The following is a 49396-nucleotide window of genomic DNA, read 5'->3' on the forward strand; positions in this document are numbered from 1 at the left end:
ACGCGATCTGGACCTTGCCGCCGGGCGACCACGACTGCTCGAGCCGCTGGCGGGCGGTCAAGATTGCCTTTTCCAAGGCGCTGCGCAAATCCACCATACCTGACGCGAGCGACGGCACGATCTGGGAACGCCACTACCAGCACTACCGGGTCGGCGACGACGACGAATACGCGGCGCTGGTCGACTATACCCACCTCGATGCGGTACGGCACGGCTACTGCAGCCATCCCGCCGAGTGGCCATGGTCTTCCCTGCACCGCTTCGTCAGTGCCGGCCACGCGATCCCGGCGCCGGTACCCGTCGTGCCGCCCTGGGTGCACCGGCCCCAGCCGCACAGGTATGCGCGCTTGTAGCCACCCACCAAAAGCAACAAGGCCCCGCAGGGCCTTGTTGCATTGACGGTCGACGCGCTTAGAAGGCGTACTTCGCGCCGATGGTCCAGACATCGGCCTTGGCGCCGAAATCCTTGCTCTTGCCGTAGCGTTCGTACTCGGCAACCAGCGATACATCCTGGTTCAGCTTGTACTCCGCACCGAGCGCACCGTAGGCCTCGGTCTTGCTATGGCTCATGTTTTGGGACGCATTGATCATTTCCAGTTCGCTCTTGGTACGTACCGCGCCAAGCTTGGTGTACAGCGAGAACTGCTCGTTGACCGGCATGGTCGCCTTGGCGGCCAGGTAGACGGCATGGCCATCGGTCTCGCCGCGTTGATTCACGCCGCCGATCGCGTAATCGACGTCCGACTTGCGAAAGTCGGTGTAGCCCGCTTCCACGCCCCAGGTCTGGTTGAAGTCATAGCCGCCGAAGAGCTTGCCGGAGGCCTTGTAGCCTTCGGTATCGACCTTGGTGGCGCCGGAACGCTTGAACTCATGGTCGGCGCTGGCGACACCTGCGCCGATATAGGCGCGCGGAGCGGTGGTCTGGGCCTGGGCCGCCGACATGGCGGCTGCGGATGCGAGCAGTACAACGAGAAGCTTCTTCATTACGCAAATCCTTTGCTTGACTGGTTCGCGATTCACACTGAATCGCGATGGTGCAAAGATGGCATCCGCACGGCTGAATTAAAGACCCTGTTGCCTGGAATAACTGTAAGCAGATGTAAGTGACTAACGAGTCAACTATTTTAAGGAGGTCGTCAAGACCAAGCCGTGCTTAAACGATGTGACGGAACGTCAGGTTGATGCGAGGTCCAATGGGACGTGCGGTTTTATTAATTCCATGCATCCAATTAGCCTGCATCCGGCCCGCCATGAACAGCAGGCTGCCGTCCGTCAGCGCCAGCTTCAGGGTCTCCTTGCTGGTCTTGTGACGCAGGACGAACGGTCGGGTGGCGCCGAAACTGACCGAGGCGATCGCCGGCTCGGGCCCCAGTTCGGGTTCGTCATCGCTATGCATGCCCATGCTGTCACGGCCATCACGGTAATAGTTCAGGAGCACGCTGTTGTAGTGGTGTCCGGTGACTGCTTCGGCAGCCTGCCGAATGCTGTCGAGCAGCGGCGTGAACGGCAGCGGGGCCAGGCTCAGGCCCGAATAACGGTAAGCCTTGTCGCCATGCCAGGCGCTCAGGCGCGGCTGCAGGTGGCGCTTGCCGTAGACGATCACGGTTTCCTCGCGCCAGGCGGTCTCTGCAATCAGGCGCGCCAGCACCAGATCGTTCGGCCAGGGCAGCGGCAACTGGGCCAGGAAGGCCAGTTCGCCGTCGCGGATCGGGATGGGTGTCAAGCCGGTAGCTGCGCTGAATAAGTCCATTGTGAAAGTTTTGTGCTTATGATGGCGGTTTCCATCACACCCGCATTTTCGCATGGACAAACGTCACTTCCTGGGCGCGGCGCTTGCCGCCAGCGCCCTGCCCGCCCTCGCTGCCAACGCCGCGGCCAGCAGCTTGGCTGGTCCGACACTGCTCACGATCACCGGAAACATCGAGCGCAGCAACCGCGGCCCCCTCGACCCAATGCGCGACCAGATGATGTTCAAGCAGAAGCTGGCATTTTCGCGCGCCTTGGCACTGGATTTCGCGGCGATCGCGGCGTTGCCGGTTCAGACCATCCGGCCGACCCTGGAATACGACGGCAAGCCCCACACGCTGCGCGGGCCGCTGCTGCTCGACGTGCTGGCGCTGGCCGGCGCGCGGGCGGGTGAGAACGGCAAGCTGCTGTTGCGTGCAGTGGACGGCTATGCCGTTGCAGTCCCGATGGGCCAGCTGCGTGCCTGGAAGTTCATCGTGGCGACCCATCTCGACGGCCAGACGATGGCGCTGGGCGGTCTGGGACCTCTATGGGCGGTGTACGACGCGGACCGCGTGCCGGAAATGGCGGCGCGGCCGGTCAAGGAGCGTTTTGGTGCCTGCCCTTGGGCGCTGTACCACATCGACGTGGCCAGCTGAGCCTGGAAAATCAGGCGTAGGCTTCGGCTAAACTCATGACGCGCGGCGTCACGGCCAGGCCGACATTGCCGAACAGGGTTTCAATTGCCGCCAGGTTGGCGGCGCATTCCTCGGCCTTCCAGCCGTTGAACAGGTCGGTGCCGTCCTTCTGGAAGTGCAGGTCCAACACCCTGCCCTTGTCCTTGTGCACGTAGCTCTGCTGGTGGATGTTCTTGAAGCCGAGTTCGGCCAGGCCCGCCAGCACGGTTTGCGGCGGATTGTCCGGATCGGTCGCCAGGAAGACACCGAAGGTCTTGCCCGGGGGTTTGGCGGCGATGTCGATTTCGTAGATGCCCGGGGCCTTGGTGACGCTGGTGCTCTTCAGGAACAGCATGTTCTCTCCTTCTCCTGTGCGGATCGGTTTGTCGTGTCCTAGCTTATTGCCCTCTGGGAACTTTGTCGATCAAAGACTGCATTTTTTTGGCGCTAGCGCAGCAACAAGCCCCAAACCGTGCCGCCAATTAACAACGCACAGGCCAGCATTCCGGTGATAAAGCCGATTTCGCGTTGTGCGGGATCGCGGTAATAGCCGAGCGCATAGGCGATGCGTCCCGCGCACCACAGCAGGCCGCCTGCGGCCGCCCACAGGTCGCCCAGGTAAAAGGCGCATAGCCACAGCGGCACTAGCAGCAAGGGCAACTGCTCGAGCGTATTGGCCTGTACCCGCTGGCAGCGCAGGAAGGCTTCCGGGCCATCCATCGACGGCGCCGGAACGTCGTGGCGGATGCGCGCGCGGCCGGCATTCACGCCGGTCCAGAAATACACGCCGAGTGCGGCCAGGGTGGCCCAGGCGGTGAAGAACATTGGAACTCCTGTGGATAAAGTTTGGGATAAGTGCCTGGACAGCGATGGGACAGGCTCTGTATAAAATCTGGATAAGCGCTGTATAAATAGTGGAAATGCGGTGGAAAAGCGACTGGATAAGCCTGGGATAAGCACTGGACAAGTGCTCAGATTTCCCCACGCTTGCGCCGTGCCAACTCGGCCGTGGGCGGCACCAGCGCTTCGTACAGGCGGCCGGTGGCGGCATCCCAGCGCGTGACGGCGTCCTGCTGGCGCGCCACGGTGGCGAAGTCGCCGCGCGCCACCGGGCCGCTGAGCGCGGCTTCCGGGCCAAGGCGGAACACATTCTCCAGGGCCTCGGTTGCGAGCGGGCGGACCAGCTCGCGCGCTACTTCCACCGGGACGCCGGCCGCCGCGTAGGCGCGCAGCGCGGCGTCCACCACCGTCACCAGGTAGTTGGACGCGAACACGGCGGCCGCGTGGTAGACGGTCTTGGCGGCCGGGTCGATGCGCACCAGGCGTGCGCCGCAGGCTTCGAACGCCGGCCCAAGCAGCGCCAGCGCGGCCGCGTCGCCTTCGATCCCGCAAAAGGTGCCGGCGAAATCCGCGGCCACCGCTGCCGGGTCGGCGAAGCTGCGCACCGGATGCACGCTGGCCACAAACGCGCCGGCATCGCGCGCCGCTTGCAGTTCGGCGGACGCCTTGGCGCCGCTGCAATGGAACACCACCGCGCCCGCCAGCTGCCCGCCTTGTCCTTGTCCCTGAGCCAGCGCCGCGCAGGCCGGCCCGATCGCGTCGTCGCCCACCGCCAGCAACCACACACGGGCAGGGCGCATCTGCGCTTGCGTGGCGCAGGCGCGGCCGGCGCCGATGAAGGCCACCGCCTCCTGCGCGCCGGCTTCGGACCGGGTCAGGACGTCCTGCACGGCGAAGGCGCCGCTCCTTGCGAACAGGCGCCCGAGCGCGCGGCCGACATGGCCGCCGCCGACCAGGTTCAGGGTCGCCACGTCAGAAACCGGAGCCGGGCAGCGCCAGGTAGGCCAGTTCTTCCGGGGACGAGGCGCGCCCGAGGATCGCGTTACGGTGCGGGAAGCGGCCGAAGCGGGCGATCACGCCGCGGTGCCGGTGCGCATAGTCGAGCGCCTCGCCGAAGCCTTCGTGCTGCGCCGCCAGCTCGGTGAACAGGCTCACGGCCTGCTCCTGCATGCGCGCGTCTTCCGCATGCTCGAAAGGCATGTAGACGAACTGGCGTTCCACCGGAGACAGCGTCAGGTGGAGCCCGGCGTCGACCAGCTGGTGCGCGCTGGCCAGCGCCAGCGGGTCGCCGGCGAAGGATTCCGGCTGCCCGCGGAAGGCGTTGCGGGTGAACTGGTCGAGCACGAGGATGCGCGCCAGCGTCCCGCGCGGCCCGAGTTCGTCCCACTCGCGCAGGCCGCCTGCCAGCGCCTGGTGGATGAGGGCGCCGAAGCGCTCGCGCAGCGCGGCATCGAAGGCCGCATCCTTGCGGAACCATTCGATGCGCTGCTTGCCATGGTCTTGGCTGCCTTCCGGCAGGAACCAGAAATCGAGAACGTCTTGTGCTTGCATTGATGAACTCCCGTACTGAATGGACGGACTTATTGTTGTAGATTTTTAATTAATTGCGGGCGTGGGACAACTGGAAGGCTTCCAGTCCCTCGAATGCGGCCAGCTCCTGCGCCAGCTCGGATAGTGGGGCGCCGCTGCGGTTCGACAGCGCCAGCGCCACGAAGCGCCACTCCTGGCGGCCGTCGTCGCTGCTGATCGTGAGCGAGCTGCCGGCGATCTCGTAGCCGCGCTCGAGCGCGGCGGCGCGCAGCAATTCTTCGCGCGGCAGCACCTGCGGTTTGAAACGCATGCGCACCGCCACCGCATGGCGCGACGGCAGGATGGTCTCGAGGCGGTTCAGGTAGATCATGATCATGCCCGAGAAGAAGGCCAGGCCCATCGCCGCCAGGTAGAAGCCGACGCCGACCAGGATGCCGATCGCGGACGAGGCCCAGATCGAGGCCGCCGTGGTCAGGCCGCTGATGTTGAAGCCTTCACGCATGATCACGCCGGCGCCGAGGAAGCCGATGCCGGTCACCACACCCTGGATGATGCGGGTCGGATCGACCGGCGCCAGCACGCCGCCATGGCCGCCGTACCAGAAGTCGGGATACCCGGCCAGGATGGTCAGCGCGGCCGAGGCCATGCACACCAGCCCGTAGGTGCGCATGCCGGCGGCGCGGCCGTGATAGGCGCGTTCATAGCCGACCAGCAGGCCGAGCGCCAGCGCGCCGGCCAGGTGCAGCAGGATCAGGCCATTGGTGATGATGCTCGATTCGGACCAGTAGGCGGCAAACAGGGTGTTGGGCATCGGCGGCATGGCTGGACGTCACGCTCCCGGCTTCTTGCGCACCAGCTGCCTCTCGAAAGCTTCGTCGTTCTTGGTGAGTCGCCGGACCTCCTGCGGGCCGAGGCCGTTGACGAAGGCGACGAAGTCGTCCAGCTCGAGCGGCGCATTGAGCGCCGGCGCACCGGGCGCCTCGGACAGGTAGAACAGCCCGTCGCCGGTACGCGCCATCGAGTACGCGCTGTTCCCGGTGCGCCTTTTCAGGCGCTCGACCGCCGCGCTGGCGCGGGTGGAACGGGAGCTGGCCATCAGATCGCCTCCGTGCGCAGCATGAGCCAGTCGCGCGCCGCGCCGCTCACATGCGGCGCCAGGCGCGCGCGCACGCTGGCGTGGTAGGCGTTCAGCCACGCGATCTCGTCCTCGCGAAGCAGCGAGCGTTGGAGCGGACGCGTATCGATCGGGCACAGGGTCAGCGTCTCGAAGCCCAGGTACTCGCCGAACTCGGTGCTGTCGACCAGCTGGTTCAGCACCAGGTTCTCGATGCGGATGCCCCAACGGCCGGGGCGGTAGATGCCCGGTTCGATCGAGGTGATCATGCCCGGCTCCATCGCGGTATGCGGATCCGGCGGCACGCTTGGGGAAATCGTCTGCGGGCCTTCGTGCACGTTGAGGAAGTAACCGACGCCGTGGCCGGTGCCGTGGCCGTAGTCGATGCCGGCGGCCCAGATCGGTGCGCGCGCGATGGCGTCCAGCAGCGGCGCGCGGGTGCCGCGCGGGAAGCGCGTGGCGGACAGGTTGATCAGGCCCTTCAGGACCAGCGTGTAGTCGCGCCGCTGCGCTTCGGACGGGGTGCCGACCGGGATCACGCGCGTGATGTCGGTGGTGCCGCCCAGGTACTGGCCGCCCGAGTCGATCAGCAGCAGGCCGTCGCCGGCGATGGTCGCGCAGCTTTCCTGCGCGGCGCGGTAGTGCATGATCGCGCCGTTGCTGTTGAAGCCGGCGATGGTCGAGAAGCTCGGGCTGACGAAGTTCGGACGGCGCGCGCGCGCGGCCGTGATGTGGGTGTCGATTGCGACTTCGTCCAGCGGCGTACGGGCATCCGGTGCGCGGCTGTCATTGGCCAGTTCGGCTTCGAGCCAGGAGAAGAATTCGCACAGCGCCGCGCCGTCCTGCTCCATCGCGGCGCGCACGTTGACCGCCTCGCTCTCGACCTTGCGCGACTTGGCGAAGGTGGTCGGGTTGATCGCTTCCACCACGTTCACGCCATCGGCCACCGCGGCGCGCATGCCGCTCGTGACGCGGCGCGGGTCGAGCAGCAGCGTAGCGCCGTCCGGCAGTGCGGCGAGCGCCGTGGCGGCATTCGCGTAAGGAGCGAGGTGCACGCCGTCGGATTCGAGGCGCGCGCGCAGCGGGGCCGGCACCTTGCCCTCGCCGACGAACAGGGTGGCGTCGGCGCGGCCGATCAGCGCATGCGCCAGGAACACCGGATTGAAGCTGACGTCGGCGCCGCGCAGGTTGAACAGCCAGGCGATGTCGTCCAGCGTCGAGATGAAATGAAAGCCTGCGCCGTGATGCTCCATGGCGGCGCGGGTTGCAGCCAGTTTGTCGGCGCGGCTGGTGGTCGCATACGGCGGCAGGTGCTCGAACACCGGGTCGCCGGGAAGCGCCGGGCGGTCGTGCCAGACTTCGTCGAGCAGGTCGACGTCCGTGCGCAGTGCGATGCCTTTGGCGGACAACGCGTCCTCCAGCAGGCGCGCGCCGGCCAGGCCGAGCACGCGCGCATCCACCGCGACCGTCTGGCCTTTGGCGAGGTTGGCGGCCAGCCAGTCCACGTGCATCTGGCTGGCGGCGCCCGGGATCTTCATCAGGGCGATTTTGCTCACCCCTTGGCTTCCGGCCAGCTCGGTCTCGGCCTGGGTCCAGTAGCGGCCGTCGGTCCACACGCCCGCGAAGCCTGCCGTGGCGATGAAGGTGCCGACCGAGCCGGTGAAGCCGGACAGCCACTCCCGGCCCTTCCAGTGACCGGGCAGGTATTCCGACAGGTGCGGGTCGCTCGACGGCACGACATAGGCGTCGATGCCGGCGCGCGCCATCGCGCTGCGCAGCTGGGCCAACCTGGTGGCGCGGGCTTGTTCGAATTCGGTGGACATGGCTTGGTCGTTCAGTTGTTATCCAAGCCACGTATGATACGCCGATCGGCGCGCTACAATGTTGTCCGAGACGAACAAACGACCGGCGCACACGCCGGCACAGGAGACACACATGGACTTCGAGGCGGCCAAGACCTTATGCCGCAGCTTCCCCGGCTGCACGGAAGACACGAAATGGGACCACGACACCGTGTTCTCGGTCGGCACCAAAATGTTCGCGGTGACCAACAAGGACGGGCCCTCGACCGGCTTCAGCCTGAAGGCCGACGACGAGCGCTTTCTAGAACTGACCGACCGGCCCGGCATCATTCCCGCGCCCTACCTGGCGCGCGCCAAGTGGGTGTTCGTGACGCCGGAAGCGCAGCTCGACGACGCCGAGTTCGCGGCCCTGCTGCGTCGCTCGTATGAGCTCGTCTTCGCCAAGCTCACGCGCAAGCTGCAACGTGAGATTGCAGGTTCTTGAACACGCAGCTGATTCCAACAGGAACGGCCCTACGCACCCGATTGGCGCATAATCCGAGTGCCATCTTTACACCATAAGACAGAACGACATGCAAGACTACCACCATGACCGCGCCCGCGCGCTTCTCGCCAACGCCACCCAGATCGTCACGCCCGAAGAAGTCCAGGCCGCGGTGTCGCATGTCGCCACCGAGCTGAACGCACGTTTCGGCAACTCCCAGGACAAGGCCTTCCCGCTGGTTCTTGGCGTGATGGGCGGCGCCGTCGTGTTCACCGGCCACCTGCTGCCGCAGCTCGACTTCCCGCTCGAATTCGACTACATCCACGTCAGCCGCTACGGCGACGCCGACCGCGGCGGGCAGATCGTCTGGAAGGTGATCCCGCGCCAGGACGTGGCCGGCCGCATCATCATCGTGGTCGACGACATCCTCGACGAAGGCGAGACGCTCGCGCACGTCAAGCAGCGCCTGCTCGACATGGGCGCGGCCGAGGTGATCGTCGCGGTGTTCGCCGACAAGGACCTCAAGCGCGCCAAGCCGATCAAGGCCGACCTGGTCGGCCTGACGCTGCCGAACGAGTTCGTGGTCGGCTTCGGCATGGACGTGTACAACTACTGGCGCAACCTGCCGGGGCTGTGGTCGATCAACCCCGACGACCTGAGCGCGGCGGAACCGCCGCCGCCGTTCCCGACGCCCGACGCCAAGCGCCTCGATTAACGTAGGGTGGGCGGGTCTCCCGCCCGCGCGTTCAAATCACCTCAATGCGCCTGTGCGGCTCTTCATACCGCAACTATCACCGCGTGGGCGGCAAAGCCGCCCACCCTACGCCAAACTCAGGCGCGCACGCGCCGCGTCGTATTCCATCTTCAAGCGCTCGACCATCTCCGCCACGCTCGGCACGTCGTCCATCAGCCCCACGCCCTGGCCGGCGCCCCAGATGTCGCGCCAGGCCTTGGCGCTGCCGCCGCCGAAGCTCATCTTGCTCTTGTCCGATTCGGGCAGGTTGTCCGGATCCAGGCCCGCGGCCACGATCGACTTCTTCAGGTAGTTGCCGTGCACGCCGGTGAACAGATTGGTGTACACCACGTCGGCCGCGGTCGACCCCACGATCGCATCGCGGTAGGCGTCGGTGACGTTCGACTCTTTCGTGGCCAGCCAGCGCGAGCCGATGTAGGCGAAGTCGGCGCCCATGGCCTGGGCCGCGAGGATCGCGTCGCCGGTGGCGATCGAGCCGGACAGCGCGATCGGTCCCTTGAACATCTTGCGCACCTCACCCACCAGCGCGAACGGCGACAGCGCGCCCGCATGGCCGCCGGCGCCGGCCGCAACCAGGATCAAGCCGTCCACGCCCGCCTCCAGCGCCTTTTCGGCGTGGCGGATCGAGACCACGTCGTGCAGCACGATGCCGCCGTAGGCATGCACCGCGTCCAGCATTTCCTTCGGCGGCGCGCGCAGCGAGGAGATGATGATCGGCACCTGGTGCTTCACGCAGACCTCGACGTCGTGCGCCAGGCGGTCGTTCGAGGCGTGCACGATCTGGTTCACCGCGATCGGACCGACCCGCGCGCCGGGATTGGCGGCCTGGTAAGCGGCCAGCTCGCCCTGCAGCTCGGTCAGCCAGGTGTCGAGCAGTTCGGCCGGGCGCGCGTTCAGGGCGGGGAAAGAACCGACGATGCCGGCCTTGCACTGGGCCGCCACCAGCGCGGGACCGCTGGCGATGAACATCGGCGAGGCAATGACGGGGAGGGTCAGGTCTTGCAATACGGGTGGCAGCGTCATGGAAGGCTCTCGGTGGCGGTTAATCAAACGTGTCCGGGGCATTATGCCGTGAAAAAAGAACGATCGTGCTAGATTCTTGCCTCTAAATGCCCGCGTTCGCGTCGACCAGCCGGTCGCCCTCGACACGGGCGGCGCCGGCCCGCAGCAGCGCGCTACCGGCCCAGTGCGCCAGTTCCTCCCTGCCCCGGTCCAGCAGATGCACGCGTACCCGCTCGACCAGCGGAATCGCCGCCAGCAGCGCGGGCAGCGTGTCGAGGGCCAGGCTGCGCCGCTCCAGCAGCAGGAACTTGAGCAGCACCTTGACCGCATTTTCTCCGTTGCGCAGCGGGTCGGCGCTCAGGTAATCCAGGCGCGACCTGGCCCGCGCCAGCGCAGCGGGCACCCCGTTGAACACCGCGCCATGGCCGGGGATGACCACGCGCGCGTCCAGCGTCGCGATCAGGTCGAGCGTCGCGCCCACCTCGGCGAAGCCCGGCTCGCCCGCCAGCTCGGGAAAGATCACGCCGAAGCCGTTTTCCCACAGCGCGTCGCCGGAAATCAGGATGCCCTCCGCTTCGCAGAAGAACAGCAGCGCATGCGGATCGTGCCCGGGCGCCCCCAAAACCCGCCAGCGCAGTCCGCCCAGTTGCAGGACGTCGCCCGGCGCCAGCGTGGCGTCGAAGGAAAAGCGCGCGCACTGCTGGCCGGTGGCGCGGTAGCTCAGTGCGTCTTCGTCCCAGGCCGCCACCTTGGCCGCATCGAGCGCCGGAATCGCAGTATGGCAGCCATAGGCGGCCTGCAGCAGCGCATTGCCGCCGCAGTGGTCGGAATGCAGGTGGGTGTTGAGCAGGCGCTCGAGCGGCCGCTGGCCAAGCGCGTGGCGCACCAGCGCCAGCGTCTGCGGTGCGTGCGTCAGGTAGCCGCTGTCCACCAGCGCCGTGCCTTCCGGCCCGGTGAACAGGATGTTGTTGGACGATAGCCAGCCGCGCTCGAACACCTGGATGGAGGCGGGCAGCTTCAACTCAATCCCAGCCGATCTCTGTTTCGCGGCGCCGGATCTCGGCCCACACGGCACGCTTGTAGTCGTCGCCGGCGCTGCCCCAGGCGACGATTTCCTCGATCGTGCGCAGGCAGCCCTTGCACAGGCCGGTGCTGGCTTCCATCTGGCACAGGTTGATGCAGGGCGAAGGCACGGGGCTCTGCAATTCAGGATTCGACAGGGACATCAGAAGATCGCGGCAAGGTCGAAGAAGTAGGCGCAGCCCATGACCGCACCCATGGCGATCACGACCAGCCGGCTGCCGCGGTCCTTGAGCGCATACAGGACCGGGTCGTCGTCCATTTCATCACGCCCGGTCTTGATCCACAAGCGTCCCAGCCAGTAGATCAGCAGCGCCGCCGCGCCCCACAGCAGCGCGGGGGTGGCGTAGCGCCCCTGGGTCTCGGGCGCATTGATGTACAGGCCGAACACGACCACCGCCGACATCGCCGAGGCCAGGCCCATCGGCCACAGCACCGCCAGGTCGGACACATGGTAGTCGCGCCCGCGCGTCTTGAGTCCGCCGCTGGCCTGCAGCGACTTGAGTTCGGAGCAGCGCTTGACCAGCGCCAGGCTGAGGAAGACGAACAGCGAGAAGGCCAGCAGCCAGGAGCTGGTATGGATGCCCACCGCCACCGAGCCGGTGACGATGCGCATGGTGTACAGGATCGACAGCGCCATGACGTCGACCAGCACTTTTTCCTTCAGCTTCCAGCTGTAGGTGGTAGTCATGACGACGTAGGCCAGCAGCATGGCGGCGAAGCCGGCGTTCACAAGCGCGAAGGCGAGCCCGAAGGCGAGGATGAGCAGGCCGGCCGCCGCCGCGACGCCGGAAGTAATCGGCAGTACCCCGCTGGCGAAGGGGCGCAGGCGCTTGCGCGGGTGCAGGCGGTCGTTGCCGAGGTCCCACAGGTCGTTGGCGATGTAGGTGGCGGAGGCAGCCAGCGAGAAGCACAGGAAGGCCAGCAGCATGGTGGCGATATCGGCGGGCGCGAACGAGAACGCGGTCAGCATCGGCACGAACAGCAGGACGTTCTTGGCCCACTGGTGCATGCGCAGGGCCTTGCGCCACACCCCCAGCCCGGCGGCGGGACGCGCGAACTCCTTCTCCACCACGTGCTTGCTGCGCACCTGGCGCGCCAGCGCGTCCGAGGCGCCGACCAGCAGCGCGGCCTGGGCGCCTTCCCACACCGCCAGGTCGGCCGGGCTGTCGCCGGCATAGGCGAAGTCCGGCCCCACGGTGTCGCGAATCGCGGCCAGCTTGTTCGCGCCCTTCAGGTTACGCGTGTCGTCGGTGGCCAGCACGCGGTCGAACAGGCCGAGGTGGGCGGCGACGCCGTCGGCGATGCTGCGGTGCGCGGCGGTGGCCAGCACGATCTCGCGCCCGGCCGCTTTTTCGGCGCGCAGGTAATCGAGCAGCTCTTCGCGGTAAGGCAGCTGCTCCGCCGGCAGCACGACGCGGCGGGCGATCTCGGACTTCAGCGTCTCGCGGCCGCGCAGCAGCCAGAACGGCAGGCGCAGCAGGCTGGATGGCGACTGGCGGGCCAGCAATACGACCGACTCGACCAGCGTATCGGTCAGAGTCAGGGTGCCGTCGAGATCGACGACCAGCGGCACGGCGGCGGACACACGATCAGTCCGATGGGAATTCAGCATACACACTCAACAATAAGGGATTCAAAAACGACATTTTCCACTATGCAGCAATGTAGGTAAGGGGTCAATTGCGCCTTCGGCATCGGCTTATTGCGGCGCAAGGCGCTTGCGCGCCAGCTTGTCGGCAAAGCGGGCTGTGTCGATCAAACAACGCTCGTGGACGCCTTCGCACACTTTTTCAAGCGCGTCCCAGGCTTCGACCCGGAAGCGCACGCGCCGTCCCGCTACTTCCAGCACCTCGCCCCGAATGTGCAGGCGCACGCCCGGCGGCGTCGGCGCCAGGTGGTGGAAGCTCACCATCGTCCCCAGGCTCTGCTCGTTCGGCCAATCGACGTAGGGCATCATTCCGTGCAGACAGGCAAGTTCCATCATGCCGACCAGATATCCCGTCGCGAGTACGTCCGGCATGTCGCGGCAAAACGCGGTATCGTGGTAAAGCTGGGGCACCGTAGCGCGCTCCGGAACAATGTAGTGCCATTCGAAGCGAAGGCCAGGCTGGAAAGTGGGATGCATGGGCGCAGATTATCCCATGCACGGGCTCCTGGTTTGTTTCGACTGCTGCAAGGCTGCCGTAAGCAAGTGCGGGGAGATTGCGATCATGGCACGAACAGGAGGGCCGATGAAGCTGAACAAGAAACTGATGGCACAGATGCGTGCGACGACCCGCTCGACGGTGAACTCGTTCCTGCACACGGGCCCGGCAGCTGCCGATACCGTCATCCAGGAAACGCTGAAGAACGTCACGGCGATGCAACGCGAAGCCCAGCGCCAGATGCGCAGCGTGGGCATGGTGCCCGCGATGGTGTTCGATCCGTTCGAGGCAGAACTCGGGGTCGGCCTGCCCGGCAAATTCATCGACGGCAGCCATACCAACCCGGCCGGCAGCCGCGACTACAAGCTCTACATCCCGGGCAGCTACGCCGGCGCGCCGGTGCCGCTGCTGGTGATGCTGCACGGCTGCTCCCAGGATCCGGAAGATTTCGCCAACGGCACCGGCATGAACGAGCTGGCCGAGGAAACGCCCTGCCTGGTGCTGTATCCGGCACAAAGCAAGGCGGCCAACCCCCAGCGCTGCTGGAACTGGTTCAATGCGGTCGAGCAGCAGCGCGACCAGGGCGAACCGGCGATCATTGCCGGCATGACGCGCGCGGTGATGGAACAGTACGCGGTCGACCCGGAACAGGTGTACGTGGCGGGCCTGTCCGCCGGCGGCGCGATGGCGACCATCATGGGCACGCTCTACCCCGACCTGTACGCGGCCGTTGGCGTGCATTCAGGGCTGCCGTTCGCATCGGCGCACGACCTGCCTTCGGCGCTGGCGGCGATGAACGGCCAGTTCCGGCAGTCCGCCGTGGCCGCGCAGTTGCCCGGACGCCCGCTGCCGGTGATCGTGTTCCACGGCGACCAGGACACCACGGTGCACCCGGTGAATGGGGACGCACTGATCGCCCAGGGTGCGCACCAGGTGGCGCAGCAGAGCGCCGTGGAACCGGGACGGGTGCAGGACGGCCATGCCTACACGCGCACCCTGCACCACCGCGAGGATGGCGCCGTGCACGCCGAGCATTGGCTGGTCCACGGGGCCGGCCATGCCTGGTCGGGCGGCCGCTCGCACGGCAGCTATACCGACGGGCGCGGGCCGGATGCGAGCCGGGAGATGCTGCGGTTTTTCCGCACGCAGCGCCCGTAAGGTGCTTACGAACCCCGATGCCTGGCCTGCTCGGCCTCGATATGGGCGCGCAGGCAGGCCGGGCACCAGCAGCCGGCGGCTTCCTGCGGCACCGGCACGGCCGGCGGCAACGCCGTGCACCAGCACGGTTCAGGACTGCCATCCAGCATGGCGCAGCCGAACTCGGCGCCGCAACGGGTGCAGGTACTCATGGGGCGCTCGCGCCTGGAATGGTGCTCATGGTTCGTTACGGTGGGGATCAGGTCTATAAAGTACAACAAAACGCCATATAATCAGCACAAGTACTACGCTGTTGCCTTAAAATCTTGCGACATTTATTTTGGATCCTCCATGAACGCTACCGTGAGCAGCCTGAATCCCGACGATCAACCCAATGACCTGACGAAGGTCTCTCCGCAGATCAAGGCGCAGATCCTGGCCGAGGCGCTCCCCTACATCCGTAATTTCCACGGCAAGACCATCGTCATCAAATACGGTGGCAATGCCATGACCGACGAACGCCTGAAGCACGGCTTCGCACGCGACGTCATCCTGCTCAAGCTGGTGGGCATGAACCCGGTCGTGGTGCACGGCGGCGGTCCGCAGATCGACAACGCGCTCAAGAAGATCGGCAAGCAGGGCAGCTTCGTACAGGGCATGCGCATCACCGACGAAGAGACCATGGAAGTGGTCGAGTGGGTGCTGGGCGGCGAAGTGCAGCAGGACATCGTGATGCTGATTAACCACTATGGCGGCCAGGCTGTGGGCCTCACCGGCAAGGACGGCGGCCTGATCCGCGCTCGGCGCATGAGCATGCCGGACAAGGAAAAACCAGGCGAGTTCCTGGACATCGGTTTCGTCGGCGAGATCGAAGCAATCAACCCGGCCGTGGTCAAGGCGCTGCAGGACGACGCCTTCATCCCGATCATTTCGCCGATCGGCTTCGGCCAGGACGGCCAGGCCTACAACATCAATGCCGACGTCGTCGCCGGCAAGATCGCCGAGATCCTGAAAGCCGAAAAACTCATCATGATGACCAATATCGCCGGCGTGCAGGACAAGGCCGGCAACCTGGTCACCGACCTGTCGGCGCGCGAAATCGACGAGATGTTCGAAGACGGCACGATTTCGGGCGGCATGCTGCCGAAAATCTCGTCGGCGCTGGACGCCGCGAAGTCGGGCGTGAATACGGTCCACATCATCGACGGCCGCATCGAACACAGTTTGTTGCTGGAAGTCTTGACCGAACAGGCATTTGGCACTATGATCCGGTCTCACTGATTTTTTGTGGCGGGAAACTCCGCCACAGAGATGACGGATGCCCTTGTAGCTCAGTGGTAGAGCACTCCCTTGGTAAGGGAGAGGCCACGTGTTCAATCCACGTCAAGGGCACCACTTCCCTCCCGCAGTACCTCCCCCGCATTACTTCCTAGTAGATTCGCTCCACCTTGATGCCGCGCTTGCGCAGCAGCTCGGGCAATCCGCGTTGTCCCAGCAGGTGCAGCAGGCCCACCGCCACCACCGCATTGTTCTCGCGCGCCAGCAGCGCAGCCACCTTGTCCGCCATCGGTCCGTTGCGCTCGTCGAGCAGGATGTCGCGCATGAACTTGCCGCTCAAGCTGTCGTCGGTTTCCACCCGTTGCATGAGGCTGTCCAGCGCACGCTGGTCGGCGCGCTCGTAGGCCTCCAGCATCTCGCGCGTCTCGCGCAGCTGGCGGCCCGAGGCCATGTTCTCCAGGGTTTCTTCCAGCAGGCGCCATTGTTCCTCAATCGGCAAGCGGTTCAGCAGTGCGGCCTGGTACTGCATCGTCTCGAGCTCGGCGATGCGGGTCTTGCCCTTGCGCGCCAGCGTGGCGAGGTGGTTGTCGACGCCGAGCGCCGGATCGTAGCCCAGCTTGACGGTATCGAACACGGCGAGCATCGTCACCAGCATCCAGGGCTTGAGCTGCGCCACGGCGGCCGGCTCGAGTCCCTGCTTCCTGAGCGCCGCTTCGATGCGCTGGCGGCGCTCCGGCGCCAGGACGGCGTAGCCCGGGCTGCCGGGCGGGAACATGCCATGCTGCTGGACGGCGGCCGCGATGGCGGCAGGGTTGCCCGCCATGTCGATTTCCAGCACCAGCGTGGGTGCGGCCGCCAGCGCCGCCCCGATGCGCGGTTCGAGGGGATAGAAGTCGGCGCGTCCGACGTGCATGGTGCCATACAGGTAGAGCGCATTGTCCTTGTCGCTGACCTTGAACAAGGCGCCGCGGGCTGCCGCGAGGTCCGCAGCCAGCGCCTGGAAGGCCAACAAGAACAAGCTGAGGAACACCACTATAATCGGACGTCGCTGCATTTAATTCTCCCTTTCAAAACCGTGCCAAATCATAACCCCGGTTCTCCCGTCTGGCTGTTTGATCTCGACAACACCCTGCATGACGCATCTCACGCGATCTTTCCGGCAATCAGCGCGAACATGAACACCTACATCGCGCGCGTGCTCGGGGACGGCGACACGCCGGCCAGCCAGGACATCGTCGACGCCGCGCGCCTGGGCTACTGGAAGCGCTACGGCGCCACCCTGCTCGGCATGATCCGCCACCATGGCGTGTGCGCCGCCGACTTCCTGCACATTACCCACGACCTCGGCGCCCTGGAGAAGCTGGTGCGCGCCGAAAAAGGCCTGGGCACGCTGCTGCGCCGCCTGCCGGGCCGCAAGATTCTGCTTACCAATGCGCCGACGCGCTACTCGACGGACGTGATGCGCCACCTGGGCCTGAGCCGGCACTTCGCGCACCATGTCGCGATCGAACACATGCACGTGCACCGGCAATTGCGGCCCAAGCCATCGAGCCTGATGCTGCGCCGCCTGCTGCGCAAGCACGGCGTGGCGGCGCGCCGCTGCATCCTGGTCGAGGACACGCTGGCCAACCTGAAAAGCGCCAGCCGCCTCGGGCTGCGTACCGTGTGGGTGACGCAATACCTGCGCATGAGCGACCCGATCGGACGAGCTCCCTTGCCGCGGACCCTGAAACGCCCCGGTTATGTCGATGTCAAAGTAAAATCCGTGCGGCAACTTCCCGCACGCCTGCACCGGTTGCGATAAAACGAATAACACTTTCTAGGGATCCTATGGCAAGCACCAAGCCAGGCCAGCGCAAGCTGCAAATCCTCCAGGCCCTGGCCTCGATGCTCGAACAGCCCAAGGGCGACAAGATCACCACGGCGGCGCTGGCGGCGCACCTGGCGGTATCCGAGGCGGCTTTGTACCGCCACTTCGCCAGCAAGGCGCAGATGTACGAAGGCCTGATCGAGTTCATCGAGTCCAGCGTGTTCGGCCTGATCAACCAGATCACCGAACGCGAGGAAGACGGCGTGCACCAGGCGCACGCGATCCTGCAGATGCTGCTGTCCTTCGCGAGCAATAATCCGGGCATGACCCGGGTGCTGATCGGCGACGCGCTGGTGGGCGAGGACGAACGCCTGCAGCTGCGCATGAACGGCTTCTACGACAAGGTCGAGCTGGCGTTCAAGGGCGCGTTGCGGGTCGCGGTCACCCAGGGCCACGGCCTCGAGACCGACGTGGCGGCGCGCGCCGGCCTGCTGGTGAGCTACGTGACCGGGCGCTGGCACCGCTACGCCAAGAGCGGCTTCAGGCACAACCCGGCGGAGGGCACGGCCCTGCAGCTGTCGCTGCTGCTGGCCGCATAGCGGCACCCGGACCGATCATGGACACCCAGGAAGTCTTCGCGTTGCTCGACGACGCCGGCGCTGCCGAGGAAGCCCGTTCGCGCCTGTACAGCCGCCACGCCGGCACGCTGCGCTGCGACGACGTCACCAAGTGGCCGCAGCTGCTGCGCGACATGCAGGACGCGCTGGGGCGCGGCCTGTACGCGGTGCCGCTCCTGACCTACGAGCTTGGCGCGCAGCTACAGGGCGTGCCGGCGCATCCCCTCGCTGGACCGCTGGCGCAGGTGCTGCTGTTCGAACAGTGCGAGCAGCTCCAAGCGGCCCAGGTCGAGGCCTGGATCGCCACCCGCGCGCCGCTTGATGAGCCGGCGGGCGTGGCCGGCATCACGGCCAATGTCGACGAAGCCGCCTTCACCGAAGCGATCGGCCGCATCCGCGACTACATCGCCGCCGGCGACACCTACCAGGTCAACTACACCTACCGCCTGCGCTTCGAGAGCTACGGCTCGCTGCACAAGCTGTATGCGCGGCTGCGGGCGCGCCAGCGCGTGCCCTACGGCGCCCTGGTGGCCCTGCCCGACGGCGGCGCCGTGCTCTCCTTTTCGCCCGAGCTGTTCGTGCGCCACGATAACGGCGTTCTGCTGGCGCGCCCCATGAAAGGCACGGCGCCGGCGAGCGGCGACGATGCGGTCGACGCCGAGCGTTCCACCGCGCTGTCGCTCGACACCAAGAACCGCGCCGAGAACCTGATGATCGTCGACCTGCTGCGCAACGACCTGGGACGGGTAGCCAGTACCGGCAGCGTCGCGGTGCCCGCGCTGTTCGACGTGACGCGCTACGGCGGCGTGCTGCAGATGACCTCGACCGTGCAGGCGCGCCTGCGCGACAAGGTCACGCTCGAGGAGATCTTCTCCGCGCTCTACCCGTGTGGCTCGATCACCGGCGCGCCCAAGCGCCGCACGATGGAAATCATCCACGAACTGGAGCCGGCGGCGCGCGGCATCTATACCGGTGCGATCGGCTGGTTCGACCCGCCGCCGCCGGGCCAGGCCATCGGCGCGGGTTTCGGCAATTTTTGCCTGTCGGTCCCGATCCGCACCCTGGCCCTGGGCAGCCCGCAGGGCGGCACCCGCCAGGGCGAACTGGGCGTGGGCGCCGGCATCGTGTACGACAGCGACGCAGCGTCCGAATACGCCGAATGCCGGCTGAAGGCAGGCTTCCTCACCGGCTTGACGAACGAGCTCGAACTCTTCGAGACCCTGCGGGCCAGCCGGGACGACGGCTGCCGCCACGTCGAACAGCACCTCGACCGCCTGGCCGCCTCCTGCCGCTTCTTCGGTACCCCGTTCGACTATGGCGCCGCGCGCGCGGCACTGAACGATGCCTGCCTGGCCCTGCCCCCTGGCCAGCTGCACCGGCTGCGCCTGTCGGTGGGACCCGGCGGCGCGCAGGTGGTGACGGCGGCGCCGCTGGCGCCCCTGCATGAACCGGTGGTGGTGGTGCTGGCGCAGGAAACGACGCATTCGGGCGACCTGTTCCTGCGCCACAAGACGAACGTGCGGGCCCGCTACGACGCGGCCTGGCGCGCCGCCGAGGCGCAAGGCGCATTCGACGCCCTGTTCTTCAACGAGCGCGGGGAACTGACCGAGGGGGGACGCAGCAATGTGTTCGTGCGGTTCGGCGGCGCGTGGTACACGCCACCCCTGTCCAGCGGCCTGCTGCCGGGCGTGATGCGCGCCGTCATGCTGGGTGCGCCCGCCTGGAACGCCAGCGAGCACGTGATCACGCGCGAGATGCTGGCGGAGGCGGATGACCTGGTAGTGTGCAATGCCCTGCGCGGGCCGCTGCGCGCAGTGCTGCAACTCGACTGATCAGGGAGCGAGCGCCTGCTCGATCTTGCCGACCAGGGCCGGGTCTTCCGGCGTCACCTTGCTCGGGAAGTGTTGCAGCACCTTGCCGTCGCGGCCGATCAGGTACTTGGTGAAGTTCCACTTCGGCGCCTGGCCGGTGGCCTTGGTCAGGCTGGCGTGCAGCGGATTGGCGTCCGGGCCGGTGACCACGCTCTTGGCGAACATCGGGAACTTCACACCGTAGGTGTTGAAGCAGAAGTCGGCGATCTCTTTCGAGGTACCCGGCTCCTGCTTGTTGAAGTCATTCGACGGGAAGCCCAGCACCACCAGGCCGCGCCCGCCGTATTTCGCATTCAGCTTCTCCAGCCCTTCATACTGCTTGGTGAAGCCGCAGTAGCTGGCCGTGTTCACGACCAGCACCACCTTGCCGGCGTACTGGCACAAGTCCTGCGGCGCGTCGTCCTGCAGGCGCTTGAAGTTCTGCTTGAGGATGGCGGGGCAGCTGGCAGGGGTACGGCCATCCGGCATGCGCGCGGCGGTGGGTGCGGCCGGCGCGGCGGCGGTTTGCGCGGCGGCAGGCAGGGCTATGCCCGCTGCGGCAAGGGAGGCGAACAGCAAGGCGGTGGTCTTGGACATGGCGGGGATATCCCTCGGGTTGTAATGCCACGATTGTAACGCAGGCATCCCCGTCAACGTCACCGGGCGGGAGTCCTCAACCGTTCATTAGCCGTTCAGGCTGCGGTGCGCGATCTTGATGCAGTGGTTCATGACCACGTCGAGGCCGGCGGCGCGCGCCAGGTCGGCGGCGGCCTGGTTCTCGATGTCGAGCTGCATCCACAGGCAGCCGGCGCGCACCGCGATCGCATCGCGCGCGATCGGCGGGATGTCTTCGGATTTGCGGAAGCAGTCGACGATGTCGATCCGCTGGCCGCTGCCGGCAAGGGCGTCGGCCGCCTCCGGCAAGGTGGCATGCACGGTTTCGCCCAGGATGCTCTCGCCGGCGTAGCTCGGGTTGACCGGCACGATGCGGTAGCCGTGCTCCTGCAGGTAGGCGGCCACCTCGTGGCTGGCGCGGTCGGGCTTGTTCGACAGGCCGACGATGGCGATGGTCTTGCTGTCGGCGAGGATCTGGGCAATGCTTCTCATGATGGATTCGATGGGTTCAGGGGTCGGTCTTAAGCTTATCAGATTTGCATCACTGCTGGCGTCGCGGGCACAAACGTGAAAAGATGCGGGCTGTTCTCTACTGCGAGCCAGCCATGCGCCTCTTTGCCCTCTCCTGTTTCACGGCCCTCGCCCTGGCCATGCCTGCCCACGCGGCCGAACCGCTGGCGGCGGTCGAACGCACCATCGTCCCCGTCGCCGCCTGGGGCGGCACCCCGGCCGATGCGGGCAAGGCGCGCCGCCACAGCATCAGCCAGATCACCCTGCACCACCAGGGCGAGCCGTTCAAGCCCGGCACCGATCCGCAGGCCTACCTGCGGCGCCTGCAATCGTGGTCGCGCAGCAGCAAGGGCTGGCTCGACATTCCCTACCATTACGTCATCGACCTGGACGGCCGCATCTACGAGGCGCGCAACATCGACTATGCGGGCGACACCAATACCGACTACGACCCGGCGGGCCACGCCCTGATCGAGGTGGTCGGCAACTTCGAGGAAGTGGAGCCGAACCAGCAGCAGCTGGAGGCCGTGGTCGACCTGATGGCGCTGCTGGCGGCGAAGTACCAGGTGTCGCTGGACGCTATCCGCAGCCACCGCGACCACTCCGACAAGACCGTGTGCCCGGGCGCGAACCTGTACCGCTACGTGAAGGAGGACTGGTTCCGGCACAAGGTGGCGTTGCGGCTGGCGGGCGAGCAGGCCAGATCACAATGATCAGCCGCGGTTTTCGTAGGGTGGGCGGGTCTCCCGCCCACGCGGTGATCGTTAGCGGCTGAAGCAACGCACGGGCAGATCTTGCGTGGTCTGAACGCGTGGGCGGGGAACCCGCCCACCCTACGGGTAATCCAGTTCAAAGATTACATCCGGCGGGCCGTGAAGTTGCGGCTGCCCTGCTTGAACTGCAGGCTTTGCCCCTCGAAACTGAGCTCGGCATCAACATCGCGCCCAAAGAAGCGGGTCTCGCTCAGCGGGAAGATCTCGAGCCGGCGCTGGCCGGTCGGCTGCACGAAGTAGCGGCTGCCGTCGCGCTGCACTTCCAGCACCATCCCGGGCTGCATCTCGTAGCGGCCGACATGGGCATCGAAGGCCGCATCCGCGATCCTGGCCACGATCCGCGGCGGCGGCGCCTCGCCGCTGCGTACGTGGGCCAGCGCCCTGCCGTCCTGGTTATACGTGACGCCTGTTACCTTCCCTGCGCCGTCGCGCTGGAACGTGAACCAGTCCGCCGTATCCGGCACGAAGAACTCGTTGGCCGACATCGCCTTCAACACCAGCGGCCCGCGTCCGCTGCGCTGCATCGACAGGAAGTCGCCGTCGCGGCGGAACACGCGCTGCGTGTCCTTGTCCAGCGTGTAGACGCCCGCCACCGCATCGAGGCTGGCCGCGTCCAGCGCCACCTCCCTGAACTCCGGCAGCGGCTTGCCGATGGCGACCGCCGCCGCCCTGCGCGCCACCACGTCCGGCACCACCATGCCTGCGTCGCCGTTGGTCAGCACCGCCACATACACGCCTTTGCCGGGCACGCGCAGGCCGTAGGAGCGGAAGCCGCGGGTCGAGCCGCTGTGGCCGACCGTCGGCTCGCCCTGGAGCAGCGTCATCTCCCAGCCATAGCCGTAGTTGCTGTCCTTGCCGTCCGCCAGCCGGTAAGAGGTGAAGGCGCGCTGCCAGGTGGCCGGTTTCAGCAGCCGTTTGCCGACCGCCGCATCCCACTTCGCCAGGTCGTCCACGGTCGACACCAGTTCGCCGCTGGCATACGACTGGTTCTTGCCGAGCGGCCGGGCCGCACCAAAACCCTTCTCTGCCGGAGAGTGACCGGCGGCGCTCGGCCACTTGCCACGCTCATGGCCTTCGTAGGCGGTATGGTCCATCCGGAGGGGCACGAAGATGCGCTGCTCGACGAACTGGTGGTAAGGCAGGCCGGAGACCTTTTCGATGATGGCGCCGAGCAGGTAGTAGCCCGAGTTGTTGTAGCGCCAGGTGCTGCCCGGCTCGAATTGCAGCGGGTCGTTCTTGAACGACTCGATCTGGGCAGCCACCGTGATGTCCTGGGGAGCGCGCTGCGCGAAGCCCGGCTTGCCGGTGTAGCTGACGATGCCCGACGTATGGGTCAGCAGGTGCTCGATGGTGATCTTCTTGCCCTGGGTCGGGTAGTCCGGCAGGTACTTGGTGATCTCGTCCTCGACCGACAGCTTGCCCTCGTCCGCCAGCAGCAGGATGCCGGCGGCGGTGAACTGCTTGGTCATCGAGCCGATACGCAGCACCATGTCGGGCGCCATCTTCAAGCCCTTCGTGGTGTCGGCCATGCCATAGGCACGGCGCAAAATGGTCTGGCCGTCCCTGACCACCAGGACCACCCCGCCGGGCGCCTCGGAAGGGAAGTAGGGGGCGACGGTCGCGTGCAGGCGGAAGGACAGGTCGTCGAGGGCGCGCTTGGTGAGCGGCCGGTTCTGGGCGGTATCGGCAGCGAACGAGGCCTGCGGGGCGCACAGGAGCAGCGCGGCGGTGCAGATGGCGGTACGGATGAACATGGTCGGCATTCCTTGTTGTTGTGGAGTGCCGTGACTGTACTTACGCTGCCGGTCCTGCCGCAATCGGCAGCCGATCAGTGGTCATTCGGATGGGTCGAGTGGTGGCTATCCGGGGGCGAACGGGACGGCCCCCGGGCCGTCAAGGCAGGCGGGCGGCGAGCAGCAACCAGAGCACCGTCATCACGACGACGCCGGTGATGGTCACGCAGGTTCCCGTGAAAAACAGGGCCGACAGCATGGTGGCCGACAGCACGCGCTCGAACAGGAAGCCGAGGGCAAAGTCGAAGGTGGCCAGCACCGACCAGCGCCGCATATAGACCGGCAGGTAGCGGCTCATGCGCCGGTTGTGCTCGCGCGCGGCATGGCGCTCGAACAGGTTGCGTGCGGCGCTGACGTCGCGGAACAGCCAGTCGAAGAAGAGGAAGCGGTACAGGGTCTGGCCGAAGGGCGATGCCGCCGGCCCTTCGTGCTGTTCGTGCTGTTCGCGGTGTTCTGGAGAGCTTGCCATAATCCGGCCCGACGATATCTCATGCTGGAAGAGACCATACTATGCCGGAAAAGCTGGCGCACCCGTGCGCCAGCTAACTGTGCGCTGCATTCGTGGACAGCAAAACTTGCGGCAAAACAAGTACCAATAAAAAAGGCAGCCCGCAGGCTGCCTTCTTGGTTCCGCAGATGCGGATGCTTTGAATCAGCGTCCTTTCGAACGCAGCCTCTGGATCGCCGCCAGCTGCGCAATCGCCGCGGCCATTTCGGCCTGGGCTTTCGCGTAGTCGATCTTCGATTCCTTGTTCAGCATCAGCTCTTCGGCCTGCTTCTTCGCTTCCAGTGCCTTCGCTTCGTCCAGGTCGCTACCGCGGATGGCGGTGTCGGCCAGCACGGTCACGCCGTTCGGCTGCACTTCGAGGATACCGCCGGCGACGAAGACGAACTCGTCGCCACCGCCAGCCTTCTGGATCCGTACAGCACCCGGGCGGATGCGCGTGATCAGCGGGGTGTGCTTCGGGTAGATACCCAGCTCACCCGCTTCACCCGGCAACGCGACGAATTCGGCCAGGCCCGAGAAGATCTGCTCTTCGGCCGAGACCACGTCCACTTGCATAGTGTTTGCCATGTGTATCCCTTATTGCAGAAGCCGACTTAGCCAGCAGCCAGTTTCTTGGCTTTCTCGATGGCTTCTTCGATGGTGCCGACCATGTAGAAGGCCTGCTCCGGCAGGTGGTCCAGCTCGCCCGATGCGATCATCTTGAAGCCCTTGATCGTGTCTTTCAGCGAAACATACTTGCCTGGTGCGCCGGTGAAGACTTCAGCGACGTGGAACGGCTGCGACAGGAAACGCTGCATCTTACGGGCGCGAGCGACGACCAGCTTGTCTTCCGGCGCCAGTTCGTCCATGCCCAGAATCGCGATGATGTCACGCAGTTCCTTGTAGCGCTGCAGGGTGTTCTGCACGGCGCGCGCGGTGTTGTAGTGCTCTTCACCGACGACCAGCGGATCCAGCTGGCGCGAGGTCGAGTCGAGCGGATCGACTGCCGGGTAGATACCCAGCGAAGCGATGTCACGCGACAGAACGACGGTCGAGTCGAGGTGGGCGAAGGTGGTGGCTGGCGACGGGTCGGTCAAGTCATCCGCAGGGACGTAGACGGCCTGGATCGAGGTGATCGAACCGGTCTTGGTCGAGGTGATGCGCTCTTGCAGACGGCCCATTTCTTCGGCCAGCGTCGGCTGGTAGCCCACCGCCGACGGCATACGGCCCAGCAGTGCCGACACTTCGGTACCGGCCAGGGTGTAGCGGTAGATGTTGTCGACGAAGAACAGAACGTCCTTGCCTTCGTCACGGAAGGCTTCCGCCATCGTCAGGCCGGTCAGCGCGACGCGCAGACGGTTGCCTGGTGGTTCGTTCATCTGACCGTAGACCATTGCCACTTTCGAGTTGGCAGGGTTTTCCAGGTCGACGACTTTTGCATCGGCCATCTCGTGGTAGAAGTCGTTACCTTCACGGGTACGCTCACCCACGCCGGCGAACACGGACAGGCCCGAGTGCGCTTTGGCGATGTTGTTGATCAGTTCCATCATGTTGACGGTCTTGCCGACACCGGCGCCGCCGAACAGGCCGACTTTACCGCCTTTGGCGAACGGGCAGACCAGGTCGATCACCTTGATGCCGGTTTCCAGCAGGTCGGTCGATGGCGACAGTTCGTCGTAGGCCGGTGCATCGCGGTGGATCGACGCCATGCGCTCGTGGCTGACCGGACCGCATTCGTCGATCGGGTTGCCCAGCACGTCCATGATGCGGCCCAGGGTCGGGGTGCCGACCGGGACCATGATCGGTGCGCCGGTGTTCTGGATGATCATGCCGCGACGCATGCCGTCCGAGCTGCCCAGAGCAATGGTACGGACCACGCCGTCGCCCAGCTGCTGCTGGACTTCCAGGGTCAGATCCGAGCCTTCCATTTTCAGTGCGTCGTACACTTTCGGCATGGCGTTACGTGGGAATTCCACGTCAACCACTGCGCCGATACACTGAACGATTTTGCCATCAGCCATGTTCGTTCCTTCAGATATATAGTTAAATTCTTTTACTGTTGATCGGACGGTGCAGCGTTAAACAGCTGCCGCACCAGAAACGATCTCGGAGAGTTCTTTGGTAATCGCTGCCTGGCGGGTCTTGTTGTAGACCAGCTTCAGGTCGCTGATGACACTGCCGGCGTTATCGCTCGCAGCTTTCATCGCAACCATGCGTGCCGATTGCTCGGACGCCAGGTTTTCCGCCACGGCCTGGTACACCAGCGCTTCCACGTAACGTACCAGCAGTTCGTCGATGACGACCTGTGCTTCCGGTTCGTAGATGTAGTCCCAGCTGATACCGCCGGCATCCTTTTCCAGGTGCTTTGCCGGCAGCGGGAGCAGCTGCTCGACCATCGGTTCCTGCTTCATCGTGTTGATGAACTTGGTGTAGCACAGGTAGACAGCATCGAGCTTGCCTTCCTGGTACGCGTCCAGCATCACTTTGACCGGTCCGATCAGCTTGTCCAGGTGCGGGGTGTCGCCGAGCTGGGTGGCTTGCGACACCAGCTTCATGCCCAGACGGTTCAGGAAACCGAGGCCCTTGTTGCCAATGGCAACTGCCTCGACGCGGTTGCCCGCCTGTTCCTGCTCGCGCGCCTTCTGCGTTACCTGGCGCAGGACGTTGGTGTTCATGCCGCCGCACAGACCCTTGTCGGTCGTGACGACGATGAAACCCACAGCCTTTGCCGACACATTCCTGGCTTGCGCCATGAATGCGTGCGTGTACTCCGGATTTGCGCCGGCCAGATTGGCGGTGATGCTACGAACCTTCTCACTGTACGGGCGGGCGGCGCGCATGCGATCCTGCGCCTTGCGCATTTTCGATGCGGCGACCATTTCCATCGCCTTGGTGATCTTCTTCGTATTCTCTACGCTCTTGATCTTGCCACGAATCTCTTTGCCTGCTGCCATGAGTCCTTACTCCTTCCGCGCACCGGCGCCGTGCTCACACGACGCCGGCCCATTGATTAATATGCGCCGGATTTTTTGAAATCAGCAATGGCGGCGGCCAGTGCAGCTTCGCCGTCCTTGTCCAGTTGCTTGGTTTCGTCGATCTTCGACAGCAGCGCAGCGTGGCTCGACTTCAGGAAGTTGTGCAGACCGTGTTCGAACGGGAGCACTTTCTTGACTTCGATGTCGTCCAGGTAGCCCTTGTTGACGGCGAACAGCGATGCGGCCATCAGCGAGGTCGACAGTGGCGAGAACTGCGGCTGCTTCAGCAGTTCGGTCACGCGCGCGCCGCGGTCCAGCTGCTTGCGGGTCGATTCGTCCAGGTCCGATGCGAACTGCGCGAACGCAGCCAGTTCACGGTACTGCGCCAGGTCGGTACGGATACCGCCCGACAGGCCCTTGATGACCTTGGTCTGGGCTGCACCACCGACGCGCGACACCGAGATACCGGCGTTGATCGCAGGACGGATACCGGCGTTGAACAGCGAGGTCTCCAGGAAGATCTGGCCGTCGGTAATCGAAATCACGTTGGTCGGCACGAAGGCCGAGACGTCGCCGGCCTGGGTTTCGATGATCGGCAGTGCGGTCAGCGAACCGGTCTTGCCGGTGACGGCGCCGTTGGTGAACTTCGACACGTAGTCGGCGTTCACGCGTGCTGCGCGCTCGAGCAGGCGGCTGTGCAGGTAGAACACGTCGCCCGGGTAGGCTTCGCGGCCCGGTGGGCGGCGCAGCAGCAGGGAAATCTGGCGGTAGGCAACTGCCTGCTTCGACAGGTCGTCATACACGATCAGCGCGTCTTCGCCGCGGTCGCGGAAGTATTCGCCCATCGCGCAGCCCGAGTAGGCCGAGATGTACTGCATCGCAGCCGATTCCGATGCGGAAGCGGCAACAACAATGGTGTACTCCATCGCGCCGTGGGTTTCCAGCGAGCGCACGATGTTCTTGATGGTCGAGGCCTTCTGGCCGATTGCGACGTACACGCAGGTGACGCCCTGGCCCTTCTGGTTGATGATCGCGTCGACAGCAACAGCCGATTTACCGGTCTGGCGGTCGCCAATGATCAGCTCGCGCTGGCCACGGCCGATCGGCACCATCGCGTCGATCGACTTGATGCCGGTCTGCATTGGCTGCGAGACCGATTCACGGGCGATGACGCCCGGGGCGATCTTTTCGATCGGGGCGGTCAGCTGGGCGTTGACCGGACCCTTGCCGTCGATCGGCTGGCCCAGTGCGTTGACGACGCGGCCACGCAGTTCAGGACCGATCGGCACTTCGAGAATGCGGCCGGTGGTCTTGACGGTGTCGCCTTCCGAGATGTGCTCGTAGGCGCCCAGGATGACGGCGCCGACCGAGTCGCGCTCGAGGTTCATCGCCAGGCCGAAGGTGTTGCCAGGGAATTCCAGCATCTCGCCCTGCATCACGTCCGACAGACCATGGATGCGGCAGATACCGTCGGCGACGGAGATCACCGTGCCTTGATTGCGAACTTCAGCCGAACCTTCCAGGCCCTGGATGCGGCTCTTGATCAGTTCGCTGATTTCAGAAGAATTAAGTTGCATGAGTGCTAACTCCTAATGTTTTTGATGCGTAGGGCAAGGGCGGGACGTGGGCGAGTGCGGTGCGATCAACTCGATTACGACACCAGCGCAACATGCATCTGTTGCAGCTTGGCGCGTACCGAGGTATCGAGCACTTCGTCGCCGACGACCACGCGCACACCACCGATCAGCGAAGGATCCACTGTCACCGTTGGGTTCAGCTTGCGGCCAAATTTCTTTTCCAGCGTTGCGACCAGCTGGGCCAGCTGGTCACCCGAGATCTCGAAGGCGCTGAAGATGGCCGCGTCGGCGGCACCTTCGTTGGCGTTCTTCAATGCCGCGAACTGGGCGGCGATTTCGGGCAGCAGGTTGACGCGGCCGTTTTCGGCCAGCATCGCGATAAAGTTCTTCGCTTCAGCGTTCAGCGGCGACTTGACCAGGGACGCAATCGTGTCGGCCAGCTGTGCGGCGGTGACCTTCGGGTTGGCGGCGAAAGCCTGCACGTCCGGGCTGGCGCCGATCTGGCCCAGCTCGGAGGTAGCGGCCGACCAGGCGGCCATGTCGCCCGACTGGGCAACACGGAACAGCGCTTCGGCGTAAGGGCGGGCGACGGTTGCGAGTTCAGCCATGATCAGAGCTCGGTCGACAGTTTCGACAGCAGGTCGGCGTGGACCGCTGGGTTCACTTCGCGCTTCAGGATCTGCTCGGCGCCTTGCACTGCCAGTGCGGCAACCTGGCCACGCAGTTCTTCGCGGGCACGGGTCACTTGCTGCTGGGCGTCGGCCTGGGCGGCAGCGACGATACGGGCAGCTTCTTCGGTAGCGGTCTGCTTGGCTGCGTCGATGATCTGGGCAGCGCGCTTCTCGGCGTCGACGATGCGCTTTTGCACTTCATCACGGGCACCAGCCATTTCAGCTTGCACGCGCTTTTCAGCAGCGGCCAGGTCGGCCTTGCCACGGTCAGCAGCGGCCAGGCCGTTCGCAATCCTCTCAGCACGCTCGTCGAGCGCTTTCATCAGCGGCGGCCACACGAATTTCATCGTGAAGCCCGCCAGGATGAAGAAGACCACGAACTGGACAAACAAAGTTGCGTTCAAGTTCACGGTAAATTCCTTCTCACAAAAACGGATGCCGAACCGGGGATGGTTCGGCTCTTCAGATCAAAGACGTACTTGATTAGCTGAATGGGCGTGCGAACACGAACAGCATGGCGATACCAACGCCGATCAGGAATGCCGCGTCGATCAGGCCGGCCAGCAGGAACATCTTGGTCTGCAGGGTGTTCATCAGTTCTGGCTGACGTGCAGAAGCTTCGAGGTATTTACCGCCCATGATGGCGATGCCGATGCAAGCACCGATAGCACCCAGGCCGATGATCAAACCGCAAGCCAGTGCAACAAAAGAAAGGTCAGTCATGAGTAACTCCAAAAGTTAAATTGAAAACTAGATTAAAAACTACAACTTCTTTACAACCACTATCTGTTCGATGCTTGCGGCGCCGATCAGTGGCCTTCATGGGCCTGACCGATATACACCAGCGTCAGCATCATGAAGATGAATGCCTGCAGGAACACGATCAGGATGTGGAAGATCGCCCAGATCGAACCCGCGATGATGTGACCGATCACACCAAATGCAGTGGCCATAGAGCCGAGCAGAGCAATCAAGAGGAACAGCAGCTCACCGGCGTACATGTTGCCGAACAGTCGCATACCCAGCGACACGGTTTTTGCTGCATATTCGATGATGTTCAGGAGCAGGTTGAACGGCGCCATCCAGATGCCGAACGGTGCTGCAAACAGCTCGTGGATGAAGCCGCCGAGACCCTTGATCTTGACGCTGTAGTACAGCATCAGGGCCAGCACGCCGAGCGAAATGCCCAGGGTACCGTTCAGGTCGGCGGTCGGGACCACGCGGTGGTACGGGAAGATATTTTCGACGCCGAGCAGGCTGAACAGACCGGCGAACATGTCGACCGGCAGGAAGTCCAGCGAGTTCATGATGGCGACCCAGACGAAGACGGTCAGGGCCAGCGGCGCGATGAAGCTGCGGTTACCATGGACGATCGATTTCGACTGGTCTTCGACCATCTCGACCAGCATCTCGACGGCAGCCTGGAAGCGGCCCGGCACGCCCGAGGTGGCCTTGCGCGCGGCCAGCCACATCACGAAGCAGCCGAGGACGCCGGCGAAGATCGACCAGAAGATCGTATCCAGGTTGTACACGCTGAAGTCGACCACGAAATCCTGGTGCTTGTTCGACAGGTGACCCAGGTGGTGGGTGATGTACTCTGATGGGGTCGGGGCCGCATGCGATGCTGCTGCTGCGCCTTCTACGGTTGGACTCGTCATGTCAGTGCCTAAATAATAAGATGATGTAACTTTTCAGCGCCACGATGAACCCTGCGACGAGCGCCAGCCAGTTCAGGTCGTGGTACAACTTGGCGCTTGCGAACAGGAGCGCAAGCGTCAACGCAATCTTTACAAATTCCCAGATGAAGAATGTCACGGGGCTTGCGCCGCCTGGCCTTTTGGTGCCGGCAAACAGGCGCACTGCCATGATTCCGTTGGGTACAACACAGCACAAGCCGCCCAACACCGCCGAAAACATCGCAGCCATTCCCCCCAGCAGTGCGGCGATCACGCCAACGACGACTGTTGCAAGCAATTGCAGGGAGACGATGCGCAGCATATTTTTGTTATTCCGCGCTAACGCATTGGGACGAGTACGATGTGGTAATTACATGAATCAGCGGGATTATAAGTGGTTATACGGACGCGAGTCAAACGATTCCGAGCTTATAACTGCCATGTAAAGATGCGCCGAAAGCAACACTTTGATTGCTAAAATCCCTATCTTTTCAGTAACTTAACAGGGTACATATGCATGTGCAGGATGTGACCCACGTAGGGTGGGCAAGTTCCTTGCCCACGCGTTCAACCGGCGCTTGAATGTCCCGATTGCGACATGCATACGTTGTTTGAACGCGTGGGCGGGAAAACAGTCCACTGGACTGTTTTCCCCCGCCCACGCTACGGATCAGGCGCGCAGGCGGGCCAGCACACCGTCGAGAATGTCGAGATCGGCAAAGTCGATGATCAGCTGCCCCTTGCCCTTCGCCCCCATCTTGAACACGACCGGGGTCGCGAGCTTGTCCGACAGTTCTTCTTCCAGGCGCACGATGTCGCCCGGCTTGTCCTTCGCGCGCGCGGCAGCGGCCGGGCTGGACTGGTCTTCGAGGGCGCGCGCCACCAGTTTCTCGGTCTCGCGTACCGACAGCCGCTTGGCGATCACCTGGTTGGCCAGCGTGATCTGGTTCGCACTGTCGACTGCCAGCAAGGCACGGGCGTGGCCCATGTCGATGTCGCCTGCCATCAGCATGGTCTGCACCGGCGACGCCAGGTTGATCAGGCGCAGCAGGTTCGACACCGCGCTGCGCGAGCGGCCGACTGCGGCTGCCGCCTGCTCGTGCGTGAAGCTGAAGTCGTTGATCAGGCGCTGGATGCCCTGCGCTTCCTCGAGCGGATTCAGGTCTTCGCGCTGGATGTTCTCGATCAAGGCCATGGCGGCGGCGGACTGGTCGTCCACGTCGCGCACCAGCACCGGGATCTCGTCCAGCCCGGCCATCTGGGCCGCGCGGAAGCGGCGTTCGCCGGCAATGATCTCGTACGGGACCGCGGCGCCCTCGCCCAGCGGACGCACCAGCACTGGCTGCATGATGCCCTGGGTCTTGATTGACGCGGCAAGTTCGCTCAGCGAGGTTTCGTCCATCCGGGTGCGCGGCTGGTACTTGCCGGCCTGGATCTGGGTGACCGGCAGCGACGAGGGTGCTTTTGCCTGCGCCGGCTGGCTGTCGCCGCCGAGCAGGGCGTCGAGGCCGCGGCCGAGGCCCTTCAGTTTTTTGGTTGCCATTTCTATGTCAGCTTTCGGAACTTATTAATTGATTACATTGTCTTGATGCGCTCGACCATTTCCGCGCCAAAGGCGATGTACGCCTGCGCGCCCTTGGACGACGGATCGAACACGACGCCGGGGATGCCGTAGGAAGGCGCTTCGGCCAGGCGTACGTTGCGCGGAATGATGGTCTTGAAGACCTTGTCGCCGAAGTGCTGCTCGAGCTGGCCCGACACCTGCTGCGACAGCGTCATGCGCGGGTCGAACATCACGCGCAGCAAGCCAATGATGCGCAGGTCGGTATTCAGGTTGGCGTGCACCTTCTTGATCGTGTTGACCAGGTCGGACAGGCCTTCGAGCGCGTAGTACTCGCACTGCATCGGGATGATCACGCCGTGCGCCGAGCACAGGCCGTTCAGGGTGAGCAGCGACAGCGCCGGCGGGCAGTCGATCAGGATGAAGTCGTAATCCTTGTCCACAAGGGCCAGCGCATCCTTCAGGCGGCGCTCGCGGTTTTCGAGCGAGACCATCTCGACTTCGGCGCCAGCCAGCTCGCGGTTGGCGGGCAGCACGTCGAAGCGCCCTGCTTCCGAACGCAGGCGCGCGCTGGCGACATCCGCCTCTCCCAGCAGCACCTGATAGATCGACGCTTCCAGCGACGCCTTGTTGATGCCGGCGCCCATGGTGGCATTGCCCTGCGGGTCAAGGTCGACCAGCAGAACGCGCTGGTCCAACTTGGCCAGGCCTGCGGACAGGTTGACGCTGGTGGTGGTCTTCCCGACGCCACCCTTCTGGTTCGCTACGCAAAAAATCTTCGCCATCTGATCCTATCCGTGGAATCGACATCAAGAGCTTATACGGTTCATACCGTACAAACCATTTTAACTATTTATATCGTATAAATTGTATAAACCATTTATACAGTTTATTCTGTATGGTTGGTATGTGTTCCGGCTCGCTTGACGAAAACCAGGTGGCGTTCCGCTCCCAGCCTTGGAACCTGCAGCGGCTGCAAACCGCTTACTTTCCATTCCGCCGGCACTCGCTCCTGTTCTTCCGGCGGCGCCACCCCTTTCAAGGCGATGAATTTTCCGCCCTCGGCCAGCAGATGCCCCGACCAATCCAGGAAATCCGACAGATCGGCGAAAGCACGCGAAGTGATCACGTCGAATTTGTCGCTCAAAGGCGTGGCCACCCCCAAATCCTGCACTTTCATCGTGTACACGGTGACGTTGGCCAGTTCGAGTTCCGCCTTCACCTGCTTCAGGAACGCGGTCTTCTTGTGGACGGTGTCGATCATCGCCACTTTCATGTCGGGCCGGCTGATCGCCAGCACGATGCCGGGCAATCCGCCCCCTGCCCCGACATCCAGCACATTCTGCGCGCCGGCAAACGCCGGTACCGCCGCAAGCGAGTCGAGCAGATGGTGGGTCACCATCTGCATCGGATCGCGCAGCGAGGTCAGGTTGTAGACGCTATTCCACTTGAACATCAGCGCCAGGTAGTCGAGCAGCTTTTCCTGCTGTGCGGGCGAAACACCGAGTTTCATCTCGGCGATGCCCTCACCCAGCACCTGTGCCAGGGCGGCGCGGTCGAAATACTTCATTCAGCCGCCTCCACCGTGGTGTTATTGGCAAAGCCCCTGGCGCCACGCTTTTTCAGGTGCACCAGTAGCAGCGAGATCGCCGCCGGGGTGACGCCAGAGATACGCGAGGCCTGGCCCAGGGTTTCCGGACGCTGCTTGTCGAGTTTCTGGCGCACCTCGAACGACAGCGCGGCGATGTCCAGGTAGTCCAGGTTGTCCGGCAGCTTCAGGTTTTCGTAGTGGTCGTGACGTTCGACTTCCTTCGCCTGGCGGTCGATATAACCGGCGTACTTCAGCTGGATCTCGATCTGTTCCTTGACCGCGGGATCCTCGACGCCCGGACCGGCCAGGGCCTGGCCCTCCATGCCGGTCATGCTCATCAGGGTGTCGTACTGCACGCCCGGACGGCGCAGCAGGTCGGCCAGGTTGTACTCGCGTTCGATCGCCTGCCCCACGACGCGCTCGGATTCGGCGGCCGCCAGGATGCGCGGGTTCACCCAGGTCGAACGCAGGCGCTCGAGTTCACGGGCAACCGATTCGCGCTTGGTCTCGAAGGCGGTCCATTGGGCGTCGCCGACGATGCCGAGCTTGCGGCCGATCTCGGTCAGGCGCATGTCCGCATTGTCTTCACGAAGCGACAGGCGATACTCCGCGCGGCTGGTGAACATGCGGTAGGGCTCGGCCACCCCCTGCGTGGTCAGGTCGTCGACCAGCACCCCCAGGTAGGCTTCGGAACGACCGGGAGTCCAGGCCTCTTCGCCTTTGGTTTGCAGCGCGGCGTTCAGGCCGGCGAGCAGGCCTTGCGCGGCGGCTTCTTCGTAGCCGGTGGTGCCGTTGATCTGGCCGGCGAAGAACAGGCCCTTGATCGCCCTGGTTTCCAGCGTCGCCTTCAAGCCGCGCGGATCGAAATAATCGTATTCGATCGCGTAACCTGGGCGCAGGATGAAGGCGTTTTCCATGCCGCGCATCGAACGCACCAGGTCCAGCTGCACGTCGAACGGCAGGCTGGTCGAGATCCCGTTTGGGTAGAACTCGTTGGTCGTCAAGCCTTCCGGCTCGAGGAAGATCTGGTGCGACTCTTTTGACGCGAAACGGTGGATCTTGTCTTCGATCGAGGGGCAATAACGCGGGCCGACACCTTCGATGACACCGGTGTACATCGGGCTGCGGTCCAGGCCGTTGCGAATGATCTCGTGGGTCTTCTCGTTGGTGTGCGTCACCCAGCACGGGACCTGGCGCGGGTGCATGGCGGTGTTGCCCATCACCGAGAACACCGGCACCGGATCGAGGTCGCCCGGCTGCTCCGCGAGCACCGAGAAGTCGATGCTGCGGCCATCGATGCGCGGCGGCGTGCCTGTCTTCAGGCGGCCCTGAGGCAGCTTGAGTTCCTTCAGGCGGCTCGACAGCGAGACCGCTGGCGGGTCGCCGGCACGGCCGCCGGAGTAGTTCTGCAGACCGACGTGGATCTTCCCGTCCAGGAAGGTACCGGCGGTGAGCACCACGGCGCGGGCACGGAACTTCAGTCCGACTTGCGTGACGGCGCCGACGACACGGTCGCCCTCGACCATCAGGTCGTCCACGGCCTGCTGGAACAGCCACAGGTTCGGCTGGTTTTCGATGCGCGAACGGATCGCCGCCTTGTACAGGACGCGGTCGGCCTGGGCGCGGGTCGCCCGGACAGCCGGGCCCTTGGACGAATTCAGGATACGGAACTGGATGCCCGATTCGTCGGTGGCGATGGCCATGGCGCCGCCGAGGGCGTCGACTTCCTTGACAAGGTGGCCCTTGCCGATGCCGCCAATCGACGGGTTGCACGACATCGCACCCAGGGTTTCGATGTTATGGGTCAGCAGGAGGGTCTTTTGTCCCGTGCGCGCGGACGCGAGCGCGGCTTCGGTACCGGCATGGCCGCCGCCGACGACGATGACGTCGAATTCAGTAGGAAATAGCATGATGGAGAGTGAGGCGAGGAGTCTAATGCGCGATTATAGATTCTTTTTTCTTACTGAACCTTTCGAGGGGCTGAAAACGACAGATTTTGTTCCACGTGGAACATTTAGCTCAGCCATCCTCAGATTGTTTCACGTGGAACAAAAAACAAAAAAGCCGGGCGAACCCGGCTTGCTTGTTCCACGTGAAACAATCACCAACCAATCTTGATGAAGGCGTCGTAGGCGGTTTTCACGATCAGGCCCGACACCACCACCAGGAACAATTTGCGCACAAAACCGCTGCCATGCTTCAGCGCCAGCCTGGTGCCGATCAGCGAACCGGCTACCTGGCACGCAGCCATCATCGCGCCAAGTTGCCACAGCAGGTGACCGCTGTAGCCGAACCAGAGCAGTGCCGAAAAGTTGCAGGCGACGTTGACGATCTTCGCCGCCGCCGAGGCACTCAGGAAATCGAAGCCGAAGAAACGGACGAACAGGAAGATCAGGAAGCTGCCTGTGCCCGGACCAAAAAAACCATCGTAGAAGCCGATCGCGGCGCCAATGCCGATGGCCCAGTAACGCTCAGCCAATCCGCTATGCACCGGCGCATGGACGGAACCGAGGTCCTTCTTCTTGAAGGTGTACACCGCAACAGCAACCAGGATGATCGGCAGCAGCGTACGTACAAAATCAGCCGGTACCCGCGTCACTGTCCAAGCGCCGGCGAAGGACAGGGCGAAGGCGGCCAGTGCCGCCGGGGCCGCCGTGCTCCACGCCACCCTCACCCGCCGCGCGTAGTTCACCGCTGCGGCGCTGGTGCCGAAGATGCTGGCGAACTTGTTCGTCCCCAGCAGCGTGGCGGGAACCTCCTTGGGGAGCACGGAAAAAATCGCGGGAATCTGGATCAGGCCGCCGCCGCCGACAACGGCATCGACCAGGCCGGCGGTAAAGGCCGCAACGCCGAGCCAAGCAAAATCAATCATGGGAAACGAGGAGGAATACAGAGGCTGCATTGTACGGCAGTCGCTTCCCGGAAGCATCAATTCGCCTCCCAAGGGCAGCATGCTTGGGGTAAGCTTGCTGCAAACAATCCTGATGGAGGCTCCATGCCCGCTTTCGCTTTCAGTACCGTTGCCCACATTCTGTCCGAAGCCGGCATCGCCAAGCGTCTGGGGGAACTGATCGCGGAACGTTTTCCCAATACGCGCCGGCCCTTTATCGTGACCGATGCCGGCTTCCTGCGAACCGGTTTGCTGGACCTTCCAGTGCTCAGCCTCGAACAGGAAGGCATGACAGTCGCCGTCTTTTCGGGTGTCGTGGCGGATCCGCCAGAGGCCGTGGTGTTGCATGCCGTCGAGGCGGCGCGCCGCCACGAGGCCGACCTCGTCATCGGTTTCGGCGGCGGCAGCTCGCTCGACGTCGCCAAACTGGTCGCCGTGCTGACCGGCAGCACGCAGCCGATCGGCGACATCTACGGTATCGGCAAGGTCACCGGCCAACGCTTGCCGCTGGTCCAGGTGCCGACCACCGCCGGCACAGGCTCGGAAGTCACCAACATCGCCATCGTGACGACCGGCGCCACTACCAAGAGCGGCATCGTCGCGCCCCAGTTGTACGCCGACCTTGCCGTCCTCGACGCGGCACTGACCCTGGGCTTGCCGCCGATGGTCACTGCCGCTACCGGAATCGATGCGATGGTGCATGCCATCGAAGCCTACACCAGCCGGCACAAGAAAAATCCGCTGTCGGATGCGTTGGCGCGCGAAGCACTGTCGCTCTTGTCGCGCAACCTGGTCACGGCCTGCGAACACGGCGACCATCTGGCCGCAAGACAATCCATGCTGCTCGGCGCCTGCCTTGCAGGACAGGCATTTTCCAACGCGCCAGTGGCGGCAGTACATGCGCTGGCCTATCCGATCGGCGGCATTTTTCACGTGCCGCACGGGCTGTCCAACTCGCTGGTCCTGCCGCATGTCCTGCGCTTCAACCTGCCGCAGGCGGCTGCGCTGTATGCGGAACTGGCTGCGGTGGTGGTCCCGGCTGCCAGTGGCAGCGAAGAAGCGCGCGCGGAGGCGCTCATTGTTGCGATGCAACAAACTGCCAGGATGACCGGGATCGAGACGCGCTTGCGCCAGGTCGGCATCCAGGAAACCGATCTCGACCGGCTCGCAGACGAGGCCATGCTCCAGACCCGGCTGCTCGGGAATAACCCGCGCGAGCTCACGCGCGCCGACGCACACGCGATTTATGCCGCGGCTTTATGAGGTTTTGAGGAAGTCGAGCAGCAGCGCATTCAGGCGCTCGGTCGCGGACAGCTGCATCCAGTGTCCCGCCCCGCGCAGCCGCTCGTAACGGAAACCCGCGCGGCAGTGGTGCGCCGAATCCAGCATCTGCTTCTCGCCCAGGGCCGGGTCGCGGTCGCTCCAGACGCCCATCACTGGCACCGTGACCGGACACCAGTGGTGCGGCCGGCCCAGCTTGAGGTTGGCGCGGTAGTAGTTCAGCGCAGCGGTCAGTCGCCCTTCCGGCTCCAGCGCCGCGCGCCAGATCGCTAGCTGCTCGGGGCTGCGCGTGAGCTGGCGCAGGAAGAACCAGTCATTGGCGCGGATTGCATGTTCCGCCGCCACCGGCATCAGGAAACCCAGGATGTACCAGAAGCGCATCTGCTGGGCCACGCCGGCATTGGCGATCGCCGCCGGATGGCCTGTGGACAAGGCGACGAAGCGTTCGAAACGCCCGGGCGCATTCATGCACAGCTGCCAGCCGATCAATCCGCCCCAGTCGTGGCCCACCAGCGAGGCCGTGGCCAGGTCGAGCCCATCCATCAGGCCGAGGATGTCCGCACACAGGAATTCGATGGCATAGGCGCCCACGCTGGCGGGTGCATCGGTGCGGCCGTAACCGCGCAAGTCCGGTGCGATGACCCGGTAGCCGTTCGCTACCAGGGCCGGAATCTGGAAACGCCAGATCTCATGGGTGTCGGGGAAGCCATGCAGCAGGATGATGGCCGGCCCGTCGCCTGCGCTGACGAAATGGGTGCGCAGGCCATGGATGTCGACGGTATGGGATTCCAGGTTCATGTGCGCTCCGGCCGATGTCGGCCACGCTCGAGCAGTGCACCGATCTCCCCCACGATACCACGGCGGAACTGTAAAACGCAGAGAATGAAGATCAGGCCGGTCACCATGCCGACCGACTCTCCCAGCGTCGCGAACCATGCGATACCGAGGTGCTCCGCCAGCCAGGCGCCGACAACCGGCCCGGCCAGCGTCCCCATGCCGCCTACGAGCGTCATCAGGACCACCAGGTCCGACATGGTCCAGTGGACGTCGGTCAGGATTTCAAAGCCCAGCACGACCGTTTTGGTGGCCCCTGCCAGCCCTGCCAGGCTTGCCGAGAGCACGAAGGCCAGCAATACGGCCGGGCTCGCGTGCGCAGGGCCGATGCGCCATATCAGCGCACGCCGCTTGTGCTTCTTTGCACGCTTTATTCGTGGCGGGTAAGGATGTCTTGCGCGGCCTTTTCCGCAATCATGATGGTCGGCGAATTGGTATTCCCCGAGGTGATGAAAGGCATGATCGAGGCATCGACGACCCGCAGCCGCTTGACACCGTGCACGCGCAGGCGGCCGTCGACCACGGCCAGCGGATCGTCTTCCCGCCCCATGCGGCAGGTGCCGACCGGGTGGAAAATCGTGGTGCCGACCAGCCCTGCCGCGTGGGCAAGTTCTTCCTCACTTTGGTACTGCAGGCCAGGCATGAACTCCTCGGGGCGGTACCTGGCCAGCGCCGGCGCGGCCACGATACGGCGCGTGAGCGCCAGCGCGGCGGCGGCGGTCTTGCGGTCGGCGTCGGTACTCAGGTAATTCGGCGTGATCTTCGGCGGCGCGTAGCTGTCGCCGGACGCGATGCCGACCTGCCCACGCGAGGTCGGCTGGAGGTTGCATACGCTCGCCGTAAAGGCCGGAAAGCGGTGCAGCGGATCGCCGAACTTGTCGAGCGACAGCGGCTGGACGTGGTACTGCAGGTTGGGCGCCGCCAGTTCCGGCGAGGATGTCGCAAAGGCGCCGAGCTGGGACGGCGCCATCGACATCGGCCCGCTGCGGAACAGCGCATATTCCAGTCCGATCAGCGACTTGCCGAACCAGTTGGTGGCGCGCGTGTTCAGGGTGGTCACGCCCTGGACCTTGAAGACCATGCGCAGTTGCAGATGGTCTTGCAGGTTGCCGCCGACGCCAGGCAGATCCCGGACCGGTGCGATGCCGTGGCGCTGGAGTGCATCCGCCGCCCCGATACCGGACAACTGGAGGATCTGCGGCGAACCGACCGCACCTGCCGCCAGCAGGGTTTCCCGGTGCGCCCGCGCCGTATAGGCGCGTCCGCCGCCGGTGAACTGGACGCCGGTACAGGCTTTGCCCTGGTTCGTGTCCTCGAACAGCAGGCGCTCGACGTGGCAGCCGGTCATGATCGTCAGGTTCGGCCGTTTCGCCGCCGGGCTCAGGAAGGCTCTCGCCGTATTCAGGCGGATGCCGCGCCGCTGGTTGACCTCGAAATAGGCCGAACCCTGGCCCAGGCCGGCATTCAGGTCGTCGATCTTCGGGATCCCGACCTGGTGTGCCGCCTCACGGAAGGCGTCCAGGATCTTCCACGACAGGCGCTGCTTCTCCACCCGCCACTCGCCGCCCGCACCATGCAGCTCGCTCGCACCCAGGTAGTGGTCTTCGCTGCGCTTGAACAGCGGCAGCACGCTCTCCCAGCGCCAGGATGCGTCGCCCGCCACCTCGGCCCAGCGCGCGTAATCGGCAGGCTGGCCGCGCATGTAGATCATGCCATTGATCGATGAACTGCCGCCCAGCACCTTGCCGCGCGGGTAGATCAGCGCCCGCCCGTTCAGGCCCGGCTCGGCCTCGGTGCGGAACAGCCAGTCGGTGCGCGGATTGCCGATGCAATGCAGGTAGCCGACCGGGATGTGGATCCACAGGTAATCGTCACGGCCGCCCGCTTCCAGCAGCAACACGTCGATGTCGCGATCGCGCGTCAGCCGGTTCGCCAGCACACAGCCCGAGGTGCCGCCGCCGACGATGATGTAGTCGTACTCGCCAGCCGACTCCAAGGCTAGCGTTCCCGGCCGGTGGTGGATGCGACAACAGCAGACAGTGCAAGCAACGCGTCGAGATCCACAAACCCTCCGTTTGTCATTCAGTGAGGCAAGCTTACCAGATCGTAAACGGAAGTCCAGGCCCCACCTGTGGATAAGCCTATTGATATCCACAGGCCTGATTTGTGCAGAACCGGGCAAATTTCGGGTCGGTGAAATCTTGTCCAGTTAACCGATGGCCTTCCCGCGCAATCGCTGCACTGCCTTATGCTCGTGGTAAGTGAATGATTTCTCAGGCGTTAACCGCGTTCTCCACAGGCTGGGGTTGCCGTTAACTACTACTACTATTTTGTATACAAACTTATGTTTGTAAACCTCACAAAATTTTTTTCGATTTTTTTTTCCTGCCGTCCTTGCTGTCAAATCCAGGGCACAGCAAAGCCCGGCTTCGACATCCTGACGACGGTGCTGCAGCATCCAGCTGGGAGCAAACCGAACTGTGCACGCTCGAAGCCAAGCGTTCCACCGAGCCCACGAGCGAACCGCATAGCTGAACCCGTTCTGCAAAACCCAGCGTCTTTCGCGAGCATCTGTGGAAAACCTCTGGGATATCCACAGGATCGTATGTGTAGAACAGGCGGTTAACGACCTTGGCAAAAATTCTGTCCAAGTTTCCTACAGTTCAAACAGAAGCCTTGTTCAGCGCGTTAACGCGACCGTAAACCATTGACGCTTTGGAGAAAACTGCACTTATCCACAGTAATGTGCTCGTTTACTATTACTACCAGTTTGTATACAAACTTGTTTACTACAACAACAAAACTGAAACGCGAACTCGCGAGCCAGTGTGTTCATCCTGTACTTACCCTGTCGTCCAACATCGGATGGACATCCATCGCCAAGCCCTACACCCTGGTCAAGCACCGCGTCGCCAAACCGCCTGCAAAACGGTTTCTCAGCGCATTCCGATCGATTTTGCTGAATCCGTTGTGGAAAAGTCGAGGTATATCCACAGGACCGGATGTGCAGAACGTCCACTTTCCTGTCCAGCCTGAAAACTGTCCAAGTTCCGTTCAGACTCCGCACACGCTTTGTCCAGCCGGTAAACGCGATCCCAACTCCTTGATACTGTGGAGTAAACGCGAGTTATCAACAGAAGAGCTCGCGTTTACTATCTACTACTAGTCTTTATATACAACTTAGTTAACTAAGATCGTAAAAGCCCCGCACTGCCGGAAAGCCAGGAAAGCCGGGGAAAAAACCGGTTTTTGCTGGCCTCTCACCGGTAAGACAAGCAAAATGGACGCTCAACCGTACGAAATACCTGCCTCATGAGCTCGATCAAGCCGTGCACAACTGTTGAACAAGCCGGGTGGCTGCAGCTGCGTATGGCTTTATGGCCCGCAGATCGCAACGAACACTTGTCTGAAATGACGGCGCTGTGTGCACAACCCGGCCGTTATGCACAGTTCATCGCCTATGCCGAGGATGGAGCGCCGCAGGGACTGGTCGAAGTGGCGCTGCGCAGCGACTACGTGAACGGAACGGACTCGTCTCCTGTCGGCTTCCTGGAAGGCTTGTATGTTGATCCGGCCTTCCGACAACAGGGAATCGCCGCTTTGCTGGTGAAAACGGCGGAACAATGGGCGAAAGAGCAAGGTTGTATAGAAATGGCTTCGGATGCCTTGCTGGATAATTCGGTCAGCCGTGCCATGCATCGCGCCCTTGGATTCGAGGAAACCGAGCGCGTCGTGTATTTCCGCAAACCGCTGTATTAGCAATAAACACAAAAAACCAGGGGAAAACATGCGTTTGGGCATCATCAGCGCGTTGGTCGAAGAACAGCTGGGGCTCGTGGAGGCCATGAGAGGCCCCGCCAAGCTCATCCATGGCATGCGCGAGTACTGGACGGGAACACTGTGGGAAATCGACGCTGTGTGCGTCCTGTCGCGAATTGGCAAGGTTGCGGCGGCCATGACAGCCACCACGCTTGTGGAAAAGTTCGGAGTTACCCACATCCTGTTCACGGGGGTGGCCGGTGCAGGCGATAAAACGGTGCGGGTGGGCGATATCGTGGTTGCCGAAGCCCTGGTCCAGCACGACATGGATGCAAGTCCGCTGTTTCCCCGCTTCGAGGTGCCGCTGACCGGCCTGACGCACTTCCAGCCAGACCAGCAGTTGTCGATGCGCCTGTCACGCGCCGCCCATGACTTCCTCGAGCTGGACCTGCTGGATGCGATCAGCGAGGGCGAACGGCGCGAATTCGGGCTCGTGCAGCCGCGCGTGCACCGCGGCCTGGTGGCGAGCGGCGACCAGTTCATGACCGACCGTATGCGCCTGAACGGGCTCAACGAGGCGCTTCCCGGGCTGGTGGCGGTCGAAATGGAAGGCGCCGCGGTAGCGCAGGTATGCCACGAGCTGGGCGTGCCCTGCGCCGTGATCCGGACCGTGTCCGACAACGCCAATGAAAACGCGGCCACCGATTTCATGCGTTTCGTGAAATCGGTGGCCGCGCAGTATGCGTTTCATATCACCCGACGGGTGTGCCGGGATTTAGCCCAGCAGTGACTCCGCCGGCACATAGTCGTACTTGAGATCCCGGGCGACGGCTTCGTAGGTGACCTTGCCCTGGCAGACGTTCAGGCCGTTGCGCAGGTGGACGTCGCTCGATAAGGCCCGGCGCCAGCCCTTGGTGGCCAGCGCCACCGCGTGACCGATCGTCGCGTTGTTCAGCGCAAAGGTGGAAGTACGCGCCACCGCGCCCGGCATGTTGGCGACGCAGTAGTGGATCACGCCGTCGACCACGAAGGTCGGATCGGCATGGGTGGTGGCGTGCGAGGTTTCGAAGCAGCCGCCCTGGTCGATCGCCACGTCCACGATCACCGCGCCCTTCTTCATGCGCCCGATCATGTCGCGTGTGACCAGCTTCGGCGCCGCGGCGCCCGGCACCAGCACGCCGCCGATCACCAGATCGCTCGAGACCACCGCTTCCTCGATCGAATGCGCATTGGAGTAGAGCGTGGAGATGCGGTTGCCGTAGACCAGGTCGAGCTGGCGCAGGCGGTCGACGTTCTTGTCGAGCACCGTCACGCGCGCGCCGGTACCCACCGCCATCTGCAGCGCATTGGTGCCGACCACGCCCGCACCGATGATCACCACGTGGCCCGCGGCGACGCCCGGCACGCCGCCCAGCAGCAGGCCCATGCCGCCCTTGGACTTTTCGAGATGCGCGGCGCCGGCCTGGATCGACATGCGGCCGGCGACTTCGCTCATCGGCGCCAGCAGCGGCAGGCCGCCGCCCGGGCCAGTGATGGTTTCGTAGGCGATGCAGACCGCGCCGGACTTCACCAGCGCGGCGGTCTGTTCGGGATCGGGCGCCAGGTGCAGGTAGGTGTAGAGCACCTGCCCTTCGCGCAGCATCGCGCACTCGAGCGGCTGCGGCTCCTTGACCTTGACGATCATGTCGGCGCGCCCGAAGACGTCGGCGGCGCTGCCCACGATGCCGGCGCCGGCGGCGATGTACTGCTCGTCCGACAAGCCGATCTGTTCACCGGCGCCCTGCTGCACGATCACGTCGATGCCGCGCGACGTCAGCTCGCGTACCGAGGGCGGGGTGAGCCCGACGCGGTACTCGTGATTCTTGATCTCCTTTGGTACGCCAACAAGCATGTCTACCTCCACGTTTTATAAGAATGTGACTGCTACTACGGCACTACGGTACTCCTGTATAAAAAAAATGGGGAGCTCGCGCTCCCCGTGATGATTACACTCCCAGCGTCATGAGGCTTGCGTTGCCGCCAGCCGCCGTCGTGTTGACGCAGACGGCCCGTTCGGCCACCAGCCGCCACCCGGCGACCGGCTCCTGGGCACGCGTGTCGACAATGCCGACGATGGCGCCGGAGCGCGCCGCCAGTGTCGAACGCAGCGAACCTGCAAGGCCCGCTTCCAGCAGCGCCACCTGGAATTCGCTGGCTTCGATCTCATCCTCGCCGATGAAACGCACGCGTTCCCTGACCAGTGCCGGCAGCTCGGCCGGGATCAGGTCCGGCGCCGCCAGCACCAGGGCGCGATTACCGTTGGCCAGCGCCGCTGCCACCTGGTTGAGCAGGCCGGCAGCCGTCTTCGGCGCGCACAGCACGGTGCCGCGTGGCGTGAAGGCCAGCGTATTGCGCTCGCCGGTCGGACCCGGCAGGACGATCTCGACGCCGTTCAGGGAAGTGCGGCCGTAGCCCTGCGCCAGCGACGCCACATCGGCATGTCCGTGATTGCGCAGCCAGCCCAGCAGGGCATCCAGGCCGGCGTCGAACACGCGGCTGTGTTCCATCATCGGCGCGGCATGGCGCTGCAGGCGCTTCAGGTAGAGCGGGCCGCCGGCCTTCGGGCCGGTGCCCGATTTGCCCTCGCCGCCGAACGGCTGCACGCCCACGACCGCGCCGACGATGTTGCGGTTCACGTAGATGTTGCCCACATGCGCGCGCGCGACGATGAAGTCGATGGTTTCGTCGATGCGCGAATGCACGCCCAGGGTCAGGCCGTAGCCGGTGGCGTTGATGGTGTCGACCACCTTCGGCAGGTCGGCACGGCGGTAGCGCACGATGTGCAGCACCGGTCCGAAGACTTCATGTTTCAGCTCGGCCAGCGAGCCGATTTCGAGCACGGTCGGCGGCACGAAGGTGCCGCTGCCAGTCACGCTCTCCGGCAGCGCGAGCGCAAAATGGCTGCGCGCGGTGGCGCGGGTGCGCTCGATGTGGGCCAGCAGGTTGCGCTGTGCCTCGGCATCGATCACCGGGCCGATGTCGGTGGCCAGGCGGTCGGGCGAGCCGACGCGCAGCTCCTGCATCGCGCCCTTGAGCATCTTGATGGTCTTGTCGGCGATGTCTTCCTGCAGGAACAGCACGCGCAGCGCCGAGCAGCGCTGGCCGGCCGAGTCGAAGGCCGAGGACAGCACGTCCTGCACCACCTGTTCCGGCAGCGCCGACGAATCGACGATCAGGGCGTTCTGGCCGCCGGTCTCGGCCACCAGCGGAATGTCGATGCCTTCCTGTTCGGCGCGTTTTGCCAGCGTACGGTTGATCAGCTGCGCCACTTCGGTCGAGCCGGTAAAGATCACGCCTTTCACGCGGCTGTCCGCGGTCAGCGCGGCGCCCACTACTTCGCCGCGGCCCGGCAGCAGCTGCAGCGCGGCGCGCGGGCAGCCGGCTTCAAGGAACAGCTCGACCGCGCGGTGCGCAATCAGCGGGGTCTGCTCCGCCGGCTTGGCCAGCACCACGTTGCCGGCCGCGAGGGCGGCGGCTACCTGGCCGGTGAAGATCGCCAGCGGGAAGTTCCATGGGCTGATGCAGGCGATCGGGCCAAGCCCGATCGGGACCCCATTTTTTTCTTCGGCTTTCGATGCGCGAACTTGTACTGCGTAGTAGCGCAGGAAGTCGACCGCTTCGCGCAGTTCGGCGATCGCGTTCGGCAGCGATTTGCCCGCTTCGCGCACGGCCAGGGCCATCAGCTCGGTGCCGTTCTGCTCGAACAGGTCGGCAGTGCGCTCGAGGATCGCGGCGCGGGTCTCGACATTGCTGCCTTCCCATTCGGCGGCGAAGGCGTCGGCGGCGCTAAGTGCGGTCTCGACATCGCCACGCGACGCCTCGTGGACCTGGCCGACGACGTCCTGCGATTTCGCCGGATTGACGATGTCCTGCCATGCCGACGCAACGAACTCGCCGGCGATGAGCGGCGCCGCCCGATATTGGCGCTGCTGCGCCAGGCCGTCGGCAAGCTTGCCCAGCACATGTTCGTTGACCAGATCGAGGCCGCTTGAATTGCGGCGCTCGGCGCCGAACAGCTGCAGCGGCAGCGCGATCGCCGGGTGCGGCTTGCCACCGGCGGCGCGCGCCGCGTCGAACGGATCGGCCAGCAGGCTGTCGATGGCCACCTTCTCGTCCACGATCTGGTTCACGAAGGAGGAGTTGGCGCCGTTTTCCAGCAGGCGGCGCACCAGGTAGGCCAGCAGTGTTTCATGCGAACCGACCGGCGCGTAGATGCGGCAGGCCTTGCCCAGCTTGTCCGCGCCGACCACCTGGTCGTACAGGGTTTCGCCCATGCCGTGCAGGCACTGGAACTCGTAGTTGTTGATACCGTCGGCCTTGGCCCAGGTGTAGATCACCGACAGCGAATGCGCATTGTGGGTGGCGAACTGCGGATAGACGATGTCGGAAGCAGCCAGCAGCTTGCGCGCGCAGGTCAGGTAGGACACGTCGGTGTACACCTTGCGGGTGTAGACCGGGTAGCCCGGCATGCCGTCGACCTGGGCGCGCTTGATTTCGGCGTCCCAGTAGGCGCCCTTCACCAGGCGCACCATGAACTTGCGGCCGCTGCGCTTGGCCAGGTCGACCACGTAGTCGATCACGAAGGGGCAGCGCTTCTGGTAAGCCTGTACCACCAGGCCGATGCCCTCGAAATCCGCCAGTTCGGGGTCGAACGCCAGCGACTCCAGCATGTCGAGCGAGATCTCGAGGCGGTCGGCTTCTTCGGCGTCGATGTTGATACCGATGTTGTAGCCCTTGGCCAGCAGGACCAGGCTGCGCACGCGGGGCAGCAGCTCGCTCATCACGCGCGCATATTGCGCGCGGCTGTAGCGCGGGTGCAGGGCCGACAGCTTGATCGAGATGCCCGGGCCGTCCTTGATGCCGCGGCCGTTCGAGGCCCTGCCGATCGCGTGGATCGCGGTTTCGTACGACGCGTAGTAATTCTTGGCGTCGCTTTCAGTGAGTGCGGCTTCGCCCAGCATGTCGTACGAATAGCGGTAGCCGCGGGTTTCGTTGTCGCGGCTGTTCTTGAGGGCTTCCTCGATGGTCTGGCCGGTGACGAACTGGTTGCCGAGCATGCGCATGGCCATGTCGACGCCCTTGCGGATCAGCGGCTCGCCGCCTTTCGCAATCAAGCGGGTCAGTGCCGAGCCCAGGTTCTTTTCGCTGTTGGTCGAGACCAGCTTGCCGGTGATGAGCAGGCCCCAGGTGGCCGCGTTGACGAACAGCGAGGGCGATTCGCCCAGGTGCTTCTTCCAGTCGCCGCGGCTGATCTTGTCGGCGATGAGGCGGTCGGCGGTTTCGCTGTCCGGAATGCGCAGCAGCGCTTCGGCCAGGCACATCAGGGCCACGCCTTCTTCCGACGACAGCGAGAACTCGTGCATCAGCGCGTCCACGCCCGAGGAGCGGGTGCGCTTGTCGCGCACGCTCGAGACCAGGCGGTGGGCCAGCATGTAGGCGTCGCCGTTGGCGCTCCCTCCTTGCGCCAGCAGCCAGTGCACGGCTTCGGCTTCGTCGCGGCGGTAGGCATTGGTGATGGCTTCGCGGAGCGGTGTCTGGTCGCGCTTGACCTCCTGCTGGAGCGCATCGAAAGGAGCAAAGGTGGAGGACGGGGTGCTGGCCAGGGCGGCGGCAGTCTGCATGGTGACTCTTCTAAAAAGGAAACAAACACGGTGCTCGGATAAAACACAGAAACGCCGTACCGCTGGTGGCGGCCGGCGTGCTCCGGGACACATTGGAATGATTCGATTGTAGAAGGATTTCTTCTGGATTAATTCTGCTTTTACGACAGACTAGCAAAAGAATGTTTTTGGTGCGACAATCTGACCAAATAATATTTACATGGCAGGAGAGAGACCATGCTCGACAAGATCAGTAAGAAAATTCTGGCGGAACTCCAGAACGACGGACGCATCAGCAACGTCGAACTGGCAGCTCGGGTCAACCTGTCTCCGGCAGCCTGCCTGGAGCGCGTGCGCAAGCTGCACGAGTCCGGCTACATCATGGGCTATACCGCCCAGCTCAATCCGCAACTGCTGGATGTGTCGCTGCTGGTATTTATCGAAGTGGTACTCGATCGTACCACTCCCGAGGTGTTCGATGCATTCAAACAAAGCGTCCAGATGATTCCGGAAGTGCTGGAATGCCACATGGTCGCCGGCGGCTTCGACTACCTGGTCAAGGCGCGCGTGAAAGACATGGCGGCGTACCGCGAATTCCTCGGCAAGACCCTGCTGCAAAAAGGCGTGCGCGAGACGCACACCTATGCGGTGATGGAAGAGGTCAAGAACACCACCAAGTTGCCGATCAGGTAGACCGCAGTTGTAGGGTGGACGGGTTCTCCCGCCCACGCGTTCAATTACATGGTGAGATGACGCGAATTGGCCGTTTGCCCCTGGCTGAACGCGTGGGCAGGAAACCTTGTATGGCACAGGGACATGGGTTACACATGTCTAGGGACATAGGTTACACATGCCAAGCCATTCTACCGCTTCATCCGAAGGTCGATCTCACCTAGTCGTCGACTGCAGAACACCAC

General features: G+C 64.2%; 53 protein-coding genes, 1 tRNA gene and 1 pseudogene (1 of these 55 cut by a window edge). 16 read left to right on the forward strand and 39 right to left on the reverse strand.

Going from position 1 to position 49396, the window contains the following annotated elements; all coding sequences use genetic code 11:
• A protein-coding gene (locus tag AC56LU_RS08155) for an REP-associated tyrosine transposase (protein WP_497175083.1) crosses the window boundary here: on the forward strand, nucleotides 1-353 show its 3' portion. 181 nt of this gene lie to the left of the window's left edge; only the last 353 of its 534 coding nucleotides appear in the window; its start codon lies beyond the left edge, outside the window; its stop codon occupies nucleotides 351-353.
• 58 nt (nucleotides 354-411) lie between these two features.
• Here the strand turns inward: AC56LU_RS08155 and AC56LU_RS08160 are convergent, their stop codons facing one another.
• Both AC56LU_RS08160 and AC56LU_RS08165 read right to left on the reverse strand, forming a co-directional pair.
• Nucleotides 412-984: a porin family protein gene (locus AC56LU_RS08160; RefSeq protein ID WP_497175084.1), complete on the reverse strand. Its 573-nt coding sequence runs from the start codon at nucleotides 982-984 to the stop codon at nucleotides 412-414.
• Between the two features lie 169 nt (nucleotides 985-1153).
• A complete protein-coding gene (locus tag AC56LU_RS08165) occupies nucleotides 1154-1750 on the reverse strand; it encodes an alpha-ketoglutarate-dependent dioxygenase AlkB family protein (RefSeq protein ID WP_497175085.1) in 597 nt (198 codons plus the stop codon).
• Nucleotides 1751-1802: 52 nt separating this feature from the next.
• On the opposite strand from AC56LU_RS08165, the gene AC56LU_RS08170 reads away from it, so the two are divergent.
• Nucleotides 1803-2384, forward strand: coding sequence for a putative pterin-binding protein (locus AC56LU_RS08170; RefSeq protein ID WP_497175086.1), 582 nt, complete (start codon nucleotides 1803-1805; stop codon nucleotides 2382-2384).
• A 10-nt stretch (nucleotides 2385-2394) separates the two neighbouring features.
• On the opposite strand, the gene AC56LU_RS08175 is transcribed toward AC56LU_RS08170, so the two are convergent.
• The 7 genes from AC56LU_RS08175 to AC56LU_RS08205 form a co-directional block, all read right to left on the reverse strand.
• Nucleotides 2395-2757 carry a hypothetical protein gene (locus AC56LU_RS08175; protein WP_497175087.1) on the reverse strand — a complete coding sequence of 121 codons (363 nt, stop codon included), beginning with the start codon at nucleotides 2755-2757 and terminating at the stop codon, nucleotides 2395-2397.
• A gap of 92 nt (nucleotides 2758-2849) precedes the next feature.
• Complete coding sequence (locus AC56LU_RS08180) at nucleotides 2850-3227, reverse strand: MAPEG family protein (protein ID WP_497175088.1); 378 nt, start codon at nucleotides 3225-3227, stop codon at nucleotides 2850-2852.
• A 146-nt stretch (nucleotides 3228-3373) separates the two neighbouring features.
• Nucleotides 3374-4213 (reverse strand): Rossmann-like and DUF2520 domain-containing protein, encoded by an 840-nt coding sequence (locus AC56LU_RS08185; protein ID WP_497175089.1) that lies wholly within the window; start codon nucleotides 4211-4213, stop codon nucleotides 3374-3376.
• Between the two features lies 1 nt (nucleotide 4214).
• Complete coding sequence (locus AC56LU_RS08190) at nucleotides 4215-4793, reverse strand: DUF924 family protein (protein ID WP_497175090.1); 579 nt, start codon at nucleotides 4791-4793, stop codon at nucleotides 4215-4217.
• 49 nt (nucleotides 4794-4842) lie between these two features.
• A complete protein-coding gene (locus AC56LU_RS08195; RefSeq protein ID WP_497175091.1) occupies nucleotides 4843-5592 on the reverse strand; it encodes an MgtC/SapB family protein in 750 nt (249 codons plus the stop codon).
• 9 nt (nucleotides 5593-5601) lie between these two features.
• The gene (locus AC56LU_RS08200; RefSeq protein WP_497175092.1) at nucleotides 5602-5868 is read right to left on the reverse strand and encodes a hypothetical protein; all 267 of its coding nucleotides are present in this window, start codon (nucleotides 5866-5868) and stop codon (nucleotides 5602-5604) included.
• On the reverse strand, nucleotides 5868-7709 hold the full coding sequence (locus AC56LU_RS08205) for an aminopeptidase P family protein (protein WP_497175093.1): 1842 nt from the start codon (nucleotides 7707-7709) through the stop codon (nucleotides 5868-5870). The genes AC56LU_RS08200 and AC56LU_RS08205 overlap by 1 nt, the downstream gene beginning before the upstream one ends.
• Before the next feature lie 112 nt (nucleotides 7710-7821).
• Here AC56LU_RS08205 and AC56LU_RS08210 point away from each other — a divergent pair, with 112 nt between their 5' ends.
• Together AC56LU_RS08210 and AC56LU_RS08215 are read left to right on the forward strand one after the other, a co-directional pair.
• On the forward strand, nucleotides 7822-8172 hold the full coding sequence (locus tag AC56LU_RS08210) for an MmcQ/YjbR family DNA-binding protein (RefSeq protein ID WP_497175094.1): 351 nt from the start codon (nucleotides 7822-7824) through the stop codon (nucleotides 8170-8172).
• A gap of 88 nt (nucleotides 8173-8260) precedes the next feature.
• The gene (locus AC56LU_RS08215) at nucleotides 8261-8887 is read left to right on the forward strand and encodes a hypoxanthine-guanine phosphoribosyltransferase (RefSeq protein ID WP_497175095.1); all 627 of its coding nucleotides are present in this window, start codon (nucleotides 8261-8263) and stop codon (nucleotides 8885-8887) included.
• 105 nt (nucleotides 8888-8992) lie between these two features.
• On the opposite strand, the gene AC56LU_RS08220 is transcribed toward AC56LU_RS08215, so the two are convergent.
• From AC56LU_RS08220 to AC56LU_RS08240, 5 genes are all read right to left on the reverse strand, one after another.
• Complete coding sequence (locus tag AC56LU_RS08220) at nucleotides 8993-9949, reverse strand: NAD(P)H-dependent flavin oxidoreductase (RefSeq protein WP_497175096.1); 957 nt, start codon at nucleotides 9947-9949, stop codon at nucleotides 8993-8995.
• A gap of 82 nt (nucleotides 9950-10031) precedes the next feature.
• Nucleotides 10032-10955, reverse strand: a complete 924-nt coding sequence (locus AC56LU_RS08225; protein ID WP_497175139.1) for an MBL fold metallo-hydrolase — start codon at nucleotides 10953-10955, stop codon at nucleotides 10032-10034.
• Entirely contained in the window at nucleotides 10951-11121 is a 171-nt protein-coding gene (locus tag AC56LU_RS08230) for a DUF1289 domain-containing protein (RefSeq protein ID WP_497175140.1), read from the reverse strand. Before AC56LU_RS08230 ends, AC56LU_RS08225 begins: the two co-directional genes overlap by 5 nt.
• Nucleotides 11122-11153: 32 nt before the next feature.
• A complete protein-coding gene (locus AC56LU_RS08235; RefSeq protein WP_497175097.1) occupies nucleotides 11154-12596 on the reverse strand; it encodes a UbiA family prenyltransferase in 1443 nt (480 codons plus the stop codon).
• 114 nt (nucleotides 12597-12710) lie between these two features.
• The gene (locus tag AC56LU_RS08240; protein ID WP_497175098.1) at nucleotides 12711-13136 is read right to left on the reverse strand and encodes a thioesterase family protein; all 426 of its coding nucleotides are present in this window, start codon (nucleotides 13134-13136) and stop codon (nucleotides 12711-12713) included.
• A 106-nt stretch (nucleotides 13137-13242) separates the two neighbouring features.
• Between AC56LU_RS08240 and AC56LU_RS08245 the strand changes: the two genes are divergently transcribed.
• A complete protein-coding gene (locus AC56LU_RS08245) occupies nucleotides 13243-14313 on the forward strand; it encodes an extracellular catalytic domain type 1 short-chain-length polyhydroxyalkanoate depolymerase (protein ID WP_497175141.1) in 1071 nt (356 codons plus the stop codon).
• A 5-nt stretch (nucleotides 14314-14318) separates the two neighbouring features.
• Here AC56LU_RS08245 and AC56LU_RS08250 read toward each other — a convergent pair whose 3' ends face one another.
• Complete coding sequence (locus tag AC56LU_RS08250; protein WP_497175099.1) at nucleotides 14319-14504, reverse strand: cysteine-rich CWC family protein; 186 nt, start codon at nucleotides 14502-14504, stop codon at nucleotides 14319-14321.
• Between the two features lie 139 nt (nucleotides 14505-14643).
• On the opposite strand from AC56LU_RS08250, the gene argB reads away from it, so the two are divergent.
• Together argB and AC56LU_RS08260 are read left to right on the forward strand one after the other, a co-directional pair.
• Nucleotides 14644-15573: an acetylglutamate kinase gene (argB, locus tag AC56LU_RS08255; protein ID WP_497175100.1), complete on the forward strand. Its 930-nt coding sequence runs from the start codon at nucleotides 14644-14646 to the stop codon at nucleotides 15571-15573.
• A 39-nt stretch (nucleotides 15574-15612) separates the two neighbouring features.
• Nucleotides 15613-15687: transfer RNA gene (locus AC56LU_RS08260), tRNA-Thr, on the forward strand.
• A gap of 34 nt (nucleotides 15688-15721) precedes the next feature.
• Here AC56LU_RS08260 and AC56LU_RS08265 read toward each other — a convergent pair.
• Entirely contained in the window at nucleotides 15722-16624 is a 903-nt protein-coding gene (locus AC56LU_RS08265; RefSeq protein WP_497175101.1) for a TraB/GumN family protein, read from the reverse strand.
• Between the two features lie 21 nt (nucleotides 16625-16645).
• Between AC56LU_RS08265 and AC56LU_RS08270 the strand changes: the two genes are divergently transcribed.
• The 3 genes from AC56LU_RS08270 to AC56LU_RS08280 are packed head-to-tail and all read left to right on the forward strand — an operon-like array spanning nucleotide 16646 to nucleotide 19829.
• Nucleotides 16646-17374 carry an HAD-IA family hydrolase gene (locus tag AC56LU_RS08270; RefSeq protein ID WP_497175102.1) on the forward strand — a complete coding sequence of 243 codons (729 nt, stop codon included), beginning with the start codon at nucleotides 16646-16648 and terminating at the stop codon, nucleotides 17372-17374.
• Between the two features lie 26 nt (nucleotides 17375-17400).
• Entirely contained in the window at nucleotides 17401-17979 is a 579-nt protein-coding gene (slmA, locus tag AC56LU_RS08275; protein WP_497175103.1) for a nucleoid occlusion factor SlmA, read from the forward strand.
• Between the two features lie 17 nt (nucleotides 17980-17996).
• The gene (locus tag AC56LU_RS08280; RefSeq protein ID WP_497175104.1) at nucleotides 17997-19829 is read left to right on the forward strand and encodes a chorismate-binding protein; all 1833 of its coding nucleotides are present in this window, start codon (nucleotides 17997-17999) and stop codon (nucleotides 19827-19829) included.
• Here AC56LU_RS08280 and AC56LU_RS08285 read toward each other — a convergent pair whose 3' ends face one another.
• Both AC56LU_RS08285 and AC56LU_RS08290 read right to left on the reverse strand, forming a co-directional pair.
• The gene (locus AC56LU_RS08285; RefSeq protein ID WP_497175105.1) at nucleotides 19830-20444 is read right to left on the reverse strand and encodes a glutathione peroxidase; all 615 of its coding nucleotides are present in this window, start codon (nucleotides 20442-20444) and stop codon (nucleotides 19830-19832) included.
• An 87-nt stretch (nucleotides 20445-20531) separates the two neighbouring features.
• A complete protein-coding gene (locus AC56LU_RS08290) occupies nucleotides 20532-20954 on the reverse strand; it encodes a CoA-binding protein (RefSeq protein WP_497175106.1) in 423 nt (140 codons plus the stop codon).
• Nucleotides 20955-21067: 113 nt separating this feature from the next.
• Here AC56LU_RS08290 and AC56LU_RS08295 point away from each other — a divergent pair, with 113 nt between their 5' ends.
• Nucleotides 21068-21685 carry a peptidoglycan recognition protein family protein gene (locus tag AC56LU_RS08295; protein WP_497175107.1) on the forward strand — a complete coding sequence of 206 codons (618 nt, stop codon included), beginning with the start codon at nucleotides 21068-21070 and terminating at the stop codon, nucleotides 21683-21685.
• A gap of 143 nt (nucleotides 21686-21828) precedes the next feature.
• Here the strand turns inward: AC56LU_RS08295 and AC56LU_RS08300 are convergent, their stop codons facing one another.
• From AC56LU_RS08300 to mnmG, 15 genes are all read right to left on the reverse strand, one after another.
• Nucleotides 21829-23499, reverse strand: a complete 1671-nt coding sequence (locus AC56LU_RS08300; protein ID WP_497175108.1) for a serine hydrolase — start codon at nucleotides 23497-23499, stop codon at nucleotides 21829-21831.
• 139 nt (nucleotides 23500-23638) lie between these two features.
• Complete coding sequence (locus AC56LU_RS08305; protein ID WP_497175109.1) at nucleotides 23639-24007, reverse strand: hypothetical protein; 369 nt, start codon at nucleotides 24005-24007, stop codon at nucleotides 23639-23641.
• Between the two features lie 183 nt (nucleotides 24008-24190).
• A complete protein-coding gene (locus tag AC56LU_RS08310; RefSeq protein WP_497175110.1) occupies nucleotides 24191-24613 on the reverse strand; it encodes a F0F1 ATP synthase subunit epsilon in 423 nt (140 codons plus the stop codon).
• Between the two features lie 26 nt (nucleotides 24614-24639).
• On the reverse strand, nucleotides 24640-26046 hold the full coding sequence (gene atpD / locus AC56LU_RS08315) for a F0F1 ATP synthase subunit beta (RefSeq protein WP_497175111.1): 1407 nt from the start codon (nucleotides 26044-26046) through the stop codon (nucleotides 24640-24642).
• A gap of 57 nt (nucleotides 26047-26103) precedes the next feature.
• Nucleotides 26104-26979 (reverse strand): F0F1 ATP synthase subunit gamma, encoded by an 876-nt coding sequence (atpG, locus tag AC56LU_RS08320; protein ID WP_497175112.1) that lies wholly within the window; start codon nucleotides 26977-26979, stop codon nucleotides 26104-26106.
• A gap of 56 nt (nucleotides 26980-27035) precedes the next feature.
• The gene (gene atpA / locus AC56LU_RS08325) at nucleotides 27036-28577 is read right to left on the reverse strand and encodes a F0F1 ATP synthase subunit alpha (protein ID WP_497175113.1); all 1542 of its coding nucleotides are present in this window, start codon (nucleotides 28575-28577) and stop codon (nucleotides 27036-27038) included.
• Nucleotides 28578-28651: 74 nt separating this feature from the next.
• Nucleotides 28652-29185: a F0F1 ATP synthase subunit delta gene (locus AC56LU_RS08330; protein ID WP_497175114.1), complete on the reverse strand. Its 534-nt coding sequence runs from the start codon at nucleotides 29183-29185 to the stop codon at nucleotides 28652-28654.
• A 2-nt stretch (nucleotides 29186-29187) separates the two neighbouring features.
• A complete protein-coding gene (locus tag AC56LU_RS08335; protein WP_497175115.1) occupies nucleotides 29188-29658 on the reverse strand; it encodes a F0F1 ATP synthase subunit B in 471 nt (156 codons plus the stop codon).
• 73 nt (nucleotides 29659-29731) lie between these two features.
• Nucleotides 29732-29971, reverse strand: a complete 240-nt coding sequence (gene atpE / locus AC56LU_RS08340; protein ID WP_056340707.1) for a F0F1 ATP synthase subunit C — start codon at nucleotides 29969-29971, stop codon at nucleotides 29732-29734.
• Nucleotides 29972-30057: 86 nt separating this feature from the next.
• Complete coding sequence (atpB, locus tag AC56LU_RS08345) at nucleotides 30058-30906, reverse strand: F0F1 ATP synthase subunit A (RefSeq protein ID WP_497175116.1); 849 nt, start codon at nucleotides 30904-30906, stop codon at nucleotides 30058-30060.
• Nucleotide 30907: 1 nt separating this feature from the next.
• Complete coding sequence (locus AC56LU_RS08350) at nucleotides 30908-31246, reverse strand: ATP synthase subunit I (RefSeq protein WP_497175117.1); 339 nt, start codon at nucleotides 31244-31246, stop codon at nucleotides 30908-30910.
• A 348-nt stretch (nucleotides 31247-31594) separates the two neighbouring features.
• A complete protein-coding gene (locus AC56LU_RS08355; protein ID WP_497175118.1) occupies nucleotides 31595-32467 on the reverse strand; it encodes a ParB/RepB/Spo0J family partition protein in 873 nt (290 codons plus the stop codon).
• Nucleotides 32468-32499: 32 nt separating this feature from the next.
• Nucleotides 32500-33270 carry a ParA family protein gene (locus AC56LU_RS08360; protein ID WP_497175119.1) on the reverse strand — a complete coding sequence of 257 codons (771 nt, stop codon included), beginning with the start codon at nucleotides 33268-33270 and terminating at the stop codon, nucleotides 32500-32502.
• Between the two features lie 104 nt (nucleotides 33271-33374).
• Entirely contained in the window at nucleotides 33375-34055 is a 681-nt protein-coding gene (gene rsmG / locus AC56LU_RS08365; RefSeq protein WP_497175120.1) for a 16S rRNA (guanine(527)-N(7))-methyltransferase RsmG, read from the reverse strand.
• Nucleotides 34052-35986 carry a tRNA uridine-5-carboxymethylaminomethyl(34) synthesis enzyme MnmG gene (gene mnmG, locus AC56LU_RS08370; RefSeq protein ID WP_497175121.1) on the reverse strand — a complete coding sequence of 645 codons (1935 nt, stop codon included), beginning with the start codon at nucleotides 35984-35986 and terminating at the stop codon, nucleotides 34052-34054. Before mnmG ends, rsmG begins: the two co-directional genes overlap by 4 nt.
• On the opposite strand from mnmG, the gene AC56LU_RS08375 reads away from it, so the two are divergent.
• A complete protein-coding gene (locus AC56LU_RS08375) occupies nucleotides 35985-36194 on the forward strand; it encodes a hypothetical protein (RefSeq protein ID WP_497175122.1) in 210 nt (69 codons plus the stop codon). The genes mnmG and AC56LU_RS08375 overlap by 2 nt on opposite strands.
• Here the strand turns inward: AC56LU_RS08375 and AC56LU_RS08380 are convergent.
• The gene (locus AC56LU_RS08380) at nucleotides 36178-36948 is read right to left on the reverse strand and encodes a sulfite exporter TauE/SafE family protein (protein WP_497175142.1); all 771 of its coding nucleotides are present in this window, start codon (nucleotides 36946-36948) and stop codon (nucleotides 36178-36180) included. The two genes, AC56LU_RS08375 and AC56LU_RS08380, sit on opposite strands and share 17 nt — an antisense overlap.
• A gap of 123 nt (nucleotides 36949-37071) precedes the next feature.
• Here AC56LU_RS08380 and AC56LU_RS08385 point away from each other — a divergent pair, with 123 nt between their 5' ends.
• Entirely contained in the window at nucleotides 37072-38229 is a 1158-nt protein-coding gene (locus AC56LU_RS08385) for an iron-containing alcohol dehydrogenase (protein WP_497175123.1), read from the forward strand.
• On the opposite strand, the gene AC56LU_RS08390 is transcribed toward AC56LU_RS08385, so the two are convergent.
• The 3 genes and pseudogenes from AC56LU_RS08390 to AC56LU_RS08400 form a co-directional block, all read right to left on the reverse strand.
• The gene (locus AC56LU_RS08390) at nucleotides 38224-39045 is read right to left on the reverse strand and encodes an alpha/beta fold hydrolase (protein WP_497175124.1); all 822 of its coding nucleotides are present in this window, start codon (nucleotides 39043-39045) and stop codon (nucleotides 38224-38226) included. The genes AC56LU_RS08385 and AC56LU_RS08390 overlap by 6 nt on opposite strands.
• Nucleotides 39042-39380 (reverse strand): annotated as a pseudogene (locus AC56LU_RS08395) (branched-chain amino acid ABC transporter permease); the annotation flags it as partial. The pseudogene AC56LU_RS08395 and the gene AC56LU_RS08390, both read right to left, overlap by 4 nt.
• A gap of 71 nt (nucleotides 39381-39451) precedes the next feature.
• Complete coding sequence (locus AC56LU_RS08400; protein WP_497175125.1) at nucleotides 39452-41077, reverse strand: GMC family oxidoreductase; 1626 nt, start codon at nucleotides 41075-41077, stop codon at nucleotides 39452-39454.
• A 1316-nt stretch (nucleotides 41078-42393) separates the two neighbouring features.
• Between AC56LU_RS08400 and aac(6') the strand changes: the two genes are divergently transcribed.
• Together aac(6') and AC56LU_RS08410 are read left to right on the forward strand one after the other, a co-directional pair.
• Nucleotides 42394-42840: an aminoglycoside 6'-N-acetyltransferase gene (gene aac(6') / locus AC56LU_RS08405; protein ID WP_497175126.1), complete on the forward strand. Its 447-nt coding sequence runs from the start codon at nucleotides 42394-42396 to the stop codon at nucleotides 42838-42840.
• Nucleotides 42841-42868: 28 nt separating this feature from the next.
• Nucleotides 42869-43630: a 5'-methylthioadenosine/adenosylhomocysteine nucleosidase gene (locus AC56LU_RS08410; protein ID WP_497175127.1), complete on the forward strand. Its 762-nt coding sequence runs from the start codon at nucleotides 42869-42871 to the stop codon at nucleotides 43628-43630.
• On the opposite strand, the gene ald is transcribed toward AC56LU_RS08410, so the two are convergent.
• Nucleotides 43616-44731, reverse strand: a complete 1116-nt coding sequence (gene ald / locus AC56LU_RS08415; protein ID WP_497175128.1) for an alanine dehydrogenase — start codon at nucleotides 44729-44731, stop codon at nucleotides 43616-43618. The two genes, AC56LU_RS08410 and ald, sit on opposite strands and share 15 nt — an antisense overlap.
• 94 nt (nucleotides 44732-44825) lie before the next feature.
• The gene (gene putA, locus AC56LU_RS08420; protein ID WP_497175129.1) at nucleotides 44826-48500 is read right to left on the reverse strand and encodes a trifunctional transcriptional regulator/proline dehydrogenase/L-glutamate gamma-semialdehyde dehydrogenase; all 3675 of its coding nucleotides are present in this window, start codon (nucleotides 48498-48500) and stop codon (nucleotides 44826-44828) included.
• Between the two features lie 216 nt (nucleotides 48501-48716).
• Between putA and AC56LU_RS08425 the strand changes: the two genes are divergently transcribed.
• Nucleotides 48717-49172 carry an Lrp/AsnC ligand binding domain-containing protein gene (locus AC56LU_RS08425; protein ID WP_005664065.1) on the forward strand — a complete coding sequence of 152 codons (456 nt, stop codon included), beginning with the start codon at nucleotides 48717-48719 and terminating at the stop codon, nucleotides 49170-49172.
• Nucleotides 49173-49396 lie beyond the last annotated feature (224 nt).

It is taken from the genome of Telluria sp. PB2R4 (genome assembly GCF_059685695.1).

Bases quoted from the DNA above. Each gene is read 5' to 3' on its own strand.
- AC56LU_RS08205 (WP_497175093.1), bottom strand. From the start codon at position 7,709: ATGTCCACCGAATTCGAACAAGCCCGCGCCACCAGGTTGGCCCAGCTG.
- rsmG (WP_497175120.1), bottom strand. From the start codon at position 34,055: ATGAAGTATTTCGACCGCGCCGCCCTGGCACAGGTGCTGGGTGAGGGC.
- atpA (WP_497175113.1), bottom strand. From the start codon at position 28,577: ATGCAACTTAATTCTTCTGAAATCAGCGAACTGATCAAGAGCCGCATC.
- AC56LU_RS08290 (WP_497175106.1), bottom strand. From the start codon at position 20,954: ATGAGAAGCATTGCCCAGATCCTCGCCGACAGCAAGACCATCGCCATC.
- argB (WP_497175100.1), top strand. From the start codon at position 14,644: ATGAACGCTACCGTGAGCAGCCTGAATCCCGACGATCAACCCAATGAC.
- AC56LU_RS08195 (WP_497175091.1), bottom strand. From the start codon at position 5,592: ATGCCGCCGATGCCCAACACCCTGTTTGCCGCCTACTGGTCCGAATCG.
- putA (WP_497175129.1), bottom strand. From the start codon at position 48,500: ATGCAGACTGCCGCCGCCCTGGCCAGCACCCCGTCCTCCACCTTTGCT.
- AC56LU_RS08295 (WP_497175107.1), top strand. From the start codon at position 21,068: ATGCGCCTCTTTGCCCTCTCCTGTTTCACGGCCCTCGCCCTGGCCATG.
- AC56LU_RS08360 (WP_497175119.1), bottom strand. From the start codon at position 33,270: ATGGCGAAGATTTTTTGCGTAGCGAACCAGAAGGGTGGCGTCGGGAAG.
- AC56LU_RS08180 (WP_497175088.1), bottom strand. From the start codon at position 3,227: ATGTTCTTCACCGCCTGGGCCACCCTGGCCGCACTCGGCGTGTATTTC.
- AC56LU_RS08285 (WP_497175105.1), bottom strand. From the start codon at position 20,444: ATGTCCAAGACCACCGCCTTGCTGTTCGCCTCCCTTGCCGCAGCGGGC.
- AC56LU_RS08200 (WP_497175092.1), bottom strand. From the start codon at position 5,868: ATGGCCAGCTCCCGTTCCACCCGCGCCAGCGCGGCGGTCGAGCGCCTG.
- AC56LU_RS08390 (WP_497175124.1), bottom strand. From the start codon at position 39,045: ATGAACCTGGAATCCCATACCGTCGACATCCATGGCCTGCGCACCCAT.
- mnmG (WP_497175121.1), bottom strand. From the start codon at position 35,986: ATGCTATTTCCTACTGAATTCGACGTCATCGTCGTCGGCGGCGGCCAT.
- AC56LU_RS08210 (WP_497175094.1), top strand. From the start codon at position 7,822: ATGGACTTCGAGGCGGCCAAGACCTTATGCCGCAGCTTCCCCGGCTGC.
- AC56LU_RS08220 (WP_497175096.1), bottom strand. From the start codon at position 9,949: ATGACGCTGCCACCCGTATTGCAAGACCTGACCCTCCCCGTCATTGCC.
- AC56LU_RS08160 (WP_497175084.1), bottom strand. From the start codon at position 984: ATGAAGAAGCTTCTCGTTGTACTGCTCGCATCCGCAGCCGCCATGTCG.
- AC56LU_RS08305 (WP_497175109.1), bottom strand. From the start codon at position 24,007: ATGGCAAGCTCTCCAGAACACCGCGAACAGCACGAACAGCACGAAGGG.
- AC56LU_RS08250 (WP_497175099.1), bottom strand. From the start codon at position 14,504: ATGAGTACCTGCACCCGTTGCGGCGCCGAGTTCGGCTGCGCCATGCTG.
- AC56LU_RS08410 (WP_497175127.1), top strand. From the start codon at position 42,869: ATGCGTTTGGGCATCATCAGCGCGTTGGTCGAAGAACAGCTGGGGCTC.
- AC56LU_RS08350 (WP_497175117.1), bottom strand. From the start codon at position 31,246: ATGCTGCGCATCGTCTCCCTGCAATTGCTTGCAACAGTCGTCGTTGGC.
- atpB (WP_497175116.1), bottom strand. From the start codon at position 30,906: ATGACGAGTCCAACCGTAGAAGGCGCAGCAGCAGCATCGCATGCGGCC.
- AC56LU_RS08265 (WP_497175101.1), bottom strand. From the start codon at position 16,624: ATGCAGCGACGTCCGATTATAGTGGTGTTCCTCAGCTTGTTCTTGTTG.
- AC56LU_RS08425 (WP_005664065.1), top strand. From the start codon at position 48,717: ATGCTCGACAAGATCAGTAAGAAAATTCTGGCGGAACTCCAGAACGAC.
- ald (WP_497175128.1), bottom strand. From the start codon at position 44,731: ATGCTTGTTGGCGTACCAAAGGAGATCAAGAATCACGAGTACCGCGTC.
- AC56LU_RS08330 (WP_497175114.1), bottom strand. From the start codon at position 29,185: ATGGCTGAACTCGCAACCGTCGCCCGCCCTTACGCCGAAGCGCTGTTC.
- AC56LU_RS08380 (WP_497175142.1), bottom strand. From the start codon at position 36,948: ATGATTGATTTTGCTTGGCTCGGCGTTGCGGCCTTTACCGCCGGCCTG.
- atpE (WP_056340707.1), bottom strand. From the start codon at position 29,971: ATGACTGACCTTTCTTTTGTTGCACTGGCTTGCGGTTTGATCATCGGC.
- AC56LU_RS08355 (WP_497175118.1), bottom strand. From the start codon at position 32,467: ATGGCAACCAAAAAACTGAAGGGCCTCGGCCGCGGCCTCGACGCCCTG.
- AC56LU_RS08300 (WP_497175108.1), bottom strand. From the start codon at position 23,499: ATGTTCATCCGTACCGCCATCTGCACCGCCGCGCTGCTCCTGTGCGCC.
- AC56LU_RS08170 (WP_497175086.1), top strand. From the start codon at position 1,803: ATGGACAAACGTCACTTCCTGGGCGCGGCGCTTGCCGCCAGCGCCCTG.
- AC56LU_RS08375 (WP_497175122.1), top strand. From the start codon at position 35,985: ATGATGGAGAGTGAGGCGAGGAGTCTAATGCGCGATTATAGATTCTTT.
- AC56LU_RS08280 (WP_497175104.1), top strand. From the start codon at position 17,997: ATGGACACCCAGGAAGTCTTCGCGTTGCTCGACGACGCCGGCGCTGCC.
- AC56LU_RS08245 (WP_497175141.1), top strand. From the start codon at position 13,243: ATGAAGCTGAACAAGAAACTGATGGCACAGATGCGTGCGACGACCCGC.
- AC56LU_RS08310 (WP_497175110.1), bottom strand. From the start codon at position 24,613: ATGGCAAACACTATGCAAGTGGACGTGGTCTCGGCCGAAGAGCAGATC.
- AC56LU_RS08175 (WP_497175087.1), bottom strand. From the start codon at position 2,757: ATGCTGTTCCTGAAGAGCACCAGCGTCACCAAGGCCCCGGGCATCTAC.
- AC56LU_RS08190 (WP_497175090.1), bottom strand. From the start codon at position 4,793: ATGCAAGCACAAGACGTTCTCGATTTCTGGTTCCTGCCGGAAGGCAGC.
- slmA (WP_497175103.1), top strand. From the start codon at position 17,401: ATGGCAAGCACCAAGCCAGGCCAGCGCAAGCTGCAAATCCTCCAGGCC.
- AC56LU_RS08165 (WP_497175085.1), bottom strand. From the start codon at position 1,750: ATGGACTTATTCAGCGCAGCTACCGGCTTGACACCCATCCCGATCCGC.
- AC56LU_RS08385 (WP_497175123.1), top strand. From the start codon at position 37,072: ATGCCCGCTTTCGCTTTCAGTACCGTTGCCCACATTCTGTCCGAAGCC.
- atpG (WP_497175112.1), bottom strand. From the start codon at position 26,979: ATGGCAGCAGGCAAAGAGATTCGTGGCAAGATCAAGAGCGTAGAGAAT.
- AC56LU_RS08215 (WP_497175095.1), top strand. From the start codon at position 8,261: ATGCAAGACTACCACCATGACCGCGCCCGCGCGCTTCTCGCCAACGCC.
- AC56LU_RS08240 (WP_497175098.1), bottom strand. From the start codon at position 13,136: ATGCATCCCACTTTCCAGCCTGGCCTTCGCTTCGAATGGCACTACATT.
- atpD (WP_497175111.1), bottom strand. From the start codon at position 26,046: ATGGCTGATGGCAAAATCGTTCAGTGTATCGGCGCAGTGGTTGACGTG.